Origin of the sequence: Undibacterium sp. WLX3042 (genome assembly GCF_049544825.1) — a bacterium.
GTDB lineage: Bacteria > Pseudomonadota > Gammaproteobacteria > Burkholderiales > Burkholderiaceae_D > Undibacterium.
Window position 1 is genome coordinate 2,248,114 of the sequence record NZ_CP186698.1, and the last position, 57,671, is coordinate 2,305,784.

A 57,671-nucleotide genomic window follows, 5' to 3' on the forward strand; every position below is an offset into this window, starting at 1 on the left:
AAATACGTGTCCTTGCCGACTGAGACTGATCAGACTGAGACTTTTTCCTGAACATCGCCGGGCACAGAATTTGCCGCCAGACTCATCATAAAGCGCGCAAGCATATTATCCATCGTGTCAACATGATGCTCGAACCAGTGCGGCAGCTCCTCAGCAAGACGCATCGCCAGCTCCTGATCACCCTCTTCCTCCACGCGGCGGCGAACCTCGCGCATCACTTCCAGTACCGCTTCATGCTCCTGCCGGTGACAGCCGGCGGGTGGAAATGCCGTTTCTTCCATCCAGCGATTTTCCTGCTCAAAATGATCAACTGAATGAGCAATCAGTGCGTCAAGGCGCCGAATAAATGTATCAGGATTATTTTCAGACAAGGCAGCACATAACTCAACGAATTCATGATGAATCTCATCCATCGGTGCATAACTTAAATTCAGCCGGTCTGACCAACCCCAGGTATTTTGTGTCATGTTTTTTCCATTGCAGTGAAGTTGCAAGATTATGGCTGATCAGCTCAAAGCTTGCTTGCGAAAGATCATCTTACAAATGAAAACAGCGCACTTAAAAGTGCGCTGTTTCGAGAAAAGTATTAACTGAGCAAGTTACTAACGGGCGATACGTCAGATACGATAACTTAAGCAGTGGTATTAATATTCTGACCAAGATACGGCGGAAGATTCTGCACCTTATTTGGATTTGGAATCGCCTGAATTAACGCAGTTGCGTTTTCAGTCTGGAGATCCATTGCTTTTTTTAATACAGCAATATTCACTGCCTGGCTGGTACCAACATCTGCGAGTGTCGTTGCAACATTTGCTATACCTGTAACGTCCATGACAATTCTCCTTATCAAACATTTTCTTTAACGGCTGAAGACAAGGTTTACTTTAATTTTTATTTTCAAAATCTTGAAAATTTTTTCTGACGAAGTTCTGTCAGCATCCATTGAAGTATCTCCGTCGTATTATTTAAGTCCAGCCAGACCAGACCGGGGCGGATATTCTCCGGTGCAGCCGCATCGGAAGCCACAGCGATAATATGCGGATCATCAGGAAAAATCGCCGGCTTACCGAGCGCGGGGCGATACACCTCGATTTTTGGAATGGGTTCCCATTTATAGCCTTCGACAAAGATCAGATCAGATCCCGACAATCTTGGCAGAATATCCATCAGCGCTGGCTCATCCTCTGCACGCAGTTCACGCGTAATCACATAGCGGTATGGCGACACTAACAAAACCTCAGCTGCACCGGCAGACCTGAAGCGCGCACTGTCTTTTTGTGGCGGCTCAATAATGATGTCATGGTGACTATGCTTGACGACGTTCACCCGATGACCAAGAGCAGACAATTCTCGCACCAGAAATTCCAGCAGCGTCGTCTTTCCACTGCCTGACCAACCAACCACACCCATGATGTTCTGTGACATTTACCGCGCCCCGAAATAATCCTGTCGCCAGTATAAACATATCTGTAACAAACAAAACGTCATCGCTGATCCGCCTCAGTACGATAACGAACCGGGTATGTAGTCATACAGTAACAATTCGGTGGCAAACTTCGGTGCACCGCAACAATAGACAAAAATCAATATGAGAACTTTCTCAGGAAAACTTGCCATCTTCGTTCTTTTTATCTGCAATCTGTTCATCTCTGTGACTTATGCTCAGGATAATCAGATTATTATCGGGCAGGCTATTGATTTATCGGGCCCGAACGGCAGTATCGGCCGCGACTATGTTGCTGGTATCACCACCTATTTCGACAGTATTAATAGCAGCGGTGGCATCAACGGACGCAAAGTCAAATATCTCGCCAGAGATGATCAGGGTGTCCCGGCGCAATCGGTCAAAGCAGTCGCTGAATTATTAGAAAAAGATAAAGCAGAATACTTGCTGGGCGGCATAGGTGCGCCTGTGACGGATGCTGTCGTCAGCTCGCCTAAATTTGCACAAAGCGGACAAACTCTGTTTGCACCACTGATCGGTGCGGTTAAAAGTTATGGTAACCGCGTCCTGTTCTGGCGCCCGAGTCCTGAGCAGGAAATGCAGTATATCTTCTCGTACTTTGACAAACTCGGCATCAAAAGTGTCGGTATTGCGGTGCAGGAAAACAGTGTCAATCAGGATATGTTCCAGTACGTGAGCAACGAAGTTAAAAAACGCAAGATGCAGTTGAGCGGTATTGTGCATATCAATAATTCTCCTGCCGATATTGAACGTGAATCGGTCGCCTTATCGAAAGCGAATCCGAATATCGTCATCGTCGTGGCAGATACCCTGAGTACCGGTCTGTTTTTAAAAGAGTTCCGTAAGCATGCGCCAAGAACATTCGTGGCCGGCATGTCGCTGACGAATCTCGATACGCTGGCGGAGGTTGCCGGTGCCAAATCGCTGGAATGGACAGTGTTTTCTCAGGTAATCCCGAATCCTCAGGGAAAGAAATCCATCGTGCAGCTTGAGCACAGCAATATGATGAAAAAATTCCGTGACGAAGATTTGTCGTCGCTGACATTTGAAGGCTTTGTCGTTGCCAAAACACTGGCAAAAGCGATTCAGTTATCCAAACCAGGCAAAGACGGCCTGCAAACAATCGCTAATCAGAAGTCAAGCATAGACCTCGGCGGCATCATTCTGACCCCGCATGATGGCAGCTACCGGATGTCCAGCTATGTTGATATCGCCCTGTTCCGCAAAGGCGGTGGTCTGATGTTCTGATCTTCGTGTTGTTACAAATACGACACTTACGCCTTTCAGGCTGCCAGTGTATAAAAAAAACCTCTCACATCGAGAGGCTTTTTTGTCAGTACCAGTTGATCAGCCGCTGTTTCTCAAACCTGCCGCAATACCATTAATCGATAAGTGTATACCACGGCGCACCCGTTCATCCGTATCGCCCTGACGGAAACGTTCGAGCAACTCGACCTGTACGTGATTCAAAGGTGACAGATACGGGAAACGATTCCGTATCGAACGTGCCAGTAAAGGATTCGCGGCCAGCAACTCATCCTGTCCGGAAATGGATTTCAACACGGATATCGTCAGTGCATGCTCAGCCTGAATACGCGGGAAAATTCGTTGGCGCAGACTCTCATCCTTGACCAGTTCCGCATAGCGGCTGGCAATGCCGATATCACTTTTTGCCAGCACCATTTCCATATTCGACAGCACGGTACTGAAGAAAGACCAGTCGCGGAACATTGCTTGTAAGGTCTGCAATCCATTATCCGGATGTGCCTGTAAATACGCCTGCACAGCAGCACCGAAACCGAACCAGCCCGGCAGCATCAGACGACATTGCGCCCAGCTGAAGACCCACGGTATCGCCCGCAAATCTTCAATCGCTGTCGATTTTTTGCGTGACGCCGGACGACTGCCAATGTTCAGACCGGCAATTTCAGAAATCACCGTCGATTCCCAGAAATACTGCTCAAAACCTTCAGTCTCATAGACCAGATGGCGGTAGGCTTTAAAGGCATGCGCAGACAGCTCTTCCATTGCCGATAAAAACTCCGGACGTGGCGGCGCTTCCTGATGTGCGAGCAGGCTGGCTTCCATCGTCGCGGCCGCCAGCACCTCCAGATTGCGGCGACCGACTTCCGGATTACCGTATTTGGCAGTAATGACTTCGCCTTGTTCGGTCAGACGAATCTGCCCTTGTACTGCACCGGCAGGCTGTGCCAGGATTGCCTGATAGCTGGGGCCACCGCCACGACCGACAGAGCCACCACGGCCATGAAACAAACGCAAACGCACCTGATACCGCGCAAAGACCTGAATCAGATCAAGTTCCGCTTTATACAATTCCCAGCCGGAAGTCAGGAAGCCGCCGTCCTTATTACTATCGGAATAACCGAGCATCACTTCCTGTGCTTGCTGCCGACTACCGAGCAAACGCGCATAAGCAGGAATCGCAAACAGCCTGTCCATCACCGGCGCACTGTTCTGCAAATCCTCGATGGTTTCAAACAGCGGAATAATATTCACATCGAGACGCCCTTCTGCCGGATGCAGCAAACCCGCTTCTTTCAGCAGCAAAGCCAGTTCCAGCATATCGGAAACACCATCCGTTTTTGAGATGATGCAATTCGGTACCGCGCCATCGCCATAACGTTGTTTCGCCTTCGCAGCAGCGCGGTAAATCGCGAGTTCCGATTGCGTTTCTTCGGAATAAGTCAGGTACGGCGAAGCCAGAGGCCGCGCTGAACTGATCTCTTTCACCAGCAACTCAATCCGCTGATCTTCATTCAAAGACAGGTAATCGATTTCCGGATTGGCAGCCTGTAACAACTCGGCTACCACGCGTTCATGCACATCGGAATTCTGGCGCAAATCGAGCGGCGCCAGATAAAAGCCAAACACCCGCACCGCTCGACGCAGATGGCGCAGACGGCCTCTGGTGATCGCCGCCGAACCATTGCTGATTAAGGATTGGTGAATGATATCGAGATCCGCCGCCAGCTCTTCGGCATACGCGTACGGCGCCGCGTCACCACTGGGCGGTATCGCCGGCAATAGACCGAGCAATTGTGTATAAGTCGCTGCCAGACGCGCATAAATACCGCTGATCGCCAGGCGATAGGGTTCATCGGCACGATGCGGAGAATGATCGGGAGAACGCTGAGCCAGCGCCAGCAAATCGTCTGAGACTTTCACCAGCAAAGTTGCCATCGACAACTGCGAACCCAGCGTGTGTATCTCTTCAAGATAAAACTTGAATGCACGCGTCGCCTGCATTGCCAGTGTCTTTTCCAGAATGGGGGCGGTCACGAAAGGATTGCCGTCGCGGTCGCCACCTATCCAGCTGCCCATTTTCATAAAACTCGGCAATTCCATTTGCTGCAACGACGGATCTTTGGATGCCAGCAAATCTTCCAGCCCCGCATACAGATGCGGTAATTCGCGCAGGAAAGTGTAGTCGTAAAAACTCAGGCCGTTTTCCACCTCGTCGAGCACCGACAACTTGGACATGCGCAGCATGCGTGTCTGCCACAGCGTGAGCACGGCGCGCGCCAGCGCTTCCTCATTGGCGCCCGATTCTTCCGGCGTCAGTTGCATGCGATCACGTTCATCCAGCAAACGCGTAATCACCATCTGGCAATTCAGTATGCTCTTGCGTTGCACCTCGGTCGGATGCGCGGTCAGCACCGGTGCCACCTGCGCATGCTCAAAAAAATCCAGTAACTGCTGCGTGCTGTGACCAGTGTTGTACAAAGCGTCGATCGTGAACGCAAGACTACCCTGACGCGGCGCCGAACCGGCGATCTGATGCGCACGCGAACGGCGGATATGATGCTGATCCTCGGCCAGATTCACCAGATGTGAAAAATAGCTGAACGCCCGGATTACTTGCGTGGTCTGGTCGTTGGTCAGCGTATTCAGGGTAGATTCCAGCTCGACGCGTGCGGCCTGATCGGCGTCACGACGAAAGCGTATCGAGTTCTGCCGCACCCGTTCTATCAGCTCGAAAGCGTCGTCGCCGTGCTGATTTCTTACCGTATCGCCTAACAGGCGCCCCAGCCGGCGAATATCGTCACGCAGTCGCTGGTCTTTATCATCGTCTTTATCAGTCATGTTGAGTTAGTAATGGAAGTGAAAATGCGTGCTGGGAAAATTGTACGTGAGCCGGGTCAGCCGATAGATGAAAAATCTTGCAAGCTTTGTGCGAAGTCATGCGCAGCGTCCGATAGTCAATACAGTCGTCTTTTCTGAACAATATCAACACACATCAGAAAATGATCAGTTAGCTCAAGCTTACCCAGCGAGCTTGACGGCAGACTTACAACACACCGATGTCTGTCGTCGCTCACAGAGCGAAAGCGCGGCGACCGCCCCGCTCGCGTTAAGCCAGATCGTTCATAACTGATTTCAGGCAGCTTTTTTGAGCTTCTGACTGCGTTTAACTGCCTGCAACAAACCTTTGGTCGAACTGTCGTAGTCTTCTTTGACGGCTGCCGGATCAAGGCTGATCAATTGCTGCGCAAGCGACTTGCCGAGTTCAACGCCCCACTGGTCGAATGCATTGATATCCCAGATCACCGATTGCACGAATACTTTGTGTTCATACAACGCAATCAGCGCGCCCAGTGAGCGCGGCGTGAGACTGTCGAGCAACAGGGTTGAGGTCGGGCGATTGCCTTCAAACACGCGCGGTGCCAGCATTTTTTCCGGTAAATCACCGAGTTCAGCACGCACTTCTTCCATATTTTTACCGAGCGCCATCGCCTTTGATTGTGCAAAGCAATTCGCCAGCAAGGCCTGATTGTGTCCGGGTAAGCCGGCATCGTCGTCGGCAACGACAATGAAGTCCGTCGGGATAATCGTCGCGCCCTGATGCAGCAACTGAAAATATGCGTGCTGCCCGTTGGTACCCGCTTCGCCGAACAGAATCGGCGAAGTCGTGTAATCGACCCGCTGGCCTTCGCGCGTCACCGATTTGCCGTTGCTTTCCATTTCCAGTTGTTGCAGATACGCTGGCACACGTGTCATGCGCTGGTGGTAAGGCGCAATCGACAAGGCATGCAAACCAAGGAAATTAATATTCCAGACGCCGATCAGCGCCATCAGCACCGGCAGATTTTTTTCCAGCGGTGCCTGCGCAAAATGCAGATCCATTTCATGCGCACCGGCCAGCATTTCTTCAAACCTGTCCATGCCGACATACAAGGCAATCGACAAGCCGATCGCGCTCCACATCGAATAACGTCCGCCGGCCCAGTTCCAGAATGGAAAGACGTTTTCCGGCGCAATGCCGAAATCGGCGGCGGCTTTGACGTTCGTACTCAAAGCCACGAAATGCTGACGAATCTGTTCGGCCGGACAACCATGCGCGAGCATCCATTCCCGCGCGGTGCGGGCATTGGTCAGGGTTTCCATCGTGGTGAATGTTTTAGAAGCGACCACGAACAAAGTCGTTTCCGGATCAGCATTCGCCAGCGCATCAGCCACATGGCGACCATCGACATTCGACACAAAATGCAGCGACAGATTTTTCTGTGACCAAGGCGCGAGTGCGATGCATGCCATCTGCGGCCCAAGATCAGAACCGCCTATGCCGATATTCACAATCGTGCGGATCGCCTTGCCGCTATAACCACGCCAGTGTCCGCCGCGCACCGCATCGCTGAAACTGCGCATCTGCGCCAGCACCTGATGGACATCGGCAGCAATATTGTCGCCATGCAGATAAAAACTTTCACCTTTCGGCAGGCGCAACACGGTATGCAGCACTGCGCGGTTTTCGGTGAGATTGATCGCTTCGCCACGCAACATCGCATCACGCCGCGCTTCGACATCCTGCTGTCGCGCCAGTGCCAGCAGATTCAGCTTTGCGGTGGTGTCGATGCGCTGTTTCGAATAGTCGAGCAGAATGCCGCAGGCGGAAGCGGAAAAATGGCTGAAGCGTTGCGGATCAGCGCGGAACAATTCTTTCAGGCTGGGCAGATTCGTTGCGCGTTGCTGCAACAGACACCAGATCGGTGTGCGGGAAACAGAAGTGGCCATGAGCGTGCTTTTTTACCTTAGCGGATACCGGAAAAACAAAGAAATGAGGGGGTATACCTCATTTTCGCCTTCATATCGTTGAAAACAAAGGCGATTAAAAAATACTCCCCCCAGTATATTTTTACCAAATGCAGCCTAAATTAAGCGCTGCAGCCGCATCTGGTCTCACCTTCTGTGGCACAGCAACGAGGCAGAAGGCGAAGGGAACATCACTGGCTGCCAGATTTTCCAGCCCCGGCAGCTTTCGCTGCGGCTGCCGCAAGCTGCGCAATCGCCGCCCAGTCACCGCTCTGAATCAGATTCGCGGGACACATCCAGGAACCGCCGACACATAAAACATTCGGCTGCTGCAACAGCACTGGCGTGGATTCCAGCGTGACGCCACCAGTCAGGCAGAAACGGACATCGGGAAACGGGCCGCCCAACGCTTTCGTCATCTTGGTGCTGCCGACAACATCTGACGGAAACAGCTTAACGACATCAAAACCATGTTCCAGCGCCAGCATCACATCGCTTGCGCCGCCGGTACCGGGAAAATACGGCAAACCGGATTCTGCGGAGGCTTTGGCTAAGGCAGGTGTAATGCCGGGGCTGATGCCGAACGCAGCACCCGCCTCCTTAACGGCAGCGAGTTGTGCCGCAGTCAGTATCGTGCCAGCGCCGACCGTCACGCCGGGGCAGGCGTTCACGACTTCGCGAAGCACGTTCAGCGCATTCGGCGTGCGCAAGGTAATTTCAACGGCGGGCAAACCGTTTTCTGCCAGCGTCGTCACGCAACGGATCGCCTGTTCCACATCATCAGCAACCAGTATCGGTAAAACGCGTACCTGGGCGAGTTGGTCAATGATGCTTTGTCTGGAAAAACTCATGTTGTCCTCTGCTGATTGTCATTGGCGCTGATGCGCGCTGTTGTGTTTGTGTTGTCTGTGTGGTGTACGCATTACCGATGCACACCGCGATCTCTTAGCTTTGATATTCGTTTCTATGAATGTCAGTCGATGAATATGGTCGAAGCGCCGTGTTCTGGCGCCGTCACTACGCGACGTTGTGCGGCAAACAGATCGCGACCATAGCCCGCCATATTTTCTTTGCTCAAGCCACGTGCGGAACGTTGCGCCCACTCGTCTTCGCTCACCAGTGCACGCAATTCGCCGGTATGCACATTCAGCTCGATCAGATCACCGTCACGCACCTTACCCAGTGGCCCGCCCTGCGCCACTTCCGGGCTCACATGCAGGGCAGCCGGTACTTTGCCGGACGCGCCGGACATGCGGCCATCGGTCACCAGCGCCACCTTGTAACCAGCCGACATCAGGCTGCCGAGCACCGGCGTGAAATGGTGCAGCTCCGGCATACCATTGGCCTGTGGCCCCTGGAAAATCACGACGGCCACAAAATCCATATTCAACTCGCCGGCTTTATACGCGTTGACCAGCGCCTCTTGCGATTCAAATACTTTGGCTGGTGCTGTGATGATCCACGCCTCTTCCGGCACTGCGGATGCTTTCACAATTGCCCGCCCCAGATTGCCTTGCAGCAGACGCAGACCACCGGTCGCGGCGAAAGGCTCGCTGACATTTCTGAGCACTGCAGTATCTGTCGATAATGCAGGCTGCGCCTGCCAGGCGATTTGCCCGGCATCGCTCAGCACCGGGCGCACGGTATGCGAATGCAAACCCTCGTCGCCATACACCGTCATCACGTCGCCATGCATCAGACCTGCTGATAATAATTCGCGGATCACAAAGGTCGGGCCACCGGCATCTTCAAATGCATTCACATCCGCCGTGCCATTCGGATACACCCGCGTCAACAGCGGAATCACGGAAGACAACTCATCAAAATCCTGCCAGTTGATCAGGATGCCGGCGGCACGTGCGACCGCAATCCAGTGGATGGTGTGATTCGTCGAGCCACCCGTCGCCAGCAAAGCGATGATGGCATTGACGATGGTTTTTTCATTAACCAGCTGGCCGATAGGTTTGTAGTTGCCGCTTTGTTCGGTCAGTTGCAGTACCCGTTCCACCGCCGCTTCGGTCAGCGCGCTGCGCAAAGGGTCGGACGGATGAACAAAAGCCGCCCCTGGCAGATGCAAGCCCATCGCTTCGAGCAGCATCTGATTGCTGTTGGCGGTGCCATAAAATGTGCAGGTGCCTGCGCTGTGATACGCGGCGCTTTCGGCGGCCAGCAATTCTTCTTTCGTTGCTTTTCCTTGTGCATACCGTTCGCGCACAGCGGCTTTTTCTTTATTCGATAAACCAGAACCCATAGGCCCGGCTGGCACAAAAATCGTCGGCAAGTGACCAAAGGCCAGCGCACCGATCAGCAGCCCCGGTACAATTTTGTCGCAGATACCAAGACAAAGCGTCGCGTCAAACGCATCATGCGACAAGGCCACGGCTGTCGCCTGCGCAATCACATCGCGCGAAAACAAGGACAATTCCATACCCGGACGCCCCTGCGTCACACCATCACACATCGCCGGCACCGCACCGGCCACCTGCGCCGTGCCGCCATAACGCAGCGCGGCCTCACGTATCTGTTGCGGATAAGTTTCATACGGCTGATGCGCCGACAACATATCGTTGTAGGCAGTGACGATACCGATGTTCGGCTTTTGCGCCTGATTCAGCCAGATCTTGGTGCCATTGCCCATCGCCGCATTCGCATGTGCCTGATTCGCACACGACAAACTAGCGCGGCGCGGCCCGCGACCACGCATTTTTTCCAATTGTTCAAGATAGGCATTACGCAGAGGTTTGCTGCGTTCAATAATACGTTGTGTCACCTGAGCGATAACCGGATGCAACGCAATCGATGTTGATGAAGAGGATGTCGTCATTGAACTCACCTGATGCCCTGAGGGCGTAATAGTAAAGCGTGCTGATCAGGCAGCGAGGCAGTGACATTGCAGATGTTCTGCATCTGCTTCAGCGCACACACAAGACCACCAGAAGGCCGCCTGAATACAATGAGTAGAAAGATACCATAAATCATAAATTTCTGTAACAAACTTTCATAATTTCATTTTTAAAGCATTTTTTTATGAAAAATGTTCTTTATTAACGTAATGAAACTACATTTTTGTAGCTTTTCTGGCATAATCAGGCTGTCCATACTGCATTCATCAACTTATCAGCATCACCGGTAACAATGAGAACAACGAAGTATGCGTCAACACATTTCAGGCAATTAATTCAGGCAACTAATCAGAACACCTCACGGAGTCAGCATGACCACTTTTGTCTTATTTGGCGGCACCGGCGATCTCGCCAAACGCAAAATCATTCCAGCGCTGTACAGCGCTTTTGTGAATGGCCGGCTCGACAACGAATTCAAATTTATCGGTGCGGCGCGTGAAGCCTTGTCGCATGAGGAATTCCGTCAGCGTGTCAGCGACAGCATCAGCCAGTACGCCGGAAAAGTAGTCGGTGGCAGCGCCGAAAAACTCGCCGCTTTCCTCGCTTGTACGGATTACGCCAAAATCGATGCGCGGGTACCTGAAGATTTCGCGATTCTGAAAAGCAGCCTGCATACCTCGGCAAGCAATGCCACCCTGTTTTATCTGGCGACCGGCCCGGATATTTTTATTCCTGTCGTTGAGCAGTTATCGAACCACGGTCTGGTGGAAGGCAATGCGCGCGTCGTCGTCGAAAAACCGCTGGGGCGCGATGCGCAATCGGCCAAAGAAATTAACCAGTCGCTGCGTAATTATCTGGATGAACATCAGATTTACCGTATCGACCATTATCTCGGCAAAGAGATGGTGCAAAACCTGCTCGCACTGCGTTTTGCCAATTCCTTCCTCGAACCTTTGTGGAACCGCAAGTGGATACAGGACGTACAGATTTCAATTTCAGAGCAAGTCGGCGTCGAATCCCGCGGTGACTTTTACGATCACACCGGCGCGCTGCGTGACATGGTGCAAAACCATTTGCTGCAACTGGTGTCCATTGTTGCGATGGAGCCACCGGTGAATGCGAATCCGGATGCGATCCGAGACGAAAAAGTCAAAGTCTTGCGCGCACTGCGTAAATTTACACCGGAAGAAGTCAGCAAAAAAACCGTGCGCGGGCAGTATCGCGCCGGCGCGGTTGATGGCAAACCTGTCATTGCTTATCAGGCGGAGCCCGGTGTACCGCCTGCGTCCCGCACTGAAACCTTCGTCGCGATCCGCGCAGAAATCGACAACTGGCGCTGGGCTGGCGTGCCGTTTTATCTGCGCACTGGCAAACGCATGGCAAGCCGCAGCGCTGAAATCACGATCAATTTCAAACCGATACCGTATTCGATTTTCGGTCAGTCGCAAGGGCCTATGCGCTCGAATCGTCTGGTGATTACCTTGCAGCCGGAAGAAAGCGTGCAGTTGTTCATGAAGGCCAAAGAACCCGGCGAAGGCATACGTTTATCCGATGTGGCACTGAATCTGGATTTTGCCGAAGCATCGAATTTACGCCGCGTCGAATCGTATGAACGTTTGCTGCTCGATGCCATGCATGGAGACCTGACGCTGTTTGTGCGCGATGATGAACTCAATGCGGCATGGTCATGGATAGACCCGATCATGAATGCCTGGCAGAACGATAGCGAAGGCTTGAAATCGTATATCGCCGGTAGCTGGGGCCCCGCAGCGGCCAGTTACCTGCTGGCGCAGCACGGTGCTGCGTGGGGCGAAGAATACGTTGAAAGCTGAAGCCATGAGCAGCATCCGTTACCACGATTTCGATGACATCGATACGCTGAGTGCCAGTCTGAGCCAGCAATGGCTGGACATCATCCACAGTGCAACGACGCCGCTCAGTTTTGCGCTGGCAGGCGGTACCACGCCGGCACCGGTTTACCGCCAGCTCGATGCCTTGTTCAGTGCCAGTACCACGCCGCACCAACCAATCACGCTGGTGGCGACCGATGAACGCTGGGTCGATGACGACGATGCGCAAAGCAATGAAGGCTTGTTCCGGCGCTGCCTGTCTGTATCCGCAGCACGTCAGGATTGGCAATTATTGTCACTGAAAAATGCAGCGCCGACTCCGGCCGCAGCCGCTGCTGCAATTGATGCCCGTCTGCGTGAACAATTGCCCCAGACTTTCAATGCGGTATTGCTGGGGATGGGCACAGATGGTCACATCGCCTCGTTATTTCCCGGCGCGCCGGTGCAGCAGGATCAGCGCACCTGCCTCGCTGCCCTGCATCCGCAAACCCAGCAAAGCCGCATGTCATTATCGCTGCCCCGCCTGCTCCATACTGAGCGGATCTGGCTGCTGATCAGCGGTGCAGAAAAACGCCGCGTGCTGGAAGACGCCGAACAACAGAAGTTACCGATCAGCGCCTTATTGCGCGATGCGGGCTGCCCTATTGATGTTTTCTGGTGTCCCTGAAAAATAGAAAACTATGGCACATTCACATACCACCCCCTCCTCGATAACACCAACGGAAAAAGGTTTGCTGGCCCGCATCCGCGTCGCCAGCACCGCGCTGAGCCGCGCCGAACGTCAGGTTGCCGAATTTTTACTGCAAAAGCCGCATGATGCACTGGAAATGTCGATACGCGTGCTGGCACAAGCCTGCGATGTCAGCGAACCGACGGTCGCGCGTTTTTCGCAAAGTCTGGGTTTCGATGGGTTCAAATCATTCAAACTGGCGTTTGCCAAAAGTCTGGCCACCGGCATTCCGTATCTGCATCTGGATGTGAATCAGGCTGATCATGTGCGTGATGTGTTGCCAAAAGTCTTTGACCGCACCATTGCCGCTTTGATGGAAGCCAGAAATAATGCTAACGTGACCACCTTTGAAGCCGCCGTACAATTACTTGCCAGAGCCCGCAGGATAGAATGTTACGGGCTAGGCTATTCCGGCGCGCTGGCGATTGATGCACAACTCAAGTTTTTCCGGTTCGGCATACCCACCACAGTTTTCTGCGATGCCCATTTGCAGGCGCAATCGGCCACCCTGCTCAACAGCGATTGTGTCGTGGTCGCATTTTCGCGCACCGGTCGCACACGCGACCTGATCAATAGCGTGCAACTCGCAAAAGAAGCCGGCGCGAAAATACTGGTGCTGTGCGCCAGTGGCGGCCCGCTGGCAGAGCTGGCAGACGTGCACATCAGCGTGGACGTGGAAGAAGACCCGGATATCTATACGCCGATGACATCCCGCCTCGCCCATCTGACCTATATCGATGCGCTGGCAGTTGCCGTCACTTTACTGCGCGGCCCGGCGGCTATCGATATGCTGGAACGGGCCAAAGCCAGCATCAGTGAAAAACGTCTTGTACCTAAAGCGGGCTGAATACTATTCCGCCGCACGCGTCCATTTTGCGGTAGTCGCCACAAGCACGGATGGCAAGGTTTCTCGCAACATCATCCAGGCTCATCGCTGAAACGCGCTTGCGCCATGTCTAACGATGTGTAAATTTTGCATCAAGCATGCCCATATCTTGTCGTTTTGAGTAATACTCCGAAAAAAGGAGCGGGACATGAACCGAATAGCTATTCATCAGATTGTGGAAGAAGTCAAAGACTTGCCGACCCTGCCTGCGGTCGTCATGGAGATACTGAATAACATCGACAAAGAAGATGTCGATACCCACGAACTGGCCGACAAAGTCACTCGCGATATTGCCCTGACCGCGAAAACCCTGAGGCTCGCCAATTCAGCGTATTACGCTACGCAATTCAAAGTCACCACCATACAGCAGGCGATCGCCCTGCTCGGCATGACCACCGTTAAACAAATCATCGTGACCGCCGCGCTGACCGGCTGCTTCCCCGAAAATAATTGTCAGGGCTTTAGTCACAAAGATTTCTGGCGTCATTCGAATGCCGTCGCCATCGTCGCAAAAATTCTCGCACGACGCCTGAACCTGAGTCTGGACGTCGCCTTCACCGCAGGCTTGCTGCATGACATCGGCACACTGGTGCTGGTCACTTACCACAGCGCCGAATACGAACACGTCATCGCCTGGCAAACCGAACACCAGTGCACACAGTTTGACGCCGAAAGAGAAATTCTCGGCATTGATCACGCCGCCGTCGGCGAAGAGCTGGCGATATACTGGAATTTTTCCGATCAGATGAAAAACGCGATTGCCGGCCATCACCAGCCGGACAAACCGGGGCTGGGTTTTCTGGCCACCATCGTGCACGTCGCCAACGGTATCGCCCACGTCCTGAACGTCACCGAAAGCGCCGATCACACCACGCCAGAAATCACCGCGCTATCGTGGCACAGCCTCGGCCTTGATCAGGAAGTGCTGGATAAGGTGCTGCAGGAAGCCAGTGACGAATTTAACAAGCTGAAACAGCAAATTGATGTTTGAAAGCACCAGCATCAGCGCACGAAACAGTCACAAAACAGCGACTCATAATATCACCGCCCGAACGCTGCGCCACTCCTCTTAAAAAGGCATTTTCAGGGGAGTATGCGCCAAAAACGCCTTCATCTCCTTATAAATAAAGGGCTTTTAAATATACTCCCTGGGGTATATTTTTTGCTCCCGAAGCCATTTTTGCGCACTACTGGCGTTACAGGCATAAAAAAAGCGGAACCTGTTGCAGTTCCGCTCGTAGGAATACGATGTCGGCAAGCTTCAAATCAGCGCAGATCAGTTGCGCTTTTTAGCTGCTTTTTAGGCGCAGTCTTTTATCCACCGCTATTTATCCACTGTATTTTTTATCCGCTGTATTTTTTATCCGGCTGTTCAAAGTTCCGGTGACAGCATGTGCCCGAGTTTGCTGACCTTGGTGTTCAGGTAGCGGTCGTTGTAGGGGTTGCGTTCGATGATCAGCGGCACGTGTTCGGCGACTGTGACTTTTAATCCTTCCATCGCTGACAGTTTGCGCGGGTTGTTCGTCATCAGGCGCAGGGAATGGACGCCCAGATGTTGCAGCATCGGTTCAACGAGGCTGTAATTGCGCAGATCGGCGGCGAAGCCCAGTTTCTGGTTGGCTTCGACGGTATCGGCGCCATCGTCTTGCAGATGATAAGCGCGGACTTTATTCAGCAAGCCTATGCCACGCCCTTCCTGACGCAGATACAGCAAAGCGCCACGGCCTTCGTCGGCAATTTTTTTGAGTGCCATTTCGAGTTGCGGGCCGCAATCACAGCGCAGGCTGAACAAGGCATCGCCGGTCAGGCATTCGGAATGGATACGCGCCAGCACTGGCTTGCCATCGGCGACATCGCCCAGCGTCAGGGCAATGTGTTCTTTGCCGGTCGCAGGTTCGACAAACGCATGCATGCGGAAGTTTGCCCAGGTCGTCGGTAAGTTGCAGGAATCGACGTATTCCAGCGCCAGCTTTTCTTGTTCTACAGGCGGATTGTTGCTTGACATACAGTGCTCGCGAATTCTGTTGAGTGGATTCCCGTCTTGCGGGGCAACGCAATAGCCGTCTATTGCGCTTATCCTGTTGCGGTAAATGCGTCTGTCGATCAGTATTAATACAACTACTGATACAGCGAAGACCAAGAGTATAAACGACCAGAGGCGGATGCGTCTGGCATACCCGATATGGCTCTCGTTAGCGACGTTCTTTGCTTGCTCAAATAAATAGGGATGATGTGGAAAAATACAAGTTGTGAAAAACTGTCAGCACATGGCAAAAAAAATCAGGAATACGCAACGATAAGATCATCGTCATGCATTCCTGATAGTGGCAATCTGGACGCGATGCCCAGAGCGCCGCCTTTTCTAGTTTTTATTACTCTTTATCGCCCAGCAATAAGCGTTTCAGCTTGTTATCGGCGACGTTATCACCTAACCAGATTTTCAGAATCGCGTGCATGGTCAGGTCGTCTTTCAGCGTTTCGCCGATTTGCCGGTTGTTTGAGCGGAACACGGTGCCTTTACCCTGGCTCCAGTCTATCGTCATCACATCGCCGACTTTCCAGTCGCCCATTTTGGCAAAACCTTCGCCGATTGCCATCAATTGGTAAACGAGTTGATTGCGTTCTTCTTTGGTGGTGCTGGAACGGATGTCGGCGAGAAAACGCCGCCCCATCAATTCACTTTCCACTTCTTTCACCATCACCAGTTTCAGGCGCACCGGACCGGGTGACGCCAGCAGATCTGCCTTATTGTTTCTTGGCTTAGTAGTGTACAGGCCGATATTGAAAATCTTGACGCGCTTGATGATGTGCGTGCCACTGCCATTCAGGTTTAAACGCTGGCCGTCAACCTGTACCGACTCTTCCAATACTTGCGACACCGGCTCGTTGGCAGCCTGCGCTGGCGATAAACTGCCAGCCAAACCGGCAACGACGCACATCATGCGTGCGATCTGCATTATGTGCCTCACCTGCCTTGAGTGCTTTACTGCCTTCATGCGTATCTCCTCAGATTTTTTAATTGTTATCATTGCCAAGTCTGCCGATCAGAACATCCGGCTAAGCGTCAGCAGAAACAAATCGCCCTGCGGACGTGAACGTGCTGAAAATTCTTTCAGATACTTGAATTCCACCTGTGTTTTCAGATCATCGGTCTGATAGCTGATCACCGGGCCGAACGACGCTGCACGCGCCTTATTGCCATTGATCAGTGGCAGCGCGCTGGTGCCGTTCGGATCTTTATCGTAGGTCGTCTGCTTCAGGTAATAGCCGTGCAGTCCTGCTTTGACGTTATTGGAAAACTGGTAGCTGCCGACGTATTCGAGATGCAGATACTGTCCGGATTTATAGTCGGTATCGCGATTTGCGGTACTGATGTTGTAAGCCAGGGATGCGGCAAAATCAAAGCCGGATTCGGTTGACCAGGCAGCCGATACCAACGGACGGAATGAATACGAATTCATGCCCAGATTCACCTGACTGTTTCTGTCAAAGGAACCGGTCGGCAAATCGACATTCATCGCGGCCACAATCGACAGACTTTCATATTTCCAGCCAATGAAACCAGCGAGTTCAATATCACCCAGACCACTGGTGCTGCCACTGGCCGCTGCGGATGCCTGCGCACCGATTTTCTGCTGAAGCGCAGCAGGCAGCGGCGTTGTGACCGATACCACCACATCGCGCGATTTTTTCAGCAAAGGAATTGCGATATAGGCGCCATAACGCCCGCCAAGTATTGCTTCTTCGCTGATGTAATTGAGCTTGGGAATAATGCCATCAACTTTGATTTTCGCATTGACTGTGCCATTCACGGTCACCGGAATGCCGCTGATATTTTTATGGAAGGCGATGTCATTGCCGTCGCTGCCTTTCACACTGTCGGCACGATAGTTCGCCAGCAACACTTGCCCGTAAGTGCCGGATAAAGGCAGAATTGCCGAGTCCAGATTCCAGAAACCCATAGGCACGGCCACTTCATTGTTTTCTGCCGCCTGCGCTAACGAAGCAAAGCCTGACACGCCAAACAAGACGGTGCTGAGCACAACACGGCGCATGGTGGACTGAGGAAATTTCATTTTTTCTCCTGATGATGACGACCGATTGCCAATGCGCTGCCTCAGAGTGGTCTGAAGTCAGCCATCACGATCGATCCGAATTTATTGTGGGAATACCAAACACGACATGCAGAAAAACTATTTCGGTGCACTGAACCTGATGTCATGACGATGCAAGCGCAGATCAGGTCGCCGATACGGATCGGCTCAATTGCAGAAGTGAGTGTCATCGCGGAAATCGCGATTAGTCGTTCGTGCTTTTCCGCAAAAGAAAAGCAGATGCAAATGATGTAAAAAAAATAGTTCAGACAAACAGGCGTGCTGCCTGACCCGAATGATAACGTGAACCGGCAGATCGTCGTAGCGGCCGGATTTATCAAAAAAATATCAGAAGAAAAAAGAATGATTCTATGAACAATATCTGCCGAGCGCACAAATTTCGCCCTGTTGATAGTGAGGCAGCTATTTATCTGCGGTCTGCGCCAGACGGCAACATAGATTGCGTTTCCGGCATACCATGAAATGATATTTTTAAAAACATTTGGGGCGATTCCTCTAATCGTCCGCGCCAACGGGCATCTGAAGAAAATTTACAACGAACCGCCTGGCGGCTATGAGGGTTATGAGGGATCTGCGGCATCAGACGGACCACCGGATAAGATGTCCAGCGCATGAATCCGATAAAAAAACAGGGCAACAGCAAAGGCTGTGACCCTGTTTTCATACGACACTGTTTCCGGTGCTGACCCCATTACGGGACAGATACAAGCTGTGTCTGACAATACGTATTACAGCCGGTTGGCATCACATTTATTTGCGTTTTAACTGCGACAAATCACGCACCGCACCGCGATCTGCCGACGTGGCCAGTGCCGCATATGCCTGCAAGGCCTGCGAGACATAGCGGTCACGATTGACTGGCAACCATGCCGCATCACCACGTGCTTCCATTGCGCTGCGACGGGCGGCGAGATCGGCATCGCTGACACGCAGATGGATAGTGCGTTCAGGAATATTGATCTCGATGATATCGCCCTCTTCGACCAGACCGATCGCGCCGCCTTCCGCCGCTTCCGGCGATGCATGACCGATCACCAGACCAGACGAACCGCCGGAGAAGCGACCATCGGTAAACAAGGCACAGGCTTTGCCCAGACCTTTGGATTTGATATACGAAGTCGGGTACAGCATTTCCTGCATACCTGGGCCGCCTTTCGGTCCTTCGTAACGAATCACGACCACATCGCCTTCATGCACGGTATCGCCGAGGATCGCTTCAACAGCCGCATCCTGACTTTCAAAGACGCGCGCTTTACCGGTGAATTTCAGAATACTTTCATCGACGCCCGCCGTTTTGACGATGCAGCCTTTTTCAGCCAGATTGCCGTACAACACCGCGAGGCCACCATCTTGTGAATAGGCATGCGCTTTATCGCGGATACAACCTGAGCTACGGTCGGTATCGTTCTGTTCAAAACGCTCCGATTGTGAAAACGCGACCTGCGTTGGCACGCCGCCCGGCGCGGCACGGAACAATTGCAGAACCGCCGCATCCTTGCTGACGGCGATATCGTATTTCGCAATCGCGTCACCCAAGGTTTTGCTGTGTATCGTCGGCAGTGAGGTATCAAGCAGACCGGCACGTGCCAGTTCGCCCAGAATACTGATGATGCCACCGGCACGATGTACGTCTTCGATGTGGAATTTATCCGTCATCGGTGCCACTTTGCACAGGCAAGGCACTTTGCGTGAAATGCGGTCGATGTCTGCCATGGTGAATGCCACACCAGCCTCATTTGCCGCCGCCAGCAAATGCAATACGGTATTGGTGGAACCGCCCATCGATACATCGAGTGCCATCGCGTTTTCAAATGCGGCTTTCGAGGCAATGCTGCGCGGTAAAACTGACGCATCATCCTGCTCGTAATAGCGTTTCGCCAGATCGACGATCAGGCGACCAGCCTGTAAAAATAATTCTTTGCGATCCGAATGCGTTGCAACAATAGTGCCATTGCCAGGCAAGGCCAGACCCAGCGCTTCGGTCAGGCAGTTCATCGAATTCGCGGTGAACATGCCGGAACAGGAACCGCAAGTCGGACACGCAGAACGTTCGATCTCGGCCACATCCGCATCACTGACCGAGCTGTCACCGGCTTTAATCATGGCGTCGATCAGATCGAGCTTGATCACTTTTTTCGCGCCATCCACCACCTTCAGCACTTTGCCCGCTTCCATCGGACCACCGGAAATAAATACCACAGGAATATTGATGCGCATCGCTGCCATCAGCATGCCGGGCGTGATTTTGTCGCAATTGGAAATGCAGACCATCGCATCGGCGCAGTGCGCGTTGACCATGTATTCAACAGAATCGGCAATCAGATCACGCGAAGGCAATGAATACAGCATGCCGCCGTGGCCCATCGCAATACCGTCATCCACGGCGATCGTATTGAATTCTTTGGCGACACCGCCAGCCGCTTCGATTTCACGCGCAACCAGTTGCCCCAGATCTTTCAGATGCACATGTCCGGGCACGAACTGGGTAAATGAATTGACGACAGCGATGATAGGTTTATCAAAATCGCCGTCTTTCATGCCAGTGGCGCGCCAGAGTGCGCGGGCGCCCGCCATATTGCGGCCATGTGTGGTGGTACGTGAACGGTATTGCGGCATAGCTTTCTCCTGCAGAATCAGATGTGGAAATGCCAGAGTGCACTCCGGCATTCTATATGTCAAATATCAAATTTGATGATTATTCATACTTTAATCGTATAAATCAAAGGAGTCTGCCGGGATGCTGCATCCACATATTCATGCAGCGTCTCTTTGCCCGACGGTCTTGACCAGTTTAAATGAATTCACCAGCGAAATTAAGGTCAGAGACTGCCCTTTCAAACCATCGGCAGATGCTGCCGCCTGCTCGACCAGCGCTGCATTTTTCTGCGTCATATCATCCATCTGCGTCACGGCATCATTGATCTGATGAATCCCGGCGCTTTGCTCCTGACTGGCGCTGGTAATTTCATGCATGATGTCGGCGGCCCGCTTCACGCTGCTGACGATTTCCTCCATCGTATGCCCGGCCTCATCCACCAGACGAGCGCCTTGTTCGATCTGAGACACCGAATCCTGTATCAGATCTTTGATTTCTTTCGCAGCGTCAGCACTGCGGTGGGCCAGCTGTCGCACTTCATTGGGAACCACGGCAAAGCCGCGCCCCTGCTCACCGGCGCGGGCAGCTTCGACAGCAGCGTTTAACGCCAGAATATTTGTCTGAAACGCGATGCCGTCAATCACGGTAATGATGTCCGCTATTTTGCCCGAACTTTGTTTAATCGCGCCCATCGTACTGACCACATTCGCCACTGCGACACCACCTTTTTCCGCCACTTGCGCAGCAGACATCACGATGTGGCTGGCTTGTTTGGAATTATCGGCGTTTTGTCTGACAGTGGAAGTCAGCTCCTCCATGGACGACGCGGTTTCTTCGAGCGAACTGGCCTGCGTTTCGGTGCGGGAAGACAAATCGGCATTACCGGCCGCCACCTGACTGGCACCGTTGCGAACGTACTCGGTGGTTTGCTTGATCTGGCCTATCAGTAACTTGATATTCGTTTGCAGGACACGCAATGACTGCGTCACGCGTCCGACTTCATTCGCACCACCAGCCCTGATCGTGACGGATAAATCGCCGGACGTCATGGTCTGTATGCATTCATCCAGCATCAGCAGAGGTTGCACTACTTGCTTTCGCAGGCGCTGCAATATCATTATGGTCGCAGCGCCTGCCAGCACACTTAATCCGGCGATCAGATAATCTGTACCACTGAAATCCGGTGCCAGGCTCAGAACTGTGATCACACTCAGCAATACCAGCATCGCGGTCACATACAAATTAAGTATGGCTCGCACGCTGAGACCAGAGAAATAAGCGGCTGCTTTAAACAAGGGCACCCGAACCACGGCTCCACCGCTGATGCGGATAGACTGGTCGCCATTCTTTAACGCCGCGTAGACAGCTTCCGCCATACGGACTTGCTCACGATCGGGCTTCACCCTTATTGACGTGAAACCGGCGATCCGGCCATCGTGCATCAGGGGCGCGGCAGTCGCCTCGACCCAGTAATAATCACCGTTTTTACAGCGGTTCTTCACCAGTCCGGACCACGCGCGTCCGCTTTTGATCGTCGCCCATAAATCGGCAAAAGCGGCTGGCGGCATATCTGGATGGCGAACGATGTTATGCGGAGAACCTATTAATTCTTCGGCTGAAAAGCCACTGATGCGTACAAAATCATCGCTCACATAGGTAATCCGGCCTTTCATATCTGTTTTAGAGACGATGGTTTCATGATCCTGCAAGACATACTCTTTACCAACAGGTGCAACATAGTCAGACATACGCAAACCTTTACATGCAACAAAAACTGAAAGAGGGAAAAAAATAGCCCGCCATCATGGCATTGCGTAAATTGCTCACCATTGATCATTCTCAAGCTTATGTTGTCACGCTGTTCGCTCAGAACAATTTACAACAACAGCCTGACGTTATTTATTGAATACTGGATCTGGATCAAGATTGGGACTGGTAAAAAAAAACTGAACTGAGATAAGCCACCGATGTGCGGCAGGCGAACGCGATGCTTAAGCTGAAGTTCCTCCCACGTCAGCCGGGCAAATTGAGAGCTGGCACCGCAGGGAGATGGCACGGCATACCGTGCCTTCAGCGCAGCTTGAAATCAGTCTTAATTAAACGAGAAAGTGTAAGTCACATCCACAGCAGACTCATTGCCCGTGCGGCCTATCACTGTGATACGGCGGGTCAGTTGCCAGCTGAGACGAATTGCGCCGCTGGCATCGCCGAGGCCGCGTTCGACGGAAAGCACAAGACCGGGCATCAGACGTTTTCCTACGCTGACCACCTGATCGCTACTGGAAGAACCATTGCCGCTACCGGTCGCACCGGCAACCGTCTGAACCGGAACGTGGGACGATGAGTTCTGTCCGGCAGCACCAATCGAAAATTCATCGAAGCCCAGCCCCTGCACAATATCGCGCGGGATATTACGACTGCCATCGCCCCCAAAAATCGCGGTCGCCGCCGACATCAGCAAAGATGCATCGCCACCGGCCAGCTGATCAGAACCGCGTCCCAGTACCAGCCAGGATAATTTTTCAGCATCAGGCACTGCAGGCTCGGATACCAGCCGCACTTGCGGTGCGGCGACACTGCCCACCACTTCCACCCCGGCCTCGACCGCCAAGCCCTGACGCAAGGCGCGGATATTCAAGCCTGGATTCGCCGGCGGCCCCTGAAAATTCAGGATGCCACGCTCAATCGCCAGCTGTTGTCCGTAACCTTCGTACACACCTTTGACCGTGTTGATCGTTCCGGTCGCCTGCAAGGGACTGCCATCAATTGAGCGCATACGCAAGCTACCCGCCAGCCCGGTGTCCAGCCCGCGACCGACGAATACGAAACGCGGCCCCATATCAAAGCTGACATCAACGCGGGTTTTCAGGCCTTTTTTGACTGGTACGGCATCCGTTGCTTTAGCCTCACGTTTATCCGACTTCCGTGTGACATGAACATCGTCCGATAAACTTGGCGGCGGCATTTTAGGCAATTTGAAATAAGCACCATCGGCCAGCACTTTTCCGGTCAGACTCCAGATATTTTTCGACTCGATGATACTGGCCTGACCTGACACCACCAGCCAGCGGTCTTTTCTTTGCAGCATAGGGAATTGCTGCCATTGCGCCTGTATCGATCCTGTTTCTTTACCGATGTCAATCTCGCCGCTGGCATTGAATTCCCCGCGCTTGCCCAGCATGTCCGTACCTTTAAACTGTGCATGCGGCGGCAGCATGGTCACTGTATTGGAAAATTGCAGCTGACTGAGCGTCAGACGATTATCTTCGATATGCGCTTCCAGCAAACCATGAGGCAGTAACAGGCCCTCAGAAGCGAACGCGAGTTCCAGATCGCGCCCGCTGACATCGGCACGATAACGCGGTTTACCCATCGTGCCAGCCAGCGCACCGTCGAGGCTTAATTTTCCTTTCAGTACCAGTCCCGGATTAATGGATGGCCCCAGCCATTCAAGATCCGGGATCAAAGCCTTGATGCGTCCGTTCAATGCTGCGCCGGGCGAAATCATCCAGCGCCCATCCTGTTTGCTCAGGAAAGAATCCGCGTTCATTTCCCACTGTCCGAGACGGGCACCATCAGCGGTTGCCGACAGCTGCAGGCGTTCGCCATCCGTGCCGGCAACCAGACCGCCCATGCGTAATTGCATCTGTACATTGCGTATGCCTAAAGGAACCGGAGTACCGGTACCGTCAGGATCATTGAAGCGCAAATCCCCGCTTTGCCGCTCGATACGGATATCCCCGCGCACACTGTCCTTCAGTTGCAGATCCCATCTGGTATTGAGTTTCAGATTTCCGGTGACCGTGTATTGCGGCCGGAACAGGTGAATGATATCGAGCAGACGCACATCGGTCATACTGCCCTTCGTGCTCAGCGTGCCAGGCAGCCATTCAAACTGATCCAAGGTCAGCTTTGCCAGTTCGCTTTGTAACTGCAGACTGCCGAGACGCACCGAATCCGGCGTGATCTGCAGACTGGCGGGACTCACTAAACGCAAATCCGGTTTCCCCGCCAGCGTCAGCGACTGCAATTGTCCTTTCCAGTCCCAATGACTCAGGTCATTTTTAGCGCCTGCGCTGAGCGCGCCATTTGCTGCCAGATGCAACTGCTGTTTGCCGCTGAACGATATGTCCGCCTGCAAAGTATGGGCGGCTTTTTTTCCTTTGAGCTGCAGCTGCAACTGCCGTATTTTTTCGGCCTGCACAACTCCGGTCAGATCGGTATCATTCAGCGCAGGCAAATCGCCGCCCAGGTGCTGTGCACTGATATCCCCTTCAATCTGACCGTCGAGTCCTTTGCTCAGGCTGAGCTTGCCGGATAATCTGGCAACGGTATAATTTTTGTTATTGTGTGAAAAACTGAGTTGCTCTGCATCGGTGCTCACGCTGCCCGCCAGATCGTTGAAACGTCCCAGCAATTGCACATCCGCTTTTAATTTGCCACCGAAGGCGAGTAATCCGCTGCCAAACAGACTATTCAGACTATTGAGTTCTGATAATTCCGGTGCATCCAGATTCAGCGTCAGGAGGTCGCCCGCAGCCCCCCAGGCACCCTGCCCTTTCAACGTATTTTTACCCCAGCGCAGATCCATCTGCCGCAACATGAGCTGCTGATCCTGACGCCATTGCAGATCGACATTTCCCTGCACCGGCTGTCCTGCATATTGCCCTTGCAAGGCAGGCATTCTGAACTGTAACTGCACACGCGGCTGCAATTGTCCATCGCTGCTGAATTCCGCCTGCAAGCGTCCGGCAGGTGCCGCGACCCAGCGCGCCGGGTCAAAATTGCTGAGATGCCCCTTAACATGAAATACCTGATTGCCGCTGAAAGCAATCTCCCCCTTCGCCTCGAGGCGGGATTCTTCCGCCTGCAATTCAAATTTGCTCAGACTCAGCACCAATTTATTCAGATCGTAGCTGAGTTCGGTGTTCAGCCTTGCTTTAGCATCAGTCAGTTGCGCCTGCGTCAGTATGGTCTGATCTGGCGCGGTCTGTACTTTTGCGCTGCCATTGATGTTTGTGCTGTGCAAGCGCTGATCGATTTGTTTCAGATCGATATTCGTCAGGCTCAGTTGCGCTTGCGCCCGGGTGGCTCCCGCCTGTAGCTCAAGACTCGCATCGCCACGGATCTGGCCCTGACTACCGGCTTGCACCATCAGATGGCTGACATCGAGATGCGTCCCCTGCCATTTCAGTCTGGCACTGACAGAACGAAGCGGTATCACATTCCGGTTAAGCGGACCGGCGGCGGCATTGGTGATGGAAACGTCGCCTTCCACAAGGTCGGCGGCGGGAGCAATATTTTTTTCTGCGTCTTTTTTAATGCTACTTTTTACCTTCGCTTCCGCAATATTTTTTTCAGTATTCTGAGGTGTGCTTTGCTGCACTTTTTGCGCCGTCTGTGGCCGCAGATCTGCCAGCAGACGTAAATCGGCTGCCGGTGCTGCACTGGCCCAGGCAGCCGGATTGAAATGCTGAATATCGACGTGGGCGCTTTTGAATATCTGCGCATCAAACGGTGCAATCACAGCCCTGGCGGAGCCATTCAGATGAGCTGTCTTTTTATTCGTCAGTAGTTTTTTTTCTGCATCGCTGGCAGGTCCCTGCGGAATGGATTTTTCCTGTAATTTTGCCTGCAAAGCAAGTTGTATTTCCTGCAGGCTGCCAGCGACCTGAAGCTGCGCCGCGACTGGTAGTACGTCGGCTCTGACCTGCCCCTGTATTAGTGCATTGCCCTTGATTGCAAATGGGCGCAGACTTGCCATCGTTGCGTCTGTCACGCTGGCATTTCCCCACGGCGAACTCAGTGCCAGTTGCGCCCGATACTGTTGCGCGACGAATTCTAAAGTTCCCTTCAGCGCGGTCAGCGTCACGATTTCTTTTTGTTTGCCACCAGCGAGAATATCGGCCACCACCAAACGCCCCAGCGCCAGCTCACGCGCCTGCAATGCAAATGGCAAACCAAGATCAGCGGGTAAGCTTACAGGCGTGTTGCTCGATGCTGTCGCGACCCGCAAAGAACTGGCCTGTAAGCGATCGACCAGCACTTGCTGATGCCACAAAGCGGCAGGCTGCCAGCGTAATTGCACACCACTGGCTCTGATCTCCAGCGTTGAGGTTTTCAGCGATAACTCATCAATCTGAATATCGTCGCCGATACTGCCCTGCACACCGCTGGCTTTGAAACTGCCCAGACTTACATAATCGATCAGCGCAAACAGACTGCGACTGCCGCTGTCAGTTTTTACCAGCCAGGTCAGTAGCAGACCAGCGCTCAGTAACAGCAACACCAGCGTTACCAAAAGACGCGACAACCATGAACGCCGCCGGCGTGCTGGCTGAGTATCTGCAGTCGTCTGCTCTGCTGGGGTCTGTGGCTCTTGGTGTCCGGTGTCGTTCATATCAGAAGGCGATCGCAATAGAAAAATCCAGACGCGCTTTTCTGGTCTGCAGACCATAAGCAAGATCCAGCGCGATCGGCCCCGCCGGTGTGTGATAACGGCCACCGGCACCGACCGATTTACGCAAACTGAAATCCTTCCAGCTGTCAGCAGCGTCACCGGCATCGACAAAGCCGGCGATACCCCAGGTGCTGTTGAGCCAGTGCACATATTCAGCGCTGGCGACACCCATCACACGACCACCGGTAACCGCACTCGGATGCTGAACACCCAGACTTTGGTAGGCATAACCGCGCACCGTTGAACTGCCGCCGGTACGGAATAAATAATCTTCCGGAATACCTTCATTTTTGGGCGAAAAGACCTGCCCGGCTTCGGCCCGCAGAATAATACTGTCACTGCGGCCAACCGGTATCCAGCGATGGTATTTGCCGTAACTGCGGATAAAACGCTGATCCGATAACAAGGCTTTTTCCGAAATATCCAGATCGAACTGATAAATCTCACCGCGGCGTGGTGCAAACGCATTATCGATATCACGCCAGGTCCAGCCCACGCTGGCAACCAGTGCCTTGCTGACGCTATCGTCTTCGCCGTCCACTGTTTTTCTTTCGCGTATCAGTTTCAGCGCCAGTCTTTGTTCGATATGGCCGTGGGTATTCGTACGTTTGATCCCGACTGCATTGCGCAGGGAATTGACGCCGGATACGTCCTGCCTGTCAAGAATCACCCCGAACGAATCAAGTTTATTGTCGTAAGGCGGCAAATAGATATCGGCATAACCAAGCTGGCGTTGCTGCTCTATCCGTATCGCACTGCGCAGATCCCATGCTCGCTCAAGGATGTCGCGGTCGCGGTAAGCAACTTCACCACGAAAACCGGTGTTGCTGCTGTAACCGACACCGAAACTGAGGTCACGCGCTTTACGCTCAATCAGATTCACATCAACCGGTACGGCGCTGGCTTTTTCAGGATCGGCATCGATCGATACGGCTACCGTTCCGAAATAAGGTGAGTTTTGTAAATTACGCTGAAACTCAAGCAGGCGGCTGCGTGAATACGCTTCGCCGCGCAGCGGTGGCCGGTAACGATCGAGTAACCATTGCGGATAGCGCTGCAGGCCTGTGACCCTTAATTCGCCCAGAAAAAATGGCGGCCCGCTGTCAACGTCAACCTGTAAATCAGCGCGGTACTGATCGGCATTGACATTCGCTGCACTCTCCGTAATCTGCGCAGCCGCATAGACATCTGAGCGCAGCGTTTCGGTCAACTGGGTTTTGGCCTCGCGCCAGTCGGATTCGCGAAAAAATTGCCCGACACCGAGTCCCCAGTCCTGAATCAGTGCCTGATGCCGCTGCTTCGCACGCGGGTCGCCCGCGGCCAGCGTCGCGGCAAAGTCGCCCTGAAAAGTAATATTCACATTTTCTATCAGCGTACGCTGCCCGGCATCGACCATCACTTCGATCATTTTTCCGGCAACGCCGGCATCGCTTGCCTCTGCCGCATCCGCGGATATGGCAGTGTTATCAGCATCGTCGAGATTCAGATTACGGAACTCTGTTTTCGGCGAAAAATAACCTTCGGTTGCCAGAATGCCGTTGATATCCTGGCGCAAGCGACGGATCAGCGCGGGCGTAATGTTCTGCGCTTCGCTGTTGCCGGAAAACTCGGCGATATGCTCGCGCAGTAAATCCGCCCAGTCAGTCTTTGCTGCCTGTAAACGAAAACGTCCGCTGATACTGCGGACGAATGGTTCCGTTTCGTTTTCTTTGTTATTTTCCGCTCCTGCGGTCGCCGCAGGCACCTGCGCTGCAGGTGAGAGCGCAGACGCTACTGGCTCCTGCGCCAGAGCAGGTGCGGCCGCCGCAGCTGCCGCGTACAGCAGCCAGCCGGAAAAACCCAGGCATTTGCGAATAGGTATCATGCTGACTTATTTTGTTGCGAGCCCGACGCGGTTGATACCCAGTTTTTTTGCCTCGGAAATCACCTGCACCACGTCGTCATAGATGATGCCTTTATCCGCAGAAACCAGCACCGACAGATCAGGCTTTGCCTCGTGATATTCGCGTAATTTCAACAGCAGTTGCTGGCGGTTTTTCGCCTGCTCTTTGCTTTCCTGAAGATTATTACCGTTGCTGCCGTTCTTGCTGTTGATGCTGATGGTGGCAAGCTCATTCGGCCGCAAAGTGACTTCGATATATTCAGACGGCGGCTGCGTTGACTGACCGGCCGTCGGCAAATTGATTACGCTGGGATTTGTCATCGGCGCGCACACCATGAAAATCACCAGCAGCACCAGCATCACGTCGATGTAAGGCACGACGTTAATCTCGGCCTTGAATTTGCGTTTACGTTCGCCACGCAGATAACTCATGCTGACTCACTTTGTATTAGCGTGACTGACGCTGAAGAATATTCGAGAACTCTTCAATAAAGGTTTCAAAGCGAATCGCCAGACGATCAATGTCGTGCGAATAACGGTTATACGCGAGTACCGCCGGAATCGCAGCAAACAAACCGATCGCCGTCGCAATCAGCGCCTCGGCAATACCCGGTGCCACGGCTGCCAGCGTCGCTTGCTGCACATTCGCCAGACCACGGAAAGAATTCATAATCCCCCAGACGGTACCGAACAAACCGATATACGGCGATACCGAGCCGACCGAAGCGAGGAAAGATAAATGCGCTTCCAGCATATCCATTTCACGCTGATACGCGGCGCGCATCGCACGCCGTGCGCCATCGAGCATCGCGCTGGCATCAAGCGAAGCTTTATTGGCGTTTTTGACTTTGTGGTATTCACTCATACCGGCCTCGAAAATACGTTCGAGTGAACCGGTTTTATCACGGCCGCGACGATTGCTGGTGGCATCCTGATACAACTCCACCAGATTGCCACCGGACCAGAAATTCCGCTCAAACACCTCGGTCTGCGCACGCGCCTTTTTGATCGCAAACATTTTGCTGAAGATATACGTCCAGCTGGTCAGAGAAACGCCCAGCAGTATCAGCATCACCAGTTTCACCAGAACAGAGGCATTGCTGATCAGGCTGAAAAAAGAAAGGTCTTGAGTAACATTCATAATGAATCACAGTTGAGAACAACAAATAACAAAGAGTAAAAAAACTATCCCGCCGGCCGGGCTATGCCGTCAACCGCATCAGGTATGGATTTTTTCAACGACCACATCCGGAATCGCTGCGGGCCGCAGGCTGTTTGCACCGACGCAGCCGACTTTGATCGTACCGCTGGCCAGCAGACGCTCGCCGCACCAGGCTTCCTGCGCAAACAGGATCGATGCTCGTCCCAGTTTTTCGACCACGGCAGTGATACGGAGTTCATCATCGAGTCTGGCGGGTGCATGATACTCGACTGTGCTTGCTTTGACGACAAACATTACCTCATGCGTCTGCTTCAGTTCCTGCTGGTGAATGCCGGTGGCGCGCAGCCATTCGGTACGGGCGCGCTCAAAGAACTTCAGATAATTCGCATAAAAAACGATACCGCCAGCGTCCGTGTCTTCGTAATACACACGCACATTCCAGTTAAAATTTTTCATCATCAACCGCCGTTTCGGCTTTCTTCTCTCGTATGACGTGATTTCTATCACGCAATTTACTGCATAATTTTTACAAAACAGGGGGAGTATCTGCCTTTTTCGCCTTAACGTCAGCATCGACAAAGGACTTTAAAATATACTCCCCCCAGTATTATTTCAGCAAAAATCCGCTTAAACGAGGTTGCGCTTGATATTCAACGGACCAAAGCCCTGGCAGGTCGGCATCATCTCGATATAGTTGATATTGACATGCGCCGGCAAAGTGGCGATCCAGTATGCCGTTTCAGCGATATCAACCGCGGTCAATGGCACCGTGCCTTCATAGACTTTCGCGGCGGCATCATCGTTGCCACGGAAACGTACATTCGAAAATTCCGTCCCGCCACATAAGCCCGGTGCAATATTCGTGGTACGCACGCCGGTACCTGCCATATCTGCCCGCAGATTTTTGGTGAACTGATCGACAAAGGCTTTTGTCGCGCCGTACACATTGCCGCCCGGATACGGGGTCGAGCCGGCGATGGAGCCGATATTGATGATCATGCCGCTGTTACGTGCCACCATATCCGGCAGAATCGCCCGCGTGACTGTGACCAGACCTTTGGTGTTGGTGTCTATCATGGTTTCCCACTCTTCCTGCGACGCCAGATGGGCGGGTTCGGTTCCCAATGCCAGACCGGCATTATTGATCAGCACATCGATCGTTTTCCAGTCCGCAGGCAAATCCGCCAGCGCCTGCAGTATCGACGACTTTTGCGTCACATCCATCGTCACTGGTAATAACTTGTCGCCCAGTTCTGCATGTAAAACAGACAGACGTTCCAGCCGACGGGCGGCTGCGATGACCTGATGACCTTCGCGTACAAATTTACGCGCCATTTCCTCACCAAAACCTGAGCTTGCACCTGTAATTAATACGATCATGCTGAAATCCTTTATGCCATTGAATAAAAAATGCGCTTGTCTGCCGTGTGTACTGTCGTTCAAAACAAATATCTGTCAGTTATCTATTTTAAGTGCTTTTGTGCTGCAGGTCAGGGCATACGCGTGCTCAGGCAATCGAAAGCGCCCGTTTTTTAGCAAAATAACCATGCCTTTGATCTGCGGATGAGTGGCTTGCCCATTCAGAGCGCATCACGTAAAATCTCAGCACCATTTTGTCTCACGTGACTGGCGAAATTGTGGTTGATCCTGATACAGGCAACGGCAAAAGATGGAGATCCATCGGGAAGCGTGAGATGTCGGGGTTGTTATGTAACTTAACCCCAGCCGTGCGCCTGGGTAGCCTGATGGTAAAAGTAGTGAGGCTGCCCCTCTTCGTCCGCGTCAGACTGACACCTCGCTGAAGACAATCACCAATCCCGTTTGTTTAACTCGTTACTCACTTGTTCGACTCACCCTCACGATAATCAGGAAAACCATGTTTGCAAAAAACCATACGCTCGCCAATATCGATCCCGAATTGTTCGCGACGATACAATTAGAAAATCAGCGTCAGGAAGATCACATTGAGCTGATCGCATCTGAAAACTACACTTCGCCAGCCGTGATGGAAGCACAAGGCTCGCAGCTGACCAACAAATATGCCGAAGGCTATCCTGGCAAACGTTACTACGGCGGTTGCGAACACGTCGATGTCGTCGAGCAACTGGCGATTGACCGCCTGAAACAACTGTTCGGCTGTAACTTCGCCAACGTGCAACCAAATTCAGGCTCACAAGCCAATCAGGGCGTATTTTTTGCCTTGTTAAATCCAGGCGACACCATCATGGGCATGAGCCTCGCTGAAGGTGGCCACCTGACGCACGGCATGCCGCTGAATATGTCGGGTAAATGGTTCAATGTTGTGTCTTACGGCCTGAATGCACAGGAAGACATCGATTACGATGCAATGGAAAAGCTGGCGCGCGAAACCAAACCAAAACTGATCATCGCCGGTGCTTCTGCATTTGCACTGCGTATTGATTTTGAACGTTTCGGTAAAATCGCCAAAGAAGTCGGCGCGTATTTCATGGTCGATATGGCGCACTATGCGGGCCTGATCGCTGCTGGCATGTATCCGAATCCGGTGCCGTTTGCTGACGTCGTCACGTCCACCACGCATAAGAGCCTGCGCGGTCCACGCGGCGGTATCATCCTGAGCAATGACGAAACCATCGCCAAGAAAATCAATTCCGCTATTTTCCCTGGTATTCAGGGCGGCCCGCTGATGCATGTGATCGCTGGTAAAGCAGTGGCGTTCAAAGAAGCGCTGTCACCAGAGTTCAAAGAATATCAGCAACAAGTGATTAAAAACGCCGCAGCACTGGCGCAAACACTGACAGAACGCGGTCTGCGCATCGTTTCCGGTCATACTGAATCTCATGTGATGCTGGTGGATCTGCGTCCTAAAGGTCTGACAGGTAAAGAAGCAGAAGCGATTCTCGGCACTGCGCACATGACCTGCAACAAAAACGGTATCCCTAACGATCCGCAAAAACCGATGATCACTTCCGGTATCCGCCTTGGCAGCCCGGCATTCACTACCCGCGGGTTCAAAGAAGCGGAAGCAATCAAAGTCGGTCATCTGATTGCTGACGTACTCGATAATCCACATGATGCGGCTACCATAGAACGCGTTAAAGCAGAAGTGAAAAAACTGACCAGCGCTTTCCCTGTGTACGCGAAGTAATTTCTGCTCGTCATTAAAACGCCACTCTGCTGAGTGGCGTTTTTTTAATTTGCGCTGCCTGACAGCACAGCTCAACCACTACGGCTCTATTCATGAAATGTCCTTACTGCCACCATCCTGATACTCAGGTCGTCGATACCCGCGTTTCCGAAGAAGGCAATGTTATCCGTCGTCGTCGTCGCTGCGCACATTGCGATAAGCGTTTCACCACGTATGAACGGGTGGAACTGGTGATGCCCGTCATCGTCAAGAAAAATGGCAGCCGTACCGAATATGAATCAAATAAGCTGCGCGCCAGCTTTATGCTTGCGCTGCGCAAACGCCCGGTTTCCGCAGAAGCGATCGACAGCGCGATTCAGCGCATAGAAGAGAAACTACTCTCCAGCGGCGAACGGGAAATCATGTCCGTTCATCTGGGCGAGCTGGTCATGCATGAATTAAAACGCCTCGATAAAATCGCCTATATCCGTTTTGCGTCTGTCTACAAGAGTTTTAAAGACATCTCTGAATTCGCTGAAGCGATACAGGAAGTGAATGTCGATAACAGAACTGCCAAGAAATAAAAAAATACATGGAACACATGAACACCGCCGGCTGGCTGGTCGCCGCCTTTGCTGTGCTGATCACCGGTATCTCCAAATCCGGGCTGGGTGGTGCATTGGGCGGACTGGCCGTTCCCTTTCTTTCGCTGTGGATTTCACCGCGTGACGCTGCAGCGGTCATGCTGCCTATCCTGATCGCGATGGATATGGTCGGCATCCGCGCCTGGAGTGGCAAAGCCGACTGGCGCGATCTGAGAGTGCTGATACCGGGCGCCATTGTCGGCATTGTGCTGGGGACGCTGGCCTTTGGCGTCATGTCTGACCGGCTGGTCAAAGGAATGATAGGGCTGATCGCCGTCGGCTTCACGCTCGACCGGCTGTTGCGTCATCGCGGTCAGGCAACAACAGAACAACGTCCGCCACGCATGTTCGGCTGGTTCAGCGGCGTCGGTGCCGGTTTTACCAGCACCCTGGCGCATGCGGGCGGGCCACCGGTGATGATTTACCTGCTGTCATGGCGGCAGCCACGGGAAACCTTTGTCGCGACCACAGTCTTTTTCTTTTCCGTCATCAATCTGGCGAAGCTGCCTTTTTACATCGCGCTCGGCCTGTTCAGCATCGACACGCTGACGATGTCGGCGATACTGCTGCCGCTGGTGCCTGCCGGCGTGTGGATAGGGATGCGATTACTGACACGCATACCGGAGCGTCCGTTTTATCTGTTCGCAACCGCCGCACTCGGGCTGTCCGGCGTCAAACTATTGTGGGATGGATTGATGGCGTAGTCCGGCTTTTTCTGAGCCAGGCCACGCCCTCTTCCGTCTGATGTCTTTTCGTCCGGAAAGCGGCTTGCGCCAATCCCGGCACAAGAATTGGCGCTGAGGCTGACTCCAGTCAACTGCAAAAAAATCCTGATGCGTTCTTAATATCGTCTATGGTACGCTGCTCAGATGAACAAAATCACTGAGCTCCTGCAGCGACCACACTCTCCGTTAAGAGATAGCTTTTCTATCTTTTTACTGCTGGCACTAGCCAGCGGCGTCAATGCCCTGATCGACCCTTATGTCTCGCTCACCAGCCAGTCTATGATCTATGTGCTGGCGGTCGTTATCGCTGCATACAGTCTAAGCTGGATTTACTCTGTCACCTGCGCCCTCGCCGCGGTGGCTGCGCTGAATTTCTTTTTTGTGCCGCCGCGCTGGACCTTCCGCATCGATCAGTCGGAACATTTCATTGCCCTGATCACGATGCTGGTGCTGGCCTTGGTGATTCACCGCCTGACATCCGGCCTACGCCGCGAAACTGAGATCGCGCACCTGAATGAGCAACGTGCACGACAATTACAACATCTGGCGGTGCGACTCGCCGCATGCAATACCGCGGAAGATATTTCCAGCTTAGGGCAACAAGCGTTCGACGATTCTTTTTCCGGCGTCAACCTGCTTGGTCTGAACGACGCCAGCGGAAAACTACATGGTCGCAATGAGCTACCCGCAGCCATACGCGATGGCATGGCATGCTGCATGAAAGAAGGCAGAGTCATCGGCGCAGGCACCAATCGCTGGTCTGATCTCGACGCATGGTATTTACCCATAGCAGATAGTCACCCGCACGGGCAAATGCTGGGCGCTGTATGCATACAATCTGTTGCGGCAAATGACAGCAGCGGCCGTCAGCACGCCGAAGCGCTTTGTACGATACTAGCGCAGGCGCTCTTGCGTTTGCGGCTGAACGCCAGCATTCTGGCCGCGCAACGCGAAACAGAGCGCCAGCAATTACAAGGCATATTTTTAGCGGCGGTCTCGCATGATTTACGAACGCCATTAGCCGTCGTGGTCGGTGCCGCATCCGCTCTGCAACTTCAGCATGCCAAACTCAGCGCGGCTGAACAAGAACACCTGCTCGACAGCATCATCAAAGAAGCCGGATATTTATCGGCGCTGACAGAAAACACCCTGCAACTGGTACGTTTGGAAAACACACCGCAATCACTGGTGCGGGATTGGGAATCGATAGAAGAAATCATCGGCAGCGTGCTGGCACGGGTGCGCCAACATGACACAGACAAACGCATTCAGCTTCAGCTTCCGAAAGGCCTGCCATTGGTCAGAGTCGATCCGGTTTTGATTTCGCAACTGCTGGCGAATTTGCTGGAAAACGCCCTGAAATACACCGATGGCGACATACAACTGCACGTCAGCATACAGAGCGCACAAGGTTCTGATGAACACAACGCCGATCAGCATCAGCAATGGATGCGGATCTCGGTGAAAGACAGCGGCAAAGGCATACCAGAACACGAACAACTCAGTATTTTTGAACCCTATGTGCGCGGCGATCACACTGATCGCAGCAGCCAGCGCGGCTCCGGGCTCGGGCTCGCCGTTTGCAAAGCCATCGCAACTGTGCATGGCGGCAATCTGGTGCTGAACCAGCCGCAGGAAGGCGGCAGCGAATTCAGCTTGCAGTTGCCATTAGATGCGCAACCACCCACCGTCGCAGGAGAGTTGTCATGAGCATCCGCGTGTTAGTGGTGGAAGACGACAAAGAGATACGCTCACTGATACAGGCGTCGTTGTCTGTCGAAGGTTTTACTGTCCAAACCGCCGTCTCCATCAGCGAAGCCAGCGCCATCTTAAAACACGCGCTGCCAGACGTCGTCGTGCTTGATCTTGGCCTGCCCGACGGCAATGGCGCAGACCTCGTGCGCCATGTGCGCAAGCAAAGCAATCTGCCGATTCTGATCGTTTCAGCCAGACATCAGGAAACCGAAAAAATTGCCCTGCTGGATGCAGGCGCAGACGACTATCTGACCAAGCCATTCAGCGTCGGCGAAATGCTGGCGCGCATCCGGGTCGCCTTGCGTCACCGGGGAACCAACGTGCCCGCCGCCACGACCGAATACACGCTGGATGGATTACACATCGATCTGAGCACCCGCCTGGTCGAGCGCCACGGCCAGGTTCTGCATCTGACCAAAACCGAATTCAGCTTACTCGCACGCCTGGTGCGCAGCAGCGGCAAAGTTGTCACGCACCGCCAGCTGCTGGTCGATGTCTGGGGCGAAGAATTCATCGACCACACGCATTACCTGCGACTCTACATGGCGCAGCTGCGCGCAAAAATCGAAGACAACCCGACCGAACCCCGCTACCTGCTGACAGAAACCGGCGTCGGCTATCGCCTCGCCTCCATCTAGCGCCACCATCGTCATCTGCCACTAGCCCGTCAAAATGCTCAAAATATACTCCCCGGGGTATCTCTACAAGCCCAATGTTTCTGCAGGGATTAAGGGTGTTTTCTTAAAAACAGGGGGGAGTATGCAGAATTCTGGCTGTTTACCTGCCGTTTTGAGGATGATTTTTGTCTGTTGCCAGCGCAGGCAGAAACTTATTCCGTGCGCGTGGCTTTTCAAGTACGAAGCGGTAATACTGATAACGCAAACGTTCCCGCACCTGATCGAATAAACGGGGCTTTGGCGATGTCGGTAACGTTATGCTTTTGTCCGCATGGATAAACTGCATCTGTATTCAACATAACAAAATAGAGCAAGGTTCCATGCAAATTTCAAGGCAATTGAGGAAAATTGTCTTTTTTAACATTCCAAGTTAAGCTTCACTTTTGTCAAATTAAATTGTGTTAACCATCACAAACTTCCACCATGAAACTCCCACCTAAACCGAGGGCAATAGAATCAAAACACTTCATGGATAAGGTCACGGGAAAAACCTATCGCTTCTATACATACAAGCGTCGCCGATGCAGGCGGGTGGAGCTCAAGTCCAGAATCGTCGATCAACTTGCGGGCTACACACTTATTGAGAAAGATTTAAGAAGCGTCAGCATCTGGCTTGAGGAAATCGAAAGACTGCATACTGACGGCCCAAAAGGCAAAGACGAGAGCTATTGCGCGTCCCCAGACAGGGAGAAGTACAACATCGTTAAAGGATTATTTGTTGCTGCGTTAACGTTCTATGGCAAATGCTTCACCAAATGCGAAGGAAGACCAGTAAAGCTTGAACGAGCGCAGATCGATATTGAATTTCACGAAATCTTCGATAGATGCATTGGCCTAAGACACAACTTCGCTGCTCATAGTGGCTCCGAAAAGATTGAACATGTTGAAGTTGCATTGGTGTTTCCAGAAAAGTCCAAATCAACATCGCAATGCGAAATTTTCCGTGAGCTGCATCAACCCGACCTCTACTGGCCACTACCTCCAGATAAGACCTTAATGGAATTAGTGACCCACACGCGAGAAAAAGCTCAGGCCAAAATTGACAAGCTGATTGAAAAAATAATGAAAGAGGATGTTGCTGTGAATTATCGAAAATACGGATTGGTGCCGTGAAGGTTAACTAATCGCTCAACCAAACCCGCGATGGCATATCGCCTGCGGGTCTCATTTCATTCTGGCCCTCTGCATCATGCCGTCGCGGGTCGGTTAGCTTCAACGTTAGAAGAATCCACATGACTCCGTTACGAAGAATCAAAAAAAGAAACTCGGCAATCAAACGAATAGTTGAACTAGATCAGCGAGCTGAAACCTGCGTGGTCATCCACTACTCATGCGAGTCCTTCTACGACAAAACAGATGGTAAAACGCCACGAGTCACGTCCATTGCAGTTCGAAACTTGGCGTCAGGTCAAACAGAGTCTTTCTCTATCCACAAGATCGCGGAGCAAAGAAAGATTAATTTCGCCAATATAGAGTCAAACTATGACTCCCTTGAGAAAGAAATGCTTGACGAGTTCTACCAGCACCTCTCGAAAACAAAGCACTGCACATGGATTCATTGGAACATGCGAGATATAAATTACGGATTTCCTGCAATTGAGCATAGATACAAAGTTCTTGGTGGGAATCCAATCGAACTACCTGAAGAGCGAAAGTTTGATCTGGCGCGTGCCCTGATTGATGTCTTTGGGGTGAAGTACATAAATCATCCAAGGCTGGAGAATCTAATAAAGCTTAACAAAATGACTGCGAGGGATTTTTTGGTTGGTAAGGATGAAGCTGATGCATTTACCAATAAGGAGTTCGTAAAGTTACATCAATCAACGCTCCGCAAAGCGGACATCATGGCCAATATTTTCGAACGACTTTCTGATGGAAGCATTAAAACCAATGCAACGTGGAAAGACATATATGGCTTGTCCATGGAATCTGTCGTTGGATATATTAAGCAGCATTGGATTATTTCTGCTCTTAGCATTGTTTCGGCCATGATTGGGCTTATCGCAAAGCTCAAAGGCTTATTCTAACAATTCAATCAACCAGATGCGCTAAAGCGTCCCTCTTATTTCAAACGTTAGGTAACAGAGGTATTCATGAGTCGCCTAGACACAAGGCTAGAAAGTGAAGGAGCCGAATTTCTTGTATTGGGTCAACTACTGATTCACCGAATTCCTGCATATAAAACATATACAAATATGCCTGGCTACGATCTGGTCGCTACTAATCCAGAAAAAAATACATCTGCACGCATACAAGTAAAAAGTCGCTGGAACACTGGCGCAACAGATTTCCCAATCAAGAACTTTGATTGTGAATTTGTTGTTGCAGTTTTCCTTAATCGGGGCTCCAAAGACGGGCGCAAGGAAGTTATGGCTCCTGATTACTACGTTTTGCCAGTAAGCCTTATAACTTCTTTGCCCCGTAGTGCAAATTGGGAAAAAGTAAGCATGAAAAATGTGGAAAACCTTGAGCAGTACCGAGAGGCTTGGCACTTAATATCGTCATTCATGGAGTCTGCAATCTAACTATGCGCTCAAATCGTTCACTCCTTTGGCTGGGACGGGCTAAAGCCCGCCCATCAAATTTAAACGTTAGCCTTTATGACCGAAAGTAATCTAATTGATCAAACTGACGCGTTACTTCGAGCCATTGGTCATACTGTCGTTCGATTTCAACAAGTTGAGCAATGGCTAGCCGAAGAATTGGCTGTACTTCTACGCATGCGCGAGAAGGAAGACCAATACCTTGTCTCGGCAGCAATGAGTTTTAAGCAGAAGGTTGATCTTTTGGTAGAGATATTTCCCCGCCGAGCGGAACGCCATCCCAAACTTCCTAAAGTGGAAATGACAGATGTTCGGAAAGCACTTTATGCAGCTGAAGAGTACCGCAATCGGGTAGTTCACTCTTTTTATGCAGTGGAATGTGGCGATTCATACAAATGGGTCCGAATGAAGGGGTCACTCCGTGGTCGGGCTGGGTTTTCTCTCAATTCAGTAGATGCCAATGTCCAAATTTTTGAGGAATGCAACAACGCACTTGGAGTGATACGCGAGTGGAGTCTCAAAGATCCAGAAGCCATACGCGAAGCCACAGCCGTTCTCGCTAAATACATGAATGGCGGTGGTTTATGAAATTCCAGTATAAAAGATCGCTGTAGCGAACGACTTCGCCGCCCGAAGTGCTTTGCCCCCCAAGCTTTCTCTAAAAATTATCACCTCAACTGATGACAGTGCTATCTACTCAGGGTCAAGTACCCTATTCACCGCATCCCACACTCTCAAAACGCACAAAATATACTCCCCGGGGTATATCTACAAGCCCAATGTTTCTGCTGGGATTAAGGGTGTTTTATTAAAAACAGGGGGGAGTATGCGGAATTTAGGCTGTTCGCATCTGGTCTTATGCAATGTTTCATCCTGTTGCTGACTTAACGCCTGCTGTACGGCTCAGTAGCGCCGAACTATCTCAAAAACCACACGTCGGCTGCAAAAAGTAAATCTACCCTGCTGAACCTGCGCACCTCGCCAACAGCTGCGCCGCTGCGAGGTGCGGGCTGAGTTGTGTTGGAAAAGCGCAAGCCTGACACAGCTACTAGTGCATTCCTGATTTTTCCTTATGCTTTCCTGATACCCGCCGCGGCATAGTGCATTCCTGTTCATTGAATTTCGGGAATTGTATGAGTCAACATTCTGGCCGCGAAAGCATGGCTGCCCTCACCCTCGGTGCGCTGGGCGTGGTCTATGGCGATATCGGCACCAGCCCTTTGTACACTATGAAAGAGGTATTCAGCCCCGCGACGGGTGTGCCTTTGGATACCACGCATCTGATCGGTGCGGTGTCGGTCATCTTCTGGGGCTTGATGATGGTGGTGACGCTGAAGTATGTTCTGCTGATCTTACGTGCAGATAACCGCGGTGAAGGCGGCATCATGGCGCTCACCGCATTAGCAGCAAAAGCCGCTGGTGATACGGGGCAGCGGCGTTTAATTCTGTTGCTGACCGGTGTCTTCGGTGCGTCTTTATTTTATGGCGACAGCATTATCACTCCGGCGATTTCTGTACTGAGTGCGGTCGAGGGATTGGAGGTTGTCTCAATGGGATTCAAGCCCTATGTCTTACCGATCTCTATCGGCGTATTGATAGCCTTATTCGCCGTGCAGCGCTACGGCACATCCGTGGTCGGCAAATTGTTTGGCCCTGTGATTGTGATCTGGTTTGCTGTGTTAGCCGTCGCGGGGATCAGTGAAATCATTGTGCAACCGGCGATTCTTGCTGCACTGAATCCCTTGAACGCGATTCGTTTTTTAAGCTCACAGGGTTGGCATATTTTTATTGTGATCGGTGCGATCGTGCTCGCGTTTACGGGGGCCGAAGCGCTGTATGCAGACATGGGGCACTTTGGAAAACGCCCTATCCAATTAGCCTGGACTGGCATGGTTTTACCTGCGCTGGCGATCAACTACATGGGCCAGGGCGCTTTGCTGATGCGCGATCCGTCGGCGATTGAAAACCCGTTTTTCCGCTTATTCCCAGAGCATCTGTTGATACCCGCCGTCGTGCTGGCAACGATCGCCACCGTGATTGCTTCGCAAGCGGTTATTTCAGGCGCATATTCGATGACCAAGCAGGCGGTGCAGTTAGGGCTGCTGCCGCGCATGCAAGTGAACTTCACTTCGGCGAAAGAAATGGGGCAAATTTATATGCCCGGCGTGAACTGGTTGCTGCTTGTTGGCGTATTGCTTGCCGTTGTCGGCTTTGGCAGCTCCTCCGCGATGGCAGCTGCCTACGGGATAGCCGTGACGGTGACGATGATGATTACGACCATCTTAACTTTTTTCGTGATTCATCACGGCTGGAAAATGCCTTTCGCTTTGGCTATCACAGCGACCGGCGTATTTTTAACTTTGGATATCTTGCTGGTCGTCGCGTGTTCGCTGAAATTTCTGCAGGGTGGATGGTTTCCGCTGGCGATGGGCGTTGCGATTTTTCTGGTGATGGCAACCTGGAGACGTGGCCGCGAATTATTGATCGACAGCATACGCAAAGGTGACCCTGAGTTATTGCCGTTCGTGACCGCCTTATCCGGTGACAACACGCCGCGCGCCTCACGCACAGCGGTGTATGCCGTCGCGAACCCAGATACGGTGCCACAAGCCTTATTACATAATCTGAAGCACAATCAGGTGCTGCATGAACGCAATATCATCTTGACGGTGAAGTTTCATGATGTGCCGTGGGTGCCGTTTGAAGAACGGGTACAGGTCGAAGCCTTAGCACCGGGTTTCTGGAAAGTGAAACTGAACTATGGCTTTAAAAATACGCCGGACATTCCGAAAGCGCTGGAGTTGTGCAAGGCACATGGCCTGACCTTGAATATGTTTGAAATATCGTATTTCCTGAGCCGCGAAATCGTTGTGCCAACCAAAGGTACGGGGATGGCGCACTGGCGGGAAATTTTATTCGCGCTGATGTCGCGTAACTCACTGAGTGTCGTCGATTATTTCCATCTGCCGAATAATTGCGTGATCGAACTGGGTACGCGGGTGCAGATTTAAACCGGGCACATTTCTCAACAAAAGTCTGTTTCAAGGGGACGGTGAGATGTCATCGTCCCCTGTTGACAGTACCAGCAAACTATCCGCGCGGCCGTCATCTGTTTGTGCGGAAATCGCTGAAAAGTTATCACTCCGGCAGTTGCACAGATCCCCATCCGCCACAGAGATGCTACACAAATATCCAAAATCGTGTGCACTCAGCATATCCACCGAAACCCCTTGCCCGCTCAGCTGTGCAGCTCATGAACACAGAGATATACCACGCCCGCCAGACTAAGCCGTATGCGGGTAAATGCGTTTCAGTAAGGTCATAACGAGGTCATATTTAAGATCTATTCTCACGCCAAATGTTTCCTCCACGCATCTTTCCTAAAGCAAATCGTGCTCAAACTCCTCTCTCCTGCCGTTCGTCTGACGCAAGGTTTCCGTATCGGACATAAAGTCGCATTCATCGGCGCAGCTTTTTCTATTCCTCTTTTCATCGTGCTGACGCTGCTGTTCATCGAAATGCGGACAGAAGTTGGCATCACACATGAAAAGCAACTGGCGATACAGCAGATACACGGACACCAGAACCTGCTGACGCTGTTGAGAAAACAAAGGGCATTACAGCACCTGCAGATCAATGGCAATAAACAAGTTGCCGACGCGATCAACACCAATCAGCAGCAAATTGCTGAGATGCTGAAAAAGCAGGACGTTAGCGACGATATAAAAAAGCGCTGGCAAGATCTGATCGGGCAGCAAGCAAGCTTAAAATCTGCCGCCAGTTTTACCGAATACACAAAATTATCAGAGGGCCTGAATCAGCAAATTCAGGAGCGTGCTTATGCCTCCAAGCTCGCTCTCGACAGCGATTTCGTCACGCATGAACTGGCGAATATCTATCTGAGCGGTATTCCCTCCATCGCAGAGAAAATCGCGGTCATGTCAGCCCGTGGCGCAGCATATATCGACACTGGCTTATTTGAAGCTGGCGAAGATGTGATGCTGAATTCACTGCAACTGATGGCGAAATATGAGTTAGTGCAGTTGCGTCAGAGAGTGGATTCTTTGGAAAAAAGTAATCCCGCTTATCAGACGCAATTCAGCCCGATAAAAGCCGCGATCGCTACATCAGAACAATATCTGGAAAGAGCCAAAGATGAAGTGCTGGCTTCCGTCAATCAAAGCTCAGGAAACGCATTTTTAAAAGCCGGTGATGACACGCTGACGAATCTGAATGCGGCGAGTAATAACGTATCCACGCTGATTGATCAGCGCCTGACGCGTCACACACAACAATTGAATCAGAAAATAGCCAAAATGTTTTCCGCACTCATGTTGCTGGTACTGATCGCGAGTTATTTTTTGTTCGGAATCTATTTTGCGCTGTCGAGAGATATCAAAACACTGACTGAAAATATCGAGAGAACCGCATCAGGAGATTTGATACAGATGCCGCTGCGCACTGGCCAGGATGAGCTGGCGCAATTGATTAACGCGGTCACAAAAATGAATCAGGGCTTGAGTCATCTTGTACAAAATATCCGCACCGGCGCGGAAAACGTCAGCAACATTGCCCATCATATCCATAATGAAAATGCAGAGCTTGCCAGCCGCACTGAAACGCAGGCCGGCTCTCTGCAACAAACTGCGACCTCCGTTGAGGAACTGACCAGTACCGTCAAAGAGAATGCCGGTAATCTGGCGCAGGCCAGCAGCCTCGCCAATACTTCCGCAGAACACGTACAACACGGCTTACAGGTCATGAATAAGGCCATCGTATCGATGCAATCGGTCACCTCAGGAACGCACAAAATTGCGGAAATTATCGGTGTGATGGATGGTATTGCATTTCAGACCAATATCCTTGCGCTCAACGCCGCAGTGGAAGCCGCCCGAGCCGGCCAGGAGGGACGTGGCTTTGCGGTCGTGGCCAGCGAAGTCAGAAATCTCGCCCAGCGCAGCGCGAATGCGGCGAAAGAAATCAAGTCCTTAATCAACACATCAAGCGAAGCAGTACAACACGGTAACAACATGATTGATTCGGCAGGAAAAACGATGCAGGACATCGCCGACAATATCGCCCAAGTGACCGCTCTGATCCGGCACGTCGCAGACGTCAGCCGTGAGCAAAGCATGGGCATTTCCAGCGTGAATGAGGCGATTGCAGCGATTGACGAGATCACGCAACACAATGTCAGTCTGGCCGATGAGGGAGCGAAGTCAACCGCAAGTCTGGAAGATGAAGCATCTGCACTGATAGACGCGGTCAGTGTCTTTAAAACTTACCAGGACGCACCTGATGCCGCATATCACGGTCAGGAACAAAGGCTGAAGCTGGAAAACAGAAGCGGCAAAATGGTTTAAAAAAAACCGCAGAAACCCGGATGGAATCTGCCGTAGTAAGTTCGCGGACAATCAGGAATACAAATACTCAGGGGGCACTATCAATGCCCCCTGAGTATTTGTTAAGGTGTGAGAGTTAAGGTGCGAGCAAATTCAGTATTGAACGCAACTCATCACGGATGTAATGCAGATCCACGGGTGCTTCCACGACCTCATCCGTGTCATGGATACGCCCGGCAGCGTTGCCGAGTTTATTGCGGGCACCGTTAATCGTGAAGCCCTGCTCATATAAAAGTTCGCGGATACGACGTATCAGAAGCACTTCGTGATGCTGGTAATAGCGGCGGTTGCCCCGGCGTTTTACCGGCTTCAGTTGTGAAAATTCCTGCTCCCAATAACGCAGCACGTGTGGCTTGACGCCACACAATTCGCTCACTTCTCCAATCGTGAAATAACGCTTGGCCGGAATCGGTGGCAAGGTCACTGTTTCGATTTTAATTTCAGTCATGAGAATCTTTTAAGCAGCGTGAGCCAATGGTTGACCGCTGATATCATCGACCATGCCCTTCAATTTCTGACTGGCATGGAAGGTGACGACACGACGGGCAGTGATCGCAATTTCTTCGCCGGTCTTGGGATTACGTCCCGGACGCTGAGGTTTGTCTCTTAACTGGAAATTACCAAAGCCAGATAATTTGACCGCTTCGCCGCGTTCCAGCGCATCACGAATTTCATCGAAAAAGGTTTCCACCATATCTTTAGCTTCGCGCTTATTCAGGCCAACCTGCTCGAACAACAGTTCGGCCAACTCCGCTTTAGTTAAAGTGGGTAACTCTTTTTCCGCCTGAGAACGCGCCCTTGCTTCCAGCATCGCACGATTTAAATCGGCATCTAACACCGATTGAAATTCTGCGGAATTTACGTCATTCATTATCAAACTCATCTCGTCTATAAGGGCGTGAGCCAATCATCTTAGCGCAGCTTGGCAGCGAACTTCAAGCCTGCGGCCTGAGTCAGTGCAGTCATAGCGGCCTCAACCTTGTCATCCTGCAATGTAGCTTGAGTATCTTGTAAGCTAAAGCGGAAAGCAAGGCTTTTCTCATCAGCCTCCAGTCCCTTACCGCGATATTCATCAAACAAAACAATCGCTTGCACAATTTTGCAGGCTTCATTCCGGCCTATTTCAGCGTTAAACACGTCGATCATTTCCTGTACAGAAATGGATTGTTTAACAACAAGCGCCAGATCGCGCTTCACTGCCTGGAATTTCGATATTTCCTGATACACCGGTACCTTGACGGATTGCAAAGCGGCTGTATTGATTTCAAACACCACTGGTGCCAGCGGCAAATCGTATTTTTGTTGCAAGCGCGGATGCAGTTCGCCGATGAAGCCGACAATGTTGCCATCACATTCTATGCTGGCACTACGCCCCGGATGCAAGGCAACGTGTTCATTTTTGATGAAACGCAAGATTTTTGGTGCAAACAAAGCCTCGACATCGGCCTTGACATCGAAGAAATCAACGTTCCGCGTTGCCACGCCCCATTGCTCTTCGACGACGGGACCATAAGCGAGTCCCCCCAGATGCTTAGGTTGACGGTAACCCGCGACTTCCAGCGGACCATCCTGCACCGAAGAATCCGGCAGGTAAACCGCACCGATTTCAAACACGCGAATACGGCTGACTTTACGGTTCAGGTTATAGCGGGCATTGGCTACCAGGCTACCGATCAGATTGGTACGCATCACACTCATCTGGCTGGCGATAGGATTCAGCAACTTCACAGGCTGATCATTACCGGCAAAATCTTTTTCCCAGGCTTCCTCAACGAAGCTGTAGTTAACTACTTCCTGATAATCCATATCAGCGACCAGCCCGCGTAAATCAAACAGGGAACGCTGATTTTCCGGCGCGATCAACATGGAATTAGCGGCAACGGGCGGTAAAGCCGGAATATTCTCAAAACCATAGACGCGCGCGACTTCCTCAATCAGATCCTCTTCGATTTCGATATCGAAACGATAGGATGGTGGCGTCACCAGGAATTCACCTGTCTGCTGCGTGAATTGCAAGCCAAGACGTTTGAAAATATCGGCAATCACTTCATCAGTCAAAGGTACGCCAATGACTTTTTGTGCCCGTGCAGTGCGCAATTTCACGGGTAAACGTTGTGGCAGATTAATGATCTGATCATCAACCGGTCCCAGCTTGACCTGTTCGCGGCCACCACAAATCTCAACGATCAAAGCACTGATACGTTCGATATGTTCGACGATGTTTTCAAAATCGACGCCGCGTTCAAAACGATGACCGGCATCGGTAGAGAAATTAAAACGGCGGCTGCGGCCCTGAATTGCCTGTGGCCACCAGAAAGCAGCTTCGAGGTATATGTTTTGCGTATCCAGAGAAACAGAGGTTGAATCGCCACCCATGATGCCAGCCAGGGACTCGATCTCTTTTTCATCGGCAATCACGCCAACCCATTCATCAACCTCAACGGTATTACCGTTCAACAGTTTCAGCGATTCGCCTGCTTTACCCCAGCGCACATTGAGTCCGCCATGAATTTTATCGAGATCGAAGACGTGAGATGGACGTCCGAGTTCAAGCATCACATAATTGGAAATATCAACCAGTGCAGAAATAGAACGCTGTCCGCTACGTTCCAGACGCTGTTTCATCCAGTCAGGAGTCGGTGCTTTCGCATTGACGCCACGAATCACCCGCCCACAGAAACGGCCACACAGATCCGGCGCGGATACTTTCACCGGCAACACCTCCTGTAAGGATGGTGCAATGACGTCCGTCGCTGGCATCTGCAAAGGCGTTCCGGTCAGGGCTGACACTTCTCTTGCAACACCTAAGACGGATAAGCAGTCAGCCTTGTTCGGTGTGAGCTTGATCGTAAACTTCAGATCATTCAACTCATAGTAATCACGGAAATTCTGGCCCACTGGCGCATCTGACGGCAATTCCATCAAGCCGCCATGGTCTTCAGACAATTTCAGTTCGCGAGCAGAACACAACATGCCTTGTGATTCAACGCCGCGTAACTTGCCCACTTTAATCACGAAAGGCTTGCCATCAGCTCCCGGAGGTAAGACAGCGCCAGCCATTGCACAAGGTACACGCATGCCAACGCGGACATTCGGCGCTCCGCAAACAATATTCAACAATGTGCCGGTGCCGACATCAACCTGGCACACATTTAAACGATCAGCATCGGGATGCTTGACGATTTCACGAATCTCCGCAACCACGACATTGTTGAAAGGAGGAGCAACAGGCTCCACTTCTTCGACTTCCAAACCTGACATGGTCAACAGATGAGACAACTCATCCGAAGTCATCTTCGGATTGACCATGGTACGGAGCCAGTTTTCAGAAAATTGCATAATTCAGCCGTCTATTGTTAGATGCTTGGGCTCAGATTGCCCAAAAAAATTAGTTGAATTGCTTCAGGAAGCGCAAATCGCCTTCATAGAACAAACGCAGATCGTTCACGCCGTAACGCAACATCGTCAGGCGCTCCAGGCCAGAACCAAACGCAAAGCCTATGTATTTTTCAGGATCGAGTCCCATGTTGCGGATTACTGCAGGATGCACCTGGCCGGAACCCGACACTTCCAGCCAGCGACCTTTTAAAGGCCCGCTACCGAAAGCGATATCGATTTCAGCGGATGGTTCGGTAAATGGAAAATAAGAAGGACGGAAGCGCACCTGTAAATCGTCTGTTTCAAAAAACGCTTTTACAAAATTCAGATAGACACCTTTCAGATCCGCGAAGCTGATATCTTCGGCAATCCATAAGCCCTCAACCTGATGAAACATCGGGGAGTGTGTCGCATCACTGTCAACACGATACGTGCGGCCAGGTGCAATAATTTTGATCGGTGGTTTGCTCATGCGCGCATATCGCACCTGCATCGGGCTGGTGTGCGTACGCAGCAGCAATTGCTTGCCCTGACTATCCTTGCCATCGATATAGAACGTGTCCTGCATAGAGCGGGCTGGATGATTTTCAGGGCTATTCAAAGCAGTAAAATTGGTCCAGTCGGTTTCGATTTCAGGACCATCGGCGACGTCAAAACCAATTGAGCGGAAAATCTCTTCAACGCGCTTCCAGGTACGCATCACAGGGTGAATACCACCGATACCACGGCCACGCCCAGGCAGTGTCACGTCGATCGCTTCGGCATTTAAACGCGTCTGCAATTGCGCATCAGCCAAAGCGTCACGGCGCTCAGTTAAAGCATTTTCGATTTTGACTTTAGCTGCGTTAATCACCGCGCCCTGCACTTTGCGCTCATCCGGAGACAGTTTCCCCAGACTCTTCATCTGTTCGGTAATCTGACCACTTTTGCCCAGATACAATGCCTTCGCATTTTCAAGAGCAGCGGCATCCGGTGCCGCGAGAAAATCAGCACATGCCTGGCTGACGATTTGATCTAATGGGTTCATGCGTTGTTCCCGCTTACTCTGAAGCTGAAATAATGAGCTGAAAACAAAACGGGGCATAGGATTCAACCTCTGCCCCGCTTGATATAGCGATGTAACACATCGCAACGACTACAAATTACTTTGATTACGCAGCCAGGTTGGCTTTTACTTGATTAACAATCGCAGCAAATGCTGGTTTGTCCATCACAGCCATGTCTGCCAGTACTTTACGGTCGAGTTCAATGGAAGCTTTTTTCAAGCCGTTCATGAACACGCTGTAGGTCATACCGTGTTGACGGGTTGCTGCGTTAATACGAGTAATCCACAATGCGCGGAATACGCGTTTTTTGTTGCGGCGATCGCGGTATGCGTACTGACCAGCACGCATAACTGCTTGCTTAGCAATACGGAATACTTTACTACGACGACCACGGTAACCTTTAGCAAGGTTCAGAACTTTCTTATGACGGGCACGAGCGGTAACCCCACGTTTTACTCTAGGCATAATAACTCCTTAAAATAGTGAGTATGAGGTTAAGCGGTAGGCATCATGCGCATGACTGATGTCACATCAGACGCATTGATGTTACGTGTACCACGTAATTGACGTTTGTTTTTTGTGGTCTTTTTAGTCAAGATGTGACGCTTGAAAGCGTGGCCACTCTTCACTGTTCCACCTGGACGTACACGAAAGCGCTTCTTAGCAGAGCTCTTTGTTTTCATTTTTGGCATAACACTATCTGTCGTTGACGACAGCTCCGGTTTTATATGATGGTAGGTGGCAGCAATAAACGCTGCTCTTGGATGCCTACTTCTCACTTATTGTGATCTGTTCCTGACGAAACAGATCTTTCGTAATACCCGTACCAAACAGGTACTACAAAATACTTATTTCTTTTTCTTCGGCGCCAGAATCATAACCATCTGGCGTCCTTCCATTTTTGGAAACTGCTCTACCTGGCCGTAAGGCTCCAAATCAAGCTTCAGACGTTCAAGCACACGCATACCGATTTCCTGATGCGCCATCTCACGACCGCGAAAACGCAAAGTGATCTTTGTTTTATCGCCATCGTCCAAAAACTTGATCAGATTACGCAGCTTGATGTTGTAATCACCATCATCTGTACCAGGACGGAATTTTACTTCTTTCACCAAGATAACTTTTTGTTTCAGCTTGGCTTCGTGAGCTTTTTTCTGCTCCTGATATTTAAACTTGCCGTAATCCATCAAACGACAGACAGGAGGCTGGGCAGTGGGTGCAATTTCCACCAAATCCACATTAGCCTCTTCGGCCAAACGGAATGCCTCACTCAGTTTAACGATACCCAGAGGTTCATTATCAACGCCAGACAAGCGCACTTCAGGCGCAGTTACTTCTCCGTTGATACGATGTGTTCTTTCGGTAGCTATTGCAGTTTCCTTTAAAAAATTAAATCTTTACCATGCAATCTCACCCCAGGCAAGATAGCGGACTGATCTGTTAAACCTTATTTTCTACTTCGTTATTTAAACGAGCTATGAAGGCATCAAGAGGCATTACCCCCAGATCCAGATTGCCACGCGTACGCACAGCGACTGTATTTGCATCTCTTTCCTTATCACCGACGACTACTATGTAAGGCATTTTTTGTATAGAGTGCTCGCGTATTTTATAGGTAATTTTCTCATTACGCAAATCCGTGTTCACTCTAAACCCTTGTTTCTTCAGGATTTCAGCAACAGATTTTGCGTATTCCGCCTGAGATTCAGAGATGTTCAGCACAGAAACTTGCACAGGAGCCAACCACAAAGGCAAAGCGCCAGCATGGTTTTCAATCAAAATTCCGATGAAGCGCTCCATGGAGCCAACAATAGCACGATGCAGCATGACAGGAACTTTACGGCTATTGTCATCCGCTACATATTCAGCGCCCAGACGTCCCGGCATGAAAAAGTCAACTTGCATGGTACCGACTTGCCACGGGCGTCCCAAGCTGTCCTTCAGATGATATTCGATCTTCGGACCATAGAATGCACCCTCACCCGGCAATTCTTCCCACTCCGTCACACCGCAGGCGCGCAAGCCGGCGCGCAGCGTCTCTTCAGCAGTGTCCCATACTTCATCGCTACCAATACGATTTTCTGGTCGCAAAGCCAGTTTGATCGCAATATTTTTAAAACCAAAGTCGTCATAAACTTTCATGGCCTGGGGATGAAATGCGATCACCTCATCCTGAATCTGCTCTTCAGTACAGAAAATATGTCCATCATCCTGAGTAAAGCCTCGCACACGCATAATTCCGTGCAGAGCACCGGACGGCTCGTTGCGATGACACTGACCGAATTCGCCAAACCGCAAAGGCAGATCGCGATAGCTCTTCATCCCGGAATTAAAAATCTGCACATGCCCAGGGCAGTTCATCGGTTTCAGCGCGTAAGAGCGATTTTCCGACTCAGTGATAAACATATTGTCTTTGTAGTTATCCCAGTGCCCGGTTTTTCCCCACAGACTACTATCAAGAATCTGTGGTCCTTTCACTTCCTGGTAGCCACAGTCCCGATAAACCTTACGCATGTACTGCTCTACTTGCTGCCAGATAGTCCAGCCTTTCGCATGCCAGAATACCAAGCCCGGTGCCTCATCCTGAAAATGAAACAAATCAAGCGCCTTCCCTAGCTTACGGTGATCACGCTTTTCAGCCTCTTCCAGCATGTGCAGGTACTGTTCCTGATCTTCTTTTTTTGCAAATGCAGTACCGTAAATGCGCTGCAGCATCTCATTCTTAGAGTCGCCGCGCCAGTATGCACCAGCGAGCTTCATCAGCTTAAAGACTTTCAGCTTACCGGTCGAAGGCACGTGCGGTCCGCGACACAAATCGGTGAACTTACCTTCCGTGTAAAGAGAAACATCCTGATCAACAGGAATAGACTCAATAATTTCTGCCTTATAGGCCTCACCTATCGATTTAAAGTAAGCAACGGCCTCATCCCGCGGCAACACCTTGCGAACAACCGGCTCATCTTTTTTAGCGAGCTCAGTCATTTTCTTTTCTATCGCAAGCAAGTCATCCGGCGTAAACGGACGCTTATAAGAAAAGTCATAATAGAAGCCGTTTTCGATCACAGGACCAATTGTCACCTGTGCATCTGGAAATAATTCTTTTACTGCATAAGCCAGCAAATGCGCTGTCGAATGACGAATCACATCCAACCCATCCGCATCTTTGTCGGTCACAATAGCCAGCTCAGCATCACGCTCAATCAGGAATGAGGTATCCACCAGATTACCATCAACTCTGCCCGCGAGCGCCGCCTTTGCAAGACCAGCACCGATGCTGGCAGCTACCTGCGCCACGGTTACAGGTGCATCAAATTGACGTTGTGAACCATCAGGAAGTTTTACTGAGACCATGTCACTCTCCATAGTGGCAGAAGTTTGCCGAAATTTGCGATGAGAAAATTAAAGACGAAAAAAAAGCACGGCTAGCCGTGCTTTTTCAAAATTGATACAGACGAAAAAGATCCTCGACTAGAGTCGCTCCCAAACCATTTGCGTGGTAGTTCGCGGTGTCATAACCAGGATGCCTTTCTCGCTCTTATCTAAAAATAATTTTACTTCTTGAATTCGATGGTAGACACGATTGGACTCGAACCAACGACCCCTACCATGTCAAGGTAGTGCTCTAACCAGCTGAGCTACGCGTCTAAAGAAACCGAAGTATAGCAGAGTCCTACGGACAATTGCTAGTCCTGAACCTAACTTTTTCTGTGAGGCAGACAGTAATCGGTGTGTTTTACCTGTTTTACCATCTCAGCACACACGTGCAGCGCACCTGCAATCACTCTCAAGCTTTATTGCCTCCGGACTTCAAGCACACCACTCACTTCGCGAATGGTTGCTAAGGCTTTTTGTAATTGTGAGGTTCCGCCTATTTCTGCCGTGAATGACATGCGTGCCTGAGATTTTGCACTCTGCGTATTGACACCGACTACATTAATTTTTTCCTTAGAAAAGACCTCTGAAATATCGCGCAGCAAACCCTGCCTGTCCTGCGCCAGTACAAAAATATCAACCGGATAAACAGTGTCCTTTCCGTGTTCACCCCAGGTGGTCTGTATCACCCGTTCGGGTGCCTTATTACGCATTTCTGCGAAATTTTTGCAGGTCAGCCGGTGAATCGAAACACCCTTACCACGCGTAACAAATCCGACGATATCGTCCGGCGGTGCAGGCTTACAACACCGTGCGAGCTGCGTCATTAATCCGTCTGTGCCGACGACCAGCACACCGGACTTTGCACCCAGCGTCACACTCGATGCACGACTCTTGTTCGTGATATTCAGATCAACAGGAGCTTCAACCGGACTATCCCTGAGCGCGGTTTCTATCTGCCTGAGACTAAACTCCTCTTTACCGACGGACAGCAACAAATCATCTAACGCGGCAAATCCCAGCTTCCGCGCCAACTCTTCGAGATTGACGGCGGTTTTACCTTCACGCTGCAAAGTCTTTTCAACCATTGCCCGCCCAGATGCCAGGGTTTCCTGCTGATCAATCGCATTAAACCAAGCCCGTATTTTGCTACGGGTACGTGTACTGACAGAATACTCGGAATGCAGCCAGTCTCTCGATGGGCCGGACTGAGCAGATCCTGCCTTCAGCGTGATGATTTCGACCGTCTGCCCATTCTGCAGACGCGTGTTCAAAGGCACCATCACGCCATCAACTTTAGCACCACGGCAACGATGGCCAACATCCGTATGTAGCTGATAAGCAAAATCTACCGGTGTCGCGTCACGCGGCAACTCGATCACTCTCGCTTGTGGTGTCAGCACGTAAATCCGCTCATCAAGACTCGCAGATTTAAGTTTTTCCACCCACTCTCTTTGTATATCTTCATGCTCAACGACCGCATCAGCAACCTCGCTTTTCCAGGCAAGTAACTGTCGCAGCCAGGCGATTTTTTCGTCGTATTCTTGCGCCGTGAAGTTAGAGCCGCCACTCTCTTTATAACGCCAATGCGCAGCGACGCCGTATTCTGCGAACTGATGCATCTCTTTCGTGCGAATCTGCACCTCAAGCGGCCTGCCATCCTCAACCACAACGACCGTATGCAGGGATTTATAACCGTTGGGTTTTGGGCGGGAAATATAATCGTCAAATTCTTTCGGTATCGGTGCCCAGACGTTATGCACAAGTCCAAGTACTGTGTAACAGTCTTTGATATCGTCAACAACAACCCGGAACGCACGCACATCATAGAGTTCGTCAAAATTAACTGACTTACCCTTCATCTTTTTCCAGATACTGTAAATGTGCTTAGGACGGCCAGACACCTCGCCTTTAATCCCGGCATTTTTCAGTTCAGAAGTTAAACGCGCCAGTGCGGTCGCAACGAAACTCTCACGCTCGACACGCTTTTCTTCCAGCATCTTTGCAATGCGTTTGTATTGTGCGGGTTCAAGAAAGCGAAACGATAAATCCTCCAGTTCCCACTTCAGTTGCCACACGCCCAGCCTGTTAGCCAGCGGCGCATACAGGTTCATCGTTTCGCTGGCATATTGCTGCGTCGCGCTATCTTCACGCTTACACTCAGCAAAATAACGCAGGGTTGTGACCCTTGACGCCAACCTGATCAGGACGACCCGCATGTCAGTAGCCATTGCCAGCATCATCTTACGCAGCGTCTCCATCTGCGCTGCGGCTTTCTCAGCAGCATCTTTACCATGACCGACAGCATGATGGGTCAGTGCGGCTTCCCGGAGTTTCATCAGACGCCGTATGCCACTGACCAGATCAGCAATCTCGCGACCATAACGGGCCTCGATTTGCTCAGCCGCGACCGGGCTTAATTCAGGTAATTCAAATAATAATGCGGCGATACGAGAATCGATATCAGTACGCAACATCGCCAGCGTGGAGGCAACCCCGCGAACAAACTGCAGCGCATTTTGTCCGGTCACAACCTCTCTTTCCGCGTAAAACGGTGTGACAAATTCAAGTGCCGAAATGAGGCGGTCTTTCTCTGCCTCAGAAAGCCCTTCCAATAACTGCGATTCTGATGCGGCAACGGATGTCGATACCATACAATTCTTTATTTTTGCGCTGCTGTTACAACGATTTCTATCAACCAGTCAGGATTGGCCAGCCGGGCTTCTACGGTCGCGCGTGGTGGTGAATTATTTTCTGCAACCCACTCATCCCAGACGGTGTTCATCTCACCAATCTGACTGATATCAGACAAAAAAATCTGACAAGATAAAATCCGCGATTTATCACTACCTGCTTCCGACAAAAGGCGATCAACATGAGCAAGCACCTCTCTCGTCTGCCCGGCAATGCCCTGGCTCACATCTTCCGGTATCTGCCCGGCCAGGTAAACTATGCCATTACATATCGCCACTTCAGATAAGCGCTTACCAACGTGCAATCTCTTTATTTCCATCATTCACTCTGTTTATCATTTAACAAAAAACCACGCACCAGTTTGATTTGCTCTTCACTGACAAAAGTTGGCGCATGTCCGACGTGAGGCACTTCAATCAGCTGAGCACACGGGCCGCGCTTGGTCATTGCAAGCGCAGTATCTGCTGTCAGCAGATCAGACTCAGCACCGCGTACCAGCAAGGTTTCACAACGAATCGCATCATACGCAGCCCAGAGCATTGCCTGGCCCGCTGCAATCATTTCCGGCGTCGTCGCCTTAAACACTTCCGCCAAGGACAAATCATAATGCTTGCGCCAATGACCATCGGGCGTCTGTCGCAACACATCTCGCGCCAGCTTACTCCACTGCGCTTCAGTATGCTCACCAAATGAGAGCGAAATCGTTTTAATGTACGTAGCAGCCTCTTCGAAAGTACGAAACTGTAAATCCTCACCAATGTAAGTGCCGATTCGTGACAAAGCCTCAGGATTTAGCGCAGGCCCAACATCATTCAAGATCAGCTTACGTATCGGGTTACCTTCCAACGAAGCAATTCCCATTCCTATCAGCCCGCCCATCGAGGTACCGAGCCAATCGACAGTTGTTGCCTGCAAACGCGCTAACAAAGTCACCATGTCACTGACATATTGCGGCAACTGATAGTGCAAGGGATTGCGTAGGCGGCCAGAACAGCCACGCCCAACAACATCAGGACAGACTACCCGGTAATGGGAAGACAGAGATAAAGCGACGGCATCAAAATCATCGGCAACCCGCGTCACACCGTGTACACAGATCAGTACGTTGGAATTTTCAGGATCACCCCACTCTTTGTAGGACATGGTATGCAGTCCCGACGGAGACAAGCATTGAACGGTATTACGCCTTGGCTGCATGAGGCATTCCTCTGAGATAGTATTTTTACTACTGCTGGTAACGCACATTTTACCGATCGTTAAGCTTAAAATCATTCACATTCGCTTTGTTACGCATGCTTTTTTATATAACTAATGTCAGGAGTCAACATGCAAGCATCTTTTTTACGCGGGAAAACAGCCCTGGTAACAGGTTCAACATCAGGAATCGGCTTGGGTATTGCACACTCTCTCGCTGCCGCGGGCGCAAACATTGTATTTAATGGCTTTGGTGATCAGAATGAGATTCAGGCAATTCAGAAAGCCACTGAAGAAAAATTCAGCGTCAAAACGGCTTATCACAATGCCGATATGAGCAAAGCCAGTGAGATTACCGCCTTGATGGCATTTGCCAGCACAACATTTGGTGGTGTCGACATACTGGTGAATAATGCGGGCATTCAATATGTTGCCAATATTGAGGATTTTCCGGTCGAAAAATGGGATGCCATTATTGCGATTAATCTGACCTCCTGCTTCCATACGACAAGGCTGGCATTACCGTATATGAAAGAGAAAAACTGGGGGCGCATCATTAATCTCGCGTCCGTACACGGCCTAGTCGCGTCAGTACAGAAATCTGCCTACGTTGCGGCAAAACATGGCCTGATCGGACTGACAAAGACAACAGCGCTCGAAAACGCGCAAACGGGAATTACATGTAACGCGATTTGCCCGGGATGGGTACTGACACCCTTAGTACAAAAACAGGTCGATGCCCGCGCCGAGCGGGATAACATCAGCAATGAAGCGGCAAAAAAAGCGCTGCTCGCAGAAAAGCAGCCTTCTGGAGAATTCGTGACTCCGGAACAACTTGGGGCTCTGGCAGTATTTTTTTGTAGCGATGCCGCTAGTCAGATCAGAGGCGTCGCCTGGAACATGGATGGTGGATGGGCCGCACAATAAGCAGATTTTTCCCCTTATAAAAAAAGCCGCTGTCAGGAAACAGCGGCTTTTTCAGTTTTACATGTTAGGGTAATTTGGTCCACCACCACCTTCCGGGGTTACCCACACGATGTTTTGCGTCGGATCTTTAATGTCACAGGTCTTGCAATGAACACAGTTCTGTGAATT

At 51.5% G+C, this 57,671-nt stretch carries 47 protein-coding genes, 1 tRNA gene, 1 pseudogene and 1 riboswitch (2 of these 50 only partly in view); of the genes and pseudogenes, 18 read left to right on the forward strand and 31 right to left on the reverse strand.

All coding sequences use genetic code 11. The annotated features are described in order from the left end of the window. Nucleotides 1-23 carry the end of an RNA-binding S4 domain-containing protein gene (locus ACPAOP_RS10230; protein ID WP_190480015.1) on the forward strand. The gene continues 196 nt to the left of window position 1, outside the view, so the window shows 23 of its 219 coding nt (coding positions 197-219); its start codon lies beyond the left edge, outside the window; its stop codon occupies nucleotides 21-23. Between the two features lie 6 nt (nucleotides 24-29). Here ACPAOP_RS10230 and ACPAOP_RS10235 read toward each other — a convergent pair whose 3' ends face one another. The 3 genes from ACPAOP_RS10235 to mobB form a co-directional block, all read right to left on the reverse strand. Continuing rightward, complete coding sequence (locus ACPAOP_RS10235; protein ID WP_423678779.1) at nucleotides 30-467, reverse strand: hemerythrin domain-containing protein; 438 nt, start codon at nucleotides 465-467, stop codon at nucleotides 30-32. Nucleotides 468-631: 164 nt separating this feature from the next. Beyond that, nucleotides 632-832 carry a YjfB family protein gene (locus ACPAOP_RS10240; protein ID WP_423678778.1) on the reverse strand — a complete coding sequence of 67 codons (201 nt, stop codon included), beginning with the start codon at nucleotides 830-832 and terminating at the stop codon, nucleotides 632-634. 65 nt (nucleotides 833-897) lie between these two features. Then, the gene (gene mobB / locus ACPAOP_RS10245) at nucleotides 898-1,425 is read right to left on the reverse strand and encodes a molybdopterin-guanine dinucleotide biosynthesis protein B (RefSeq protein WP_423678777.1); all 528 of its coding nucleotides are present in this window, start codon (nucleotides 1,423-1,425) and stop codon (nucleotides 898-900) included. A gap of 163 nt (nucleotides 1,426-1,588) precedes the next feature. On the opposite strand from mobB, the gene ACPAOP_RS10250 reads away from it, so the two are divergent. Then, nucleotides 1,589-2,713, forward strand: coding sequence for an ABC transporter substrate-binding protein (locus ACPAOP_RS10250; protein ID WP_423678776.1), 1,125 nt, complete (start codon nucleotides 1,589-1,591; stop codon nucleotides 2,711-2,713). A gap of 99 nt (nucleotides 2,714-2,812) precedes the next feature. Here the strand turns inward: ACPAOP_RS10250 and ppc are convergent, their stop codons facing one another. From ppc to edd, 4 genes are all read right to left on the reverse strand, one after another. Beyond that, nucleotides 2,813-5,569: a phosphoenolpyruvate carboxylase gene (gene ppc, locus ACPAOP_RS10255; RefSeq protein WP_423707890.1), complete on the reverse strand. Its 2,757-nt coding sequence runs from the start codon at nucleotides 5,567-5,569 to the stop codon at nucleotides 2,813-2,815. Nucleotides 5,570-5,863: 294 nt separating this feature from the next. Further along, nucleotides 5,864-7,498 (reverse strand): glucose-6-phosphate isomerase, encoded by a 1,635-nt coding sequence (pgi, locus tag ACPAOP_RS10260; RefSeq protein ID WP_423678774.1) that lies wholly within the window; start codon nucleotides 7,496-7,498, stop codon nucleotides 5,864-5,866. Between the two features lie 209 nt (nucleotides 7,499-7,707). Continuing rightward, nucleotides 7,708-8,367, reverse strand: coding sequence for a bifunctional 4-hydroxy-2-oxoglutarate aldolase/2-dehydro-3-deoxy-phosphogluconate aldolase (gene eda / locus ACPAOP_RS10265; protein WP_423707892.1), 660 nt, complete (start codon nucleotides 8,365-8,367; stop codon nucleotides 7,708-7,710). A 122-nt stretch (nucleotides 8,368-8,489) separates the two neighbouring features. Beyond that, the gene (gene edd / locus ACPAOP_RS10270) at nucleotides 8,490-10,340 is read right to left on the reverse strand and encodes a phosphogluconate dehydratase (protein WP_423707894.1); all 1,851 of its coding nucleotides are present in this window, start codon (nucleotides 10,338-10,340) and stop codon (nucleotides 8,490-8,492) included. A gap of 390 nt (nucleotides 10,341-10,730) precedes the next feature. Between edd and zwf the strand changes: the two genes are divergently transcribed. The 4 genes from zwf (at nucleotide 10,731) to ACPAOP_RS10290 (ending at nucleotide 14,816) form a co-directional block, all read left to right on the forward strand. Continuing rightward, on the forward strand, nucleotides 10,731-12,191 hold the full coding sequence (zwf, locus tag ACPAOP_RS10275) for a glucose-6-phosphate dehydrogenase (protein WP_423707896.1): 1,461 nt from the start codon (nucleotides 10,731-10,733) through the stop codon (nucleotides 12,189-12,191). Between the two features lie 4 nt (nucleotides 12,192-12,195). Then, nucleotides 12,196-12,876 (forward strand): 6-phosphogluconolactonase, encoded by a 681-nt coding sequence (locus ACPAOP_RS10280; RefSeq protein ID WP_423707898.1) that lies wholly within the window; start codon nucleotides 12,196-12,198, stop codon nucleotides 12,874-12,876. Nucleotides 12,877-12,889: 13 nt separating this feature from the next. After that, on the forward strand, nucleotides 12,890-13,786 hold the full coding sequence (locus ACPAOP_RS10285; RefSeq protein ID WP_423707900.1) for an SIS domain-containing protein: 897 nt from the start codon (nucleotides 12,890-12,892) through the stop codon (nucleotides 13,784-13,786). 187 nt (nucleotides 13,787-13,973) lie between these two features. Next, entirely contained in the window at nucleotides 13,974-14,816 is an 843-nt protein-coding gene (locus tag ACPAOP_RS10290; protein ID WP_423707902.1) for an HDOD domain-containing protein, read from the forward strand. A 381-nt stretch (nucleotides 14,817-15,197) separates the two neighbouring features. On the opposite strand, the gene ribA is transcribed toward ACPAOP_RS10290, so the two are convergent. The 11 genes from ribA to ACPAOP_RS10345 form a co-directional block, all read right to left on the reverse strand. After that, complete coding sequence (gene ribA, locus ACPAOP_RS10295; RefSeq protein WP_423707903.1) at nucleotides 15,198-15,830, reverse strand: GTP cyclohydrolase II; 633 nt, start codon at nucleotides 15,828-15,830, stop codon at nucleotides 15,198-15,200. Nucleotides 15,831-16,197: 367 nt separating this feature from the next. Further along, nucleotides 16,198-16,821, reverse strand: coding sequence for a chalcone isomerase family protein (locus ACPAOP_RS10300; protein ID WP_423707904.1), 624 nt, complete (start codon nucleotides 16,819-16,821; stop codon nucleotides 16,198-16,200). A 48-nt stretch (nucleotides 16,822-16,869) separates the two neighbouring features. Continuing rightward, nucleotides 16,870-17,901 carry a SphA family protein gene (locus tag ACPAOP_RS10305; RefSeq protein ID WP_423678765.1) on the reverse strand — a complete coding sequence of 344 codons (1,032 nt, stop codon included), beginning with the start codon at nucleotides 17,899-17,901 and terminating at the stop codon, nucleotides 16,870-16,872. Between the two features lie 789 nt (nucleotides 17,902-18,690). After that, nucleotides 18,691-20,556, reverse strand: coding sequence for a dihydroxy-acid dehydratase (gene ilvD / locus ACPAOP_RS10310; RefSeq protein ID WP_423707906.1), 1,866 nt, complete (start codon nucleotides 20,554-20,556; stop codon nucleotides 18,691-18,693). Between the two features lie 138 nt (nucleotides 20,557-20,694). Next, nucleotides 20,695-22,284 (reverse strand): methyl-accepting chemotaxis protein, encoded by a 1,590-nt coding sequence (locus ACPAOP_RS10315; RefSeq protein WP_423707908.1) that lies wholly within the window; start codon nucleotides 22,282-22,284, stop codon nucleotides 20,695-20,697. A 344-nt stretch (nucleotides 22,285-22,628) separates the two neighbouring features. Next, nucleotides 22,629-26,936, reverse strand: a complete 4,308-nt coding sequence (locus tag ACPAOP_RS10320) for a translocation/assembly module TamB domain-containing protein (protein ID WP_423678762.1) — start codon at nucleotides 26,934-26,936, stop codon at nucleotides 22,629-22,631. Nucleotide 26,937: 1 nt separating this feature from the next. Continuing rightward, a complete protein-coding gene (locus ACPAOP_RS10325) occupies nucleotides 26,938-28,860 on the reverse strand; it encodes an autotransporter assembly complex protein TamA (protein ID WP_423707910.1) in 1,923 nt (640 codons plus the stop codon). Nucleotides 28,861-28,866: 6 nt separating this feature from the next. Continuing rightward, nucleotides 28,867-29,310: a biopolymer transporter ExbD gene (locus ACPAOP_RS10330; protein WP_423678760.1), complete on the reverse strand. Its 444-nt coding sequence runs from the start codon at nucleotides 29,308-29,310 to the stop codon at nucleotides 28,867-28,869. Between the two features lie 16 nt (nucleotides 29,311-29,326). Further along, entirely contained in the window at nucleotides 29,327-30,019 is a 693-nt protein-coding gene (tolQ, locus tag ACPAOP_RS10335) for a protein TolQ (RefSeq protein WP_423678759.1), read from the reverse strand. Between the two features lie 78 nt (nucleotides 30,020-30,097). Next, the gene (gene ybgC / locus ACPAOP_RS10340) at nucleotides 30,098-30,499 is read right to left on the reverse strand and encodes a tol-pal system-associated acyl-CoA thioesterase (RefSeq protein ID WP_423678758.1); all 402 of its coding nucleotides are present in this window, start codon (nucleotides 30,497-30,499) and stop codon (nucleotides 30,098-30,100) included. 168 nt (nucleotides 30,500-30,667) lie between these two features. After that, nucleotides 30,668-31,420, reverse strand: a complete 753-nt coding sequence (locus ACPAOP_RS10345) for an SDR family NAD(P)-dependent oxidoreductase (RefSeq protein WP_423707912.1) — start codon at nucleotides 31,418-31,420, stop codon at nucleotides 30,668-30,670. 232 nt (nucleotides 31,421-31,652) lie between these two features. Then, nucleotides 31,653-31,786: riboswitch (ZMP/ZTP riboswitch) on the forward strand. A gap of 130 nt (nucleotides 31,787-31,916) precedes the next feature. On the opposite strand from ACPAOP_RS10345, the gene glyA reads away from it, so the two are divergent. The 11 genes and pseudogenes from glyA to ACPAOP_RS10400 all read left to right on the forward strand — a co-directional run. Further along, nucleotides 31,917-33,167, forward strand: a complete 1,251-nt coding sequence (gene glyA, locus ACPAOP_RS10350; RefSeq protein WP_423707914.1) for a serine hydroxymethyltransferase — start codon at nucleotides 31,917-31,919, stop codon at nucleotides 33,165-33,167. Nucleotides 33,168-33,259: 92 nt separating this feature from the next. Next, nucleotides 33,260-33,730 carry a transcriptional regulator NrdR gene (nrdR, locus tag ACPAOP_RS10355; RefSeq protein ID WP_423678755.1) on the forward strand — a complete coding sequence of 157 codons (471 nt, stop codon included), beginning with the start codon at nucleotides 33,260-33,262 and terminating at the stop codon, nucleotides 33,728-33,730. 8 nt (nucleotides 33,731-33,738) lie between these two features. Beyond that, the gene (locus tag ACPAOP_RS10360) at nucleotides 33,739-34,494 is read left to right on the forward strand and encodes a sulfite exporter TauE/SafE family protein (protein ID WP_423707915.1); all 756 of its coding nucleotides are present in this window, start codon (nucleotides 33,739-33,741) and stop codon (nucleotides 34,492-34,494) included. 165 nt (nucleotides 34,495-34,659) lie between these two features. Beyond that, nucleotides 34,660-36,225: an ATP-binding protein gene (locus tag ACPAOP_RS10365; protein ID WP_423707917.1), complete on the forward strand. Its 1,566-nt coding sequence runs from the start codon at nucleotides 34,660-34,662 to the stop codon at nucleotides 36,223-36,225. Next, a complete protein-coding gene (locus ACPAOP_RS10370) occupies nucleotides 36,222-36,908 on the forward strand; it encodes a response regulator (RefSeq protein WP_423707918.1) in 687 nt (228 codons plus the stop codon). The genes ACPAOP_RS10365 and ACPAOP_RS10370 overlap by 4 nt, the downstream gene beginning before the upstream one ends. Before the next feature lie 462 nt (nucleotides 36,909-37,370). Continuing rightward, nucleotides 37,371-38,060, forward strand: a complete 690-nt coding sequence (locus tag ACPAOP_RS10375; RefSeq protein ID WP_423707920.1) for a hypothetical protein — start codon at nucleotides 37,371-37,373, stop codon at nucleotides 38,058-38,060. A 119-nt stretch (nucleotides 38,061-38,179) separates the two neighbouring features. After that, nucleotides 38,180-38,974 carry a hypothetical protein gene (locus tag ACPAOP_RS10380; RefSeq protein ID WP_423707922.1) on the forward strand — a complete coding sequence of 265 codons (795 nt, stop codon included), beginning with the start codon at nucleotides 38,180-38,182 and terminating at the stop codon, nucleotides 38,972-38,974. 66 nt (nucleotides 38,975-39,040) lie between these two features. Then, nucleotides 39,041-39,472: a hypothetical protein gene (locus ACPAOP_RS10385; protein WP_423707924.1), complete on the forward strand. Its 432-nt coding sequence runs from the start codon at nucleotides 39,041-39,043 to the stop codon at nucleotides 39,470-39,472. 75 nt (nucleotides 39,473-39,547) lie between these two features. Next, the gene (locus ACPAOP_RS10390) at nucleotides 39,548-40,078 is read left to right on the forward strand and encodes a hypothetical protein (protein ID WP_423707925.1); all 531 of its coding nucleotides are present in this window, start codon (nucleotides 39,548-39,550) and stop codon (nucleotides 40,076-40,078) included. 545 nt (nucleotides 40,079-40,623) lie between these two features. Then, nucleotides 40,624-42,501 (forward strand): potassium transporter Kup, encoded by a 1,878-nt coding sequence (locus ACPAOP_RS10395; RefSeq protein WP_423707927.1) that lies wholly within the window; start codon nucleotides 40,624-40,626, stop codon nucleotides 42,499-42,501. 1,761 nt (nucleotides 42,502-44,262) lie between these two features. After that, a pseudogene (locus tag ACPAOP_RS10400) lies at nucleotides 44,263-44,853 on the forward strand (methyl-accepting chemotaxis protein); the annotation flags it as partial. A gap of 115 nt (nucleotides 44,854-44,968) precedes the next feature. On the opposite strand, the gene ACPAOP_RS10405 reads toward ACPAOP_RS10400, so the two are convergent. The 12 genes from ACPAOP_RS10405 to ACPAOP_RS10460 form a co-directional block, all read right to left on the reverse strand. Continuing rightward, on the reverse strand, nucleotides 44,969-45,340 hold the full coding sequence (locus tag ACPAOP_RS10405) for a MerR family transcriptional regulator (protein ID WP_423678745.1): 372 nt from the start codon (nucleotides 45,338-45,340) through the stop codon (nucleotides 44,969-44,971). A 9-nt stretch (nucleotides 45,341-45,349) separates the two neighbouring features. Continuing rightward, complete coding sequence (locus ACPAOP_RS10410) at nucleotides 45,350-45,763, reverse strand: integration host factor subunit alpha (RefSeq protein ID WP_186885145.1); 414 nt, start codon at nucleotides 45,761-45,763, stop codon at nucleotides 45,350-45,352. Between the two features lie 41 nt (nucleotides 45,764-45,804). Continuing rightward, complete coding sequence (gene pheT, locus ACPAOP_RS10415) at nucleotides 45,805-48,231, reverse strand: phenylalanine--tRNA ligase subunit beta (protein ID WP_423707929.1); 2,427 nt, start codon at nucleotides 48,229-48,231, stop codon at nucleotides 45,805-45,807. 49 nt (nucleotides 48,232-48,280) lie between these two features. Then, nucleotides 48,281-49,297, reverse strand: a complete 1,017-nt coding sequence (gene pheS / locus ACPAOP_RS10420; protein WP_186885143.1) for a phenylalanine--tRNA ligase subunit alpha — start codon at nucleotides 49,295-49,297, stop codon at nucleotides 48,281-48,283. A 124-nt stretch (nucleotides 49,298-49,421) separates the two neighbouring features. Continuing rightward, the gene (gene rplT / locus ACPAOP_RS10425) at nucleotides 49,422-49,781 is read right to left on the reverse strand and encodes a 50S ribosomal protein L20 (RefSeq protein WP_186885142.1); all 360 of its coding nucleotides are present in this window, start codon (nucleotides 49,779-49,781) and stop codon (nucleotides 49,422-49,424) included. Nucleotides 49,782-49,810: 29 nt separating this feature from the next. Beyond that, the gene (gene rpmI / locus ACPAOP_RS10430; RefSeq protein WP_038493025.1) at nucleotides 49,811-50,008 is read right to left on the reverse strand and encodes a 50S ribosomal protein L35; all 198 of its coding nucleotides are present in this window, start codon (nucleotides 50,006-50,008) and stop codon (nucleotides 49,811-49,813) included. A 156-nt stretch (nucleotides 50,009-50,164) separates the two neighbouring features. Further along, complete coding sequence (gene infC / locus ACPAOP_RS10435; protein ID WP_423682286.1) at nucleotides 50,165-50,686, reverse strand: translation initiation factor IF-3; 522 nt, start codon at nucleotides 50,684-50,686, stop codon at nucleotides 50,165-50,167. Between the two features lie 70 nt (nucleotides 50,687-50,756). Further along, entirely contained in the window at nucleotides 50,757-52,667 is a 1,911-nt protein-coding gene (thrS, locus tag ACPAOP_RS10440; protein ID WP_423707931.1) for a threonine--tRNA ligase, read from the reverse strand. A 217-nt stretch (nucleotides 52,668-52,884) separates the two neighbouring features. Then, a tRNA-Val gene (locus ACPAOP_RS10445) sits at nucleotides 52,885-52,961 on the reverse strand. A 146-nt stretch (nucleotides 52,962-53,107) separates the two neighbouring features. Continuing rightward, nucleotides 53,108-55,342: a RelA/SpoT family protein gene (locus tag ACPAOP_RS10450; protein WP_423707932.1), complete on the reverse strand. Its 2,235-nt coding sequence runs from the start codon at nucleotides 55,340-55,342 to the stop codon at nucleotides 53,108-53,110. 8 nt (nucleotides 55,343-55,350) lie between these two features. Next, nucleotides 55,351-55,701: a RidA family protein gene (locus tag ACPAOP_RS10455; protein ID WP_423707933.1), complete on the reverse strand. Its 351-nt coding sequence runs from the start codon at nucleotides 55,699-55,701 to the stop codon at nucleotides 55,351-55,353. Then, complete coding sequence (locus ACPAOP_RS10460) at nucleotides 55,701-56,525, reverse strand: alpha/beta fold hydrolase (RefSeq protein ID WP_423707935.1); 825 nt, start codon at nucleotides 56,523-56,525, stop codon at nucleotides 55,701-55,703. Before ACPAOP_RS10460 ends, ACPAOP_RS10455 begins: the two co-directional genes overlap by 1 nt. A gap of 183 nt (nucleotides 56,526-56,708) precedes the next feature. On the opposite strand from ACPAOP_RS10460, the gene ACPAOP_RS10465 reads away from it, so the two are divergent. Further along, nucleotides 56,709-57,503, forward strand: coding sequence for a 3-hydroxybutyrate dehydrogenase (locus ACPAOP_RS10465; RefSeq protein ID WP_423707937.1), 795 nt, complete (start codon nucleotides 56,709-56,711; stop codon nucleotides 57,501-57,503). Between the two features lie 57 nt (nucleotides 57,504-57,560). Here the strand turns inward: ACPAOP_RS10465 and ACPAOP_RS10470 are convergent, their stop codons facing one another. Further along, on the reverse strand, nucleotides 57,561-57,671 hold the 3' portion of the coding sequence (locus ACPAOP_RS10470) for an electron transfer flavoprotein-ubiquinone oxidoreductase (RefSeq protein ID WP_423710006.1). It continues 1,518 nt past the right edge of the window; only the last 111 of its 1,629 coding nucleotides appear in the window; its start codon lies off the right edge, out of view; its stop codon occupies nucleotides 57,561-57,563.

Coding starts and splice junctions, on each gene's coding strand:
- ribA (WP_423707903.1), bottom strand. CDS start 15,830: ATGTCAAGCAACAATCCGCCTGTAGAACAAGAAAAGCTGGCGCTGGAA.
- ACPAOP_RS10465 (WP_423707937.1), top strand. CDS start 56,709: ATGCAAGCATCTTTTTTACGCGGGAAAACAGCCCTGGTAACAGGTTCA.
- ACPAOP_RS10300 (WP_423707904.1), bottom strand. CDS start 16,821: ATGAAGGCAGTAAAGCACTCAAGGCAGGTGAGGCACATAATGCAGATC.
- ACPAOP_RS10285 (WP_423707900.1), top strand. CDS start 12,890: ATGGCACATTCACATACCACCCCCTCCTCGATAACACCAACGGAAAAA.
- ACPAOP_RS10345 (WP_423707912.1), bottom strand. CDS start 31,420: ATGATCGTATTAATTACAGGTGCAAGCTCAGGTTTTGGTGAGGAAATG.
- ACPAOP_RS10380 (WP_423707922.1), top strand. CDS start 38,180: ATGACTCCGTTACGAAGAATCAAAAAAAGAAACTCGGCAATCAAACGA.
- ACPAOP_RS10325 (WP_423707910.1), bottom strand. CDS start 28,860: ATGATACCTATTCGCAAATGCCTGGGTTTTTCCGGCTGGCTGCTGTAC.
- ACPAOP_RS10280 (WP_423707898.1), top strand. CDS start 12,196: ATGAGCAGCATCCGTTACCACGATTTCGATGACATCGATACGCTGAGT.
- ilvD (WP_423707906.1), bottom strand. CDS start 20,556: ATGCCGCAATACCGTTCACGTACCACCACACATGGCCGCAATATGGCG.
- ACPAOP_RS10385 (WP_423707924.1), top strand. CDS start 39,041: ATGAGTCGCCTAGACACAAGGCTAGAAAGTGAAGGAGCCGAATTTCTT.
- nrdR (WP_423678755.1), top strand. CDS start 33,260: ATGAAATGTCCTTACTGCCACCATCCTGATACTCAGGTCGTCGATACC.
- ACPAOP_RS10375 (WP_423707920.1), top strand. CDS start 37,371: ATGAAACTCCCACCTAAACCGAGGGCAATAGAATCAAAACACTTCATG.
- eda (WP_423707892.1), bottom strand. CDS start 8,367: ATGAGTTTTTCCAGACAAAGCATCATTGACCAACTCGCCCAGGTACGC.
- ACPAOP_RS10290 (WP_423707902.1), top strand. CDS start 13,974: ATGAACCGAATAGCTATTCATCAGATTGTGGAAGAAGTCAAAGACTTG.
- ybgC (WP_423678758.1), bottom strand. CDS start 30,499: ATGATGAAAAATTTTAACTGGAATGTGCGTGTGTATTACGAAGACACG.
- ACPAOP_RS10455 (WP_423707933.1), bottom strand. CDS start 55,701: ATGGAAATAAAGAGATTGCACGTTGGTAAGCGCTTATCTGAAGTGGCG.
- ACPAOP_RS10330 (WP_423678760.1), bottom strand. CDS start 29,310: ATGAGTTATCTGCGTGGCGAACGTAAACGCAAATTCAAGGCCGAGATT.
- pheT (WP_423707929.1), bottom strand. CDS start 48,231: ATGCAATTTTCTGAAAACTGGCTCCGTACCATGGTCAATCCGAAGATG.
- ACPAOP_RS10450 (WP_423707932.1), bottom strand. CDS start 55,342: ATGGTATCGACATCCGTTGCCGCATCAGAATCGCAGTTATTGGAAGGG.
- ACPAOP_RS10360 (WP_423707915.1), top strand. CDS start 33,739: ATGGAACACATGAACACCGCCGGCTGGCTGGTCGCCGCCTTTGCTGTG.
- mobB (WP_423678777.1), bottom strand. CDS start 1,425: ATGTCACAGAACATCATGGGTGTGGTTGGTTGGTCAGGCAGTGGAAAG.
- ACPAOP_RS10460 (WP_423707935.1), bottom strand. CDS start 56,525: ATGTCCTACAAAGAGTGGGGTGATCCTGAAAATTCCAACGTACTGATC.
- rpmI (WP_038493025.1), bottom strand. CDS start 50,008: ATGCCAAAAATGAAAACAAAGAGCTCTGCTAAGAAGCGCTTTCGTGTA.
- ACPAOP_RS10390 (WP_423707925.1), top strand. CDS start 39,548: ATGACCGAAAGTAATCTAATTGATCAAACTGACGCGTTACTTCGAGCC.
- ACPAOP_RS10370 (WP_423707918.1), top strand. CDS start 36,222: ATGAGCATCCGCGTGTTAGTGGTGGAAGACGACAAAGAGATACGCTCA.
- ACPAOP_RS10365 (WP_423707917.1), top strand. CDS start 34,660: ATGAACAAAATCACTGAGCTCCTGCAGCGACCACACTCTCCGTTAAGA.
- glyA (WP_423707914.1), top strand. CDS start 31,917: ATGTTTGCAAAAAACCATACGCTCGCCAATATCGATCCCGAATTGTTC.
- ACPAOP_RS10395 (WP_423707927.1), top strand. CDS start 40,624: ATGAGTCAACATTCTGGCCGCGAAAGCATGGCTGCCCTCACCCTCGGT.
- pgi (WP_423678774.1), bottom strand. CDS start 7,498: ATGGCCACTTCTGTTTCCCGCACACCGATCTGGTGTCTGTTGCAGCAA.
- ACPAOP_RS10410 (WP_186885145.1), bottom strand. CDS start 45,763: ATGAATGACGTAAATTCCGCAGAATTTCAATCGGTGTTAGATGCCGAT.
- ACPAOP_RS10250 (WP_423678776.1), top strand. CDS start 1,589: ATGAGAACTTTCTCAGGAAAACTTGCCATCTTCGTTCTTTTTATCTGC.
- edd (WP_423707894.1), bottom strand. CDS start 10,340: ATGACGACATCCTCTTCATCAACATCGATTGCGTTGCATCCGGTTATC.
- ACPAOP_RS10235 (WP_423678779.1), bottom strand. CDS start 467: ATGACACAAAATACCTGGGGTTGGTCAGACCGGCTGAATTTAAGTTAT.
- ACPAOP_RS10320 (WP_423678762.1), bottom strand. CDS start 26,936: ATGAACGACACCGGACACCAAGAGCCACAGACCCCAGCAGAGCAGACG.
- ACPAOP_RS10305 (WP_423678765.1), bottom strand. CDS start 17,901: ATGAAATTTCCTCAGTCCACCATGCGCCGTGTTGTGCTCAGCACCGTC.
- pheS (WP_186885143.1), bottom strand. CDS start 49,297: ATGAACCCATTAGATCAAATCGTCAGCCAGGCATGTGCTGATTTTCTC.
- zwf (WP_423707896.1), top strand. CDS start 10,731: ATGACCACTTTTGTCTTATTTGGCGGCACCGGCGATCTCGCCAAACGC.
- ACPAOP_RS10315 (WP_423707908.1), bottom strand. CDS start 22,284: ATGTCTGACTATGTTGCACCTGTTGGTAAAGAGTATGTCTTGCAGGAT.
- ACPAOP_RS10405 (WP_423678745.1), bottom strand. CDS start 45,340: ATGACTGAAATTAAAATCGAAACAGTGACCTTGCCACCGATTCCGGCC.
- rplT (WP_186885142.1), bottom strand. CDS start 49,781: ATGCCTAGAGTAAAACGTGGGGTTACCGCTCGTGCCCGTCATAAGAAA.
- ppc (WP_423707890.1), bottom strand. CDS start 5,569: ATGACTGATAAAGACGATGATAAAGACCAGCGACTGCGTGACGATATT.
- ACPAOP_RS10240 (WP_423678778.1), bottom strand. CDS start 832: ATGGACGTTACAGGTATAGCAAATGTTGCAACGACACTCGCAGATGTT.
- thrS (WP_423707931.1), bottom strand. CDS start 52,667: ATGGTCTCAGTAAAACTTCCTGATGGTTCACAACGTCAATTTGATGCA.
- tolQ (WP_423678759.1), bottom strand. CDS start 30,019: ATGAATGTTACTCAAGACCTTTCTTTTTTCAGCCTGATCAGCAATGCC.